General features: G+C 65.3%; 40 protein-coding genes and 1 pseudogene. 23 read left to right on the top strand and 18 right to left on the bottom strand.

Annotation, left to right across the window (positions count from 1 at the left end; all coding sequences use genetic code 11):
• The 6 genes from HNQ08_RS24975 to HNQ08_RS24950 form a co-directional block, all read right to left on the bottom strand.
• On the bottom strand, window positions 1-91 hold a 91-nt coding region (locus HNQ08_RS24975), incomplete at its 3' end, for a GTP-binding protein (RefSeq protein WP_221284252.1).
• 324 nt (window positions 92-415) lie between these two features.
• Window positions 416-790, bottom strand: coding sequence for a hypothetical protein (locus tag HNQ08_RS24970; RefSeq protein ID WP_342355720.1), 375 nt, complete (start codon window positions 788-790; stop codon window positions 416-418).
• A gap of 150 nt (window positions 791-940) precedes the next feature.
• Window positions 941-3,034 (bottom strand): elongation factor G, encoded by a 2,094-nt coding sequence (gene fusA, locus HNQ08_RS24965; protein ID WP_184137948.1) that lies wholly within the window; start codon window positions 3,032-3,034, stop codon window positions 941-943.
• A 156-nt stretch (window positions 3,035-3,190) separates the two neighbouring features.
• Complete coding sequence (rpsG, locus tag HNQ08_RS24960) at window positions 3,191-3,661, bottom strand: 30S ribosomal protein S7 (protein WP_039682839.1); 471 nt, start codon at window positions 3,659-3,661, stop codon at window positions 3,191-3,193.
• Window positions 3,662-3,819: 158 nt separating this feature from the next.
• Complete coding sequence (rpsL, locus tag HNQ08_RS24955; protein WP_151847142.1) at window positions 3,820-4,203, bottom strand: 30S ribosomal protein S12; 384 nt, start codon at window positions 4,201-4,203, stop codon at window positions 3,820-3,822.
• A 315-nt stretch (window positions 4,204-4,518) separates the two neighbouring features.
• Window positions 4,519-5,076, bottom strand: coding sequence for a flavin reductase family protein (locus HNQ08_RS24950; protein ID WP_184137947.1), 558 nt, complete (start codon window positions 5,074-5,076; stop codon window positions 4,519-4,521).
• 114 nt (window positions 5,077-5,190) lie between these two features.
• Here HNQ08_RS24950 and gltX point away from each other — a divergent pair, with 114 nt between their 5' ends.
• From gltX to HNQ08_RS24925, 5 genes are all read left to right on the top strand, one after another.
• Window positions 5,191-6,624 carry a glutamate--tRNA ligase gene (gltX, locus tag HNQ08_RS24945; RefSeq protein WP_184137946.1) on the top strand — a complete coding sequence of 478 codons (1,434 nt, stop codon included), beginning with the start codon at window positions 5,191-5,193 and terminating at the stop codon, window positions 6,622-6,624.
• Between the two features lie 293 nt (window positions 6,625-6,917).
• The gene (locus HNQ08_RS24940) at window positions 6,918-7,175 is read left to right on the top strand and encodes a helix-turn-helix domain-containing protein (RefSeq protein WP_184137945.1); all 258 of its coding nucleotides are present in this window, start codon (window positions 6,918-6,920) and stop codon (window positions 7,173-7,175) included.
• Window positions 7,175-7,438 (top strand): hypothetical protein, encoded by a 264-nt coding sequence (locus HNQ08_RS24935; RefSeq protein ID WP_184137944.1) that lies wholly within the window; start codon window positions 7,175-7,177, stop codon window positions 7,436-7,438. The genes HNQ08_RS24940 and HNQ08_RS24935 overlap by 1 nt, the downstream gene beginning before the upstream one ends.
• A 247-nt stretch (window positions 7,439-7,685) precedes the next feature.
• Window positions 7,686-8,024: an Asp23/Gls24 family envelope stress response protein gene (locus HNQ08_RS24930; protein WP_184137943.1), complete on the top strand. Its 339-nt coding sequence runs from the start codon at window positions 7,686-7,688 to the stop codon at window positions 8,022-8,024.
• Between the two features lie 37 nt (window positions 8,025-8,061).
• The gene (locus HNQ08_RS24925) at window positions 8,062-9,621 is read left to right on the top strand and encodes a DAK2 domain-containing protein (RefSeq protein ID WP_184137953.1); all 1,560 of its coding nucleotides are present in this window, start codon (window positions 8,062-8,064) and stop codon (window positions 9,619-9,621) included.
• Window positions 9,622-9,712: 91 nt separating this feature from the next.
• Here HNQ08_RS24925 and HNQ08_RS24920 read toward each other — a convergent pair whose 3' ends face one another.
• Window positions 9,713-10,693, bottom strand: coding sequence for an acetamidase/formamidase family protein (locus tag HNQ08_RS24920; protein ID WP_184137942.1), 981 nt, complete (start codon window positions 10,691-10,693; stop codon window positions 9,713-9,715).
• Window positions 10,694-10,737: 44 nt separating this feature from the next.
• On the opposite strand from HNQ08_RS24920, the gene murF reads away from it, so the two are divergent.
• Window positions 10,738-12,024, top strand: a complete 1,287-nt coding sequence (gene murF, locus HNQ08_RS24915) for a UDP-N-acetylmuramoyl-tripeptide--D-alanyl-D-alanine ligase (protein ID WP_184137941.1) — start codon at window positions 10,738-10,740, stop codon at window positions 12,022-12,024.
• Here the strand turns inward: murF and HNQ08_RS24910 are convergent.
• Entirely contained in the window at window positions 11,994-12,452 is a 459-nt protein-coding gene (locus HNQ08_RS24910) for a hypothetical protein (protein ID WP_184137940.1), read from the bottom strand. The two genes, murF and HNQ08_RS24910, sit on opposite strands and share 31 nt — an antisense overlap.
• A gap of 34 nt (window positions 12,453-12,486) precedes the next feature.
• On the opposite strand from HNQ08_RS24910, the gene HNQ08_RS24905 reads away from it, so the two are divergent.
• The 16 genes from HNQ08_RS24905 to treY all read left to right on the top strand — a co-directional run bounded on the left by HNQ08_RS24905 (window position 12,487) and on the right by treY (window position 33,655).
• The gene (locus HNQ08_RS24905) at window positions 12,487-13,242 is read left to right on the top strand and encodes a hypothetical protein (protein ID WP_184137939.1); all 756 of its coding nucleotides are present in this window, start codon (window positions 12,487-12,489) and stop codon (window positions 13,240-13,242) included.
• Window positions 13,243-13,663: 421 nt separating this feature from the next.
• Entirely contained in the window at window positions 13,664-14,842 is a 1,179-nt protein-coding gene (pilM, locus tag HNQ08_RS24900) for a type IV pilus assembly protein PilM (RefSeq protein ID WP_184137938.1), read from the top strand.
• Window positions 14,835-15,572 (top strand): fimbrial assembly protein, encoded by a 738-nt coding sequence (locus HNQ08_RS24895; protein ID WP_184137937.1) that lies wholly within the window; start codon window positions 14,835-14,837, stop codon window positions 15,570-15,572. The genes pilM and HNQ08_RS24895 overlap by 8 nt, the downstream gene beginning before the upstream one ends.
• A complete protein-coding gene (locus HNQ08_RS24890) occupies window positions 15,562-16,197 on the top strand; it encodes a type IV pilus inner membrane component PilO (protein WP_184137936.1) in 636 nt (211 codons plus the stop codon). Before HNQ08_RS24895 ends, HNQ08_RS24890 begins: the two co-directional genes overlap by 11 nt.
• Complete coding sequence (locus HNQ08_RS24885) at window positions 16,194-17,666, top strand: hypothetical protein (protein ID WP_184137935.1); 1,473 nt, start codon at window positions 16,194-16,196, stop codon at window positions 17,664-17,666. Before HNQ08_RS24890 ends, HNQ08_RS24885 begins: the two co-directional genes overlap by 4 nt.
• 8 nt (window positions 17,667-17,674) lie before the next feature.
• Window positions 17,675-19,930: a secretin N-terminal domain-containing protein gene (locus HNQ08_RS24880; RefSeq protein ID WP_229790269.1), complete on the top strand. Its 2,256-nt coding sequence runs from the start codon at window positions 17,675-17,677 to the stop codon at window positions 19,928-19,930.
• A gap of 127 nt (window positions 19,931-20,057) precedes the next feature.
• Entirely contained in the window at window positions 20,058-21,206 is a 1,149-nt protein-coding gene (gene aroC, locus HNQ08_RS24875) for a chorismate synthase (RefSeq protein WP_184137934.1), read from the top strand.
• A 167-nt stretch (window positions 21,207-21,373) separates the two neighbouring features.
• Entirely contained in the window at window positions 21,374-21,967 is a 594-nt protein-coding gene (locus tag HNQ08_RS24870; protein ID WP_184137933.1) for a shikimate kinase, read from the top strand.
• On the top strand, window positions 21,954-23,009 hold the full coding sequence (aroB, locus tag HNQ08_RS24865; protein ID WP_184137932.1) for a 3-dehydroquinate synthase: 1,056 nt from the start codon (window positions 21,954-21,956) through the stop codon (window positions 23,007-23,009). The genes HNQ08_RS24870 and aroB overlap by 14 nt, the downstream gene beginning before the upstream one ends.
• Window positions 23,010-23,320: 311 nt before the next feature.
• The gene (gene aroQ, locus HNQ08_RS24860; protein WP_184137931.1) at window positions 23,321-23,764 is read left to right on the top strand and encodes a type II 3-dehydroquinate dehydratase; all 444 of its coding nucleotides are present in this window, start codon (window positions 23,321-23,323) and stop codon (window positions 23,762-23,764) included.
• Window positions 23,761-24,582: an alpha/beta hydrolase gene (locus HNQ08_RS24855; RefSeq protein WP_184137930.1), complete on the top strand. Its 822-nt coding sequence runs from the start codon at window positions 23,761-23,763 to the stop codon at window positions 24,580-24,582. Before aroQ ends, HNQ08_RS24855 begins: the two co-directional genes overlap by 4 nt.
• A gap of 141 nt (window positions 24,583-24,723) precedes the next feature.
• Window positions 24,724-25,464: a ribonuclease HI gene (locus tag HNQ08_RS24850; RefSeq protein WP_184137929.1), complete on the top strand. Its 741-nt coding sequence runs from the start codon at window positions 24,724-24,726 to the stop codon at window positions 25,462-25,464.
• A 78-nt stretch (window positions 25,465-25,542) separates the two neighbouring features.
• Window positions 25,543-26,343 (top strand): hypothetical protein, encoded by an 801-nt coding sequence (locus tag HNQ08_RS24845; protein ID WP_184137928.1) that lies wholly within the window; start codon window positions 25,543-25,545, stop codon window positions 26,341-26,343.
• A 216-nt stretch (window positions 26,344-26,559) separates the two neighbouring features.
• The gene (gene glgX / locus HNQ08_RS24840) at window positions 26,560-28,707 is read left to right on the top strand and encodes a glycogen debranching protein GlgX (protein ID WP_184137927.1); all 2,148 of its coding nucleotides are present in this window, start codon (window positions 26,560-26,562) and stop codon (window positions 28,705-28,707) included.
• A 206-nt stretch (window positions 28,708-28,913) separates the two neighbouring features.
• Window positions 28,914-30,764 carry a malto-oligosyltrehalose trehalohydrolase gene (gene treZ / locus HNQ08_RS24835; RefSeq protein ID WP_425321376.1) on the top strand — a complete coding sequence of 617 codons (1,851 nt, stop codon included), beginning with the start codon at window positions 28,914-28,916 and terminating at the stop codon, window positions 30,762-30,764.
• A complete protein-coding gene (treY, locus tag HNQ08_RS24830) occupies window positions 30,761-33,655 on the top strand; it encodes a malto-oligosyltrehalose synthase (RefSeq protein ID WP_184137926.1) in 2,895 nt (964 codons plus the stop codon). Before treZ ends, treY begins: the two co-directional genes overlap by 4 nt.
• Window positions 33,656-33,716: 61 nt before the next feature.
• Here treY and HNQ08_RS24825 read toward each other — a convergent pair whose 3' ends face one another.
• The 10 genes from HNQ08_RS24825 to HNQ08_RS24780 all read right to left on the bottom strand — a co-directional run bounded on the left by HNQ08_RS24825 (window position 33,717) and on the right by HNQ08_RS24780 (window position 44,105).
• On the bottom strand, window positions 33,717-34,391 hold the full coding sequence (locus tag HNQ08_RS24825; protein ID WP_184137925.1) for a Nif3-like dinuclear metal center hexameric protein: 675 nt from the start codon (window positions 34,389-34,391) through the stop codon (window positions 33,717-33,719).
• Window positions 34,388-34,885, bottom strand: a complete 498-nt coding sequence (locus HNQ08_RS24820) for a P-loop nucleotide/nucleoside kinase family protein (protein WP_184137924.1) — start codon at window positions 34,883-34,885, stop codon at window positions 34,388-34,390. The genes HNQ08_RS24825 and HNQ08_RS24820 overlap by 4 nt, the downstream gene beginning before the upstream one ends.
• Window positions 34,886-34,946: 61 nt before the next feature.
• Entirely contained in the window at window positions 34,947-35,186 is a 240-nt protein-coding gene (locus tag HNQ08_RS24815; RefSeq protein ID WP_184137923.1) for a hypothetical protein, read from the bottom strand.
• An 80-nt stretch (window positions 35,187-35,266) separates the two neighbouring features.
• Complete coding sequence (locus HNQ08_RS24810; RefSeq protein ID WP_221284483.1) at window positions 35,267-36,748, bottom strand: flavin-containing monooxygenase; 1,482 nt, start codon at window positions 36,746-36,748, stop codon at window positions 35,267-35,269.
• On the bottom strand, window positions 36,745-37,611 hold the full coding sequence (locus HNQ08_RS24805; RefSeq protein WP_184137922.1) for an alpha/beta fold hydrolase: 867 nt from the start codon (window positions 37,609-37,611) through the stop codon (window positions 36,745-36,747). The genes HNQ08_RS24810 and HNQ08_RS24805 overlap by 4 nt, the downstream gene beginning before the upstream one ends.
• A gap of 102 nt (window positions 37,612-37,713) precedes the next feature.
• A complete protein-coding gene (locus HNQ08_RS24800) occupies window positions 37,714-38,526 on the bottom strand; it encodes an SDR family NAD(P)-dependent oxidoreductase (RefSeq protein ID WP_184137921.1) in 813 nt (270 codons plus the stop codon).
• On the bottom strand, window positions 38,526-39,461 hold the full coding sequence (locus tag HNQ08_RS24795; protein WP_184137920.1) for a haloalkane dehalogenase: 936 nt from the start codon (window positions 39,459-39,461) through the stop codon (window positions 38,526-38,528). The genes HNQ08_RS24800 and HNQ08_RS24795 overlap by 1 nt, the downstream gene beginning before the upstream one ends.
• Before the next feature lie 77 nt (window positions 39,462-39,538).
• Window positions 39,539-40,696, bottom strand: coding sequence for an aminotransferase class V-fold PLP-dependent enzyme (locus HNQ08_RS24790; RefSeq protein WP_184137919.1), 1,158 nt, complete (start codon window positions 40,694-40,696; stop codon window positions 39,539-39,541).
• Between the two features lie 143 nt (window positions 40,697-40,839).
• Window positions 40,840-43,635 (bottom strand): valine--tRNA ligase, encoded by a 2,796-nt coding sequence (locus HNQ08_RS24785; RefSeq protein ID WP_184137918.1) that lies wholly within the window; start codon window positions 43,633-43,635, stop codon window positions 40,840-40,842.
• Complete coding sequence (locus HNQ08_RS24780) at window positions 43,632-44,105, bottom strand: NUDIX hydrolase (RefSeq protein WP_184137917.1); 474 nt, start codon at window positions 44,103-44,105, stop codon at window positions 43,632-43,634. The genes HNQ08_RS24785 and HNQ08_RS24780 overlap by 4 nt, the downstream gene beginning before the upstream one ends.
• A gap of 537 nt (window positions 44,106-44,642) precedes the next feature.
• On the opposite strand from HNQ08_RS24780, the pseudogene HNQ08_RS24775 reads away from it, so the two are divergent.
• A pseudogene (locus HNQ08_RS24775) lies at window positions 44,643-44,844 on the top strand (alpha/beta fold hydrolase); the annotation flags it as partial.

Here is a 44,844-nt window from a genome sequence, read left to right as displayed (position 1 = left end):
CGGCGGTCAGGGTGGTCTTGCCGTGGTCCACGTGACCGATGGTCCCGATGTTCACGTGCGGCTTCGTGCGCTCAAACGTTCCTTTTGCCATGTTCTTTACTCCCTCCAAGTGGTGGATTCACACGCAAAAACGCCCCTTTGATCGGGTGTCCCCCGCGCATACCGCGAGGTTCTGATGGTGTGACCCACATTGGGTTGATTCTCGCCAGGGCAGTGTCCCGCCGTGCTGGCACGTTACGTTGGGAATTCCAACGCACCGAAGAAGAAGGATACAGGATCTGAATGATCAGGGCAAGTGCCAGAGCAAGCCGAAAGCCACGTGATCGATCAAAATTGAAGACGCCTGGATTCCGCCACACCGAACGCCTGTCGCCAGCCAGAGAACACACCTACTCTGCCGAACAGGCAGGACCGGTCAATGCCGGGTCCAAGCCACTACCTGTTTATCAAATGCGCCGATAAGCATGACGATGCCCAGCACAGTGCCGATGGGAAAAATCAACAGACTGAACACGCCGATGACGATGGCTGAGACGCGGCCCCAGCTACGTCCTTCTAACAGGGCGCGGCGCGTGAAATAGAGCCAGAGGATCAGAATGGCCGTGATGGCGAAAGACAGCCAGAGGACCCACTGCAGTTGATCGGGCGAGAGCTGGATGGGCGGCAGCCCTGAGGTGGCGGCCTGCTCGTCAATACGCGTCAGCACATCGGTCAGTGTCGGGCCGGAGAATGGCAACGTCAGCAGGGAAATGGCATTGTAAAAGACGCCGATCAGCAGAGGGAGGGTCAAGAACAGCAGGCGCGGGGGCCTGGGGCCAAGGTGTTTTTGCTGGGGAGAAGTAGGAGCAGTCATGACGCCCCACATTAACGTGCCTGGTTCTGAGAGACTGCAATTGAAAAAGCCCGCCTAACAAGGCGGGCCTTTCCACTCAGAGCTGATTTACTTCTTCATTAGCCCCTGGGCAATGCTGTTCGGCACCTGGGTGTAGTGGTCGAAGAACATGCTGTAGCTGGCGCGGCCCTGGGTCATCGAGCGCATGTCGGTGGCGTACCCAAACATCTCGCTCAGCGGCACGAAGGCCTTGACGATCTGGGCGTTGCCACGCGCTTCCATGCCCTGAATCTGGCCACGGCGGCTGTTCAGGTCGCCGATAATGTCGCCCATGTAGTCCTCAGGCACGGTCACCTCGACGCGCATGACTGGTTCGAGGATCGCAGGAGCACCCTTCTGGACGGCCTCCTTGAGGGCCATGGAGCCGGCAATCTTGAACGCCATTTCCGAGGAGTCCACTTCGTGGTAGGACCCGTCGTAGATGGTGACCTTCATATCCACCACTGGGAAGCCGAGCATGGGGCCGCTCTGCATGGCTTCCTCGATGCCCTTCTGCGCGGGGTTGATGTACTCGCGCGGCACCGTGCCGCCCACCACGGCGTTTTCGAACACGAAGCCGGAGCCGGGTTCCAGGGGCTCGGCCTTGATCTTCACGTGACCGAACTGTCCACGCCCGCCCGACTGACGGACGAATTTACCTTCCACGTCGGTGGCCCTGGTGATGGTCTCACGGTAAGCTACCTGCGGCGCGCCCACATTGGCTTCCACCTTGTACTCGCGCTTCAGGCGGTCAACGAGGATTTCCAGGTGCAACTCGCCCATGCCCGAGATGGTGGTCTGGCCGCTTTCCTGGTCAGACTCCACGCGGAAGGTGGGATCCTCTTCGGCCAGCTTCTGGAGGCCGATGCCCATCTTTTCCTGGTCAGCCTTCGTCTTGGGCTCGATGGCGAGCTTGATCACGGGCTCTGGAATATCGATGCTTTCCAGCAGCACGGCGTCGTCGCCGTCACCGATCAGGGTGTTGCCCGTTCCGGAGTCCTTGAGGCCGATGACGGCGCCCAGTTCGCCCGCACGCAACTCTGTCACTTCCTCGCGGCTGTTGGCGTGCATCTTCAGCAGACGGCCCACGCGCTCGCGCTTGTCCTTGGAAGCGTTCATCACGTAGCTACCGGACTGCATGGTGCCCGAGTAGATGCGGACGAAGGTCAGACGGCCCACGTAAGGGTCGGCCATGATCTTGAACGCCAGTGCGGCCAGCTTGCCGTCGGGGTCTGCAGGGAAAGCCACGGTGTCCTCGCTGTCTTCCACCTTGCCGCGGATCGCCGGCACTTCCAGCGGGCTGGGGAGGTAATCGATCACCGCGTCCAGCAGGAGCTGCACACCCTTGTTCTTCAGGGCGCTGCCGCACAGCACCGGGAAGATGCGCTTCTCGATGGTGCCCTTGCGGATGGCAGCCACCAGTTCTTCCTGGGTGGGCTCCTCGCCTTCCAGGAATTTCATCATCACATCTTCGTCCACTTCTGCAGCGGCCTCGATCAGCTGGGCGCGCATCTCGGCCACCTTGCCCGCGAACTGCTCGGGAATCTCGCCGATCTCGATCTCGGTGCCCAGATCATTGGTGAAGGTGTGGGCCTGCATCCGCACAATGTCGATGACGCCCTTGAAGTCGCTTTCCTCGCCCATCGGGTACTGCACGGGGGCGGGAATCGCGCCCAAGCGCTCACGGATATCGTTCAGCACCAGGTCAAAGCTGGCACCGGTCTTGTCCATCTTGTTGGAGAAAGCAATGCGCGGCACGCCGTAACGGTCGGCCTGACGCCACACAGTCTCGCTCTGCGGCTCGACGCCCTGGCTGGAGTCGAACACGGCCACCGCGCCGTCCAGCACGCGCATGGAGCGCTCGACTTCGATGGTGAAGTCCACGTGACCGGGGGTGTCGATGATGTTGACGGTGTATTCCTGATCGGTGCCCGAACGGGTCCACTTGGCCGTGGTGGCGGCGGCGGTGATGGTGATGCCGCGCTCGCGCTCCTGCTCCATCCAGTCCATCGTCGCCGCGCCGTCATGGACCTCGCCAATGTTGCGGTTGCGGCCCGTAAAGAACAGGATGCGCTCGGTGGTAGTGGTCTTGCCCGCGTCAATGTGGGCGGCAATCCCGATGTTGCGGAAATGGGTCAGGTAATTGCTGGCTTTGGTGGTCATTAGACTCCCTGATTCAGAGGGGAAGCGTGTCTCGCCCCCCAGGTCATTGATTGAGATGAGCAGAGAACATGCGCGCCCGGCTGGCTGCGCCCTTTACCTAAGACGGACGGCAGGAGAGCCCACCGTCCAGTCGTCAGTTCTGGGCGGAAAAACCGCTTACCAGCGGTAGTGCGCGTAAGCGCGGTTGGCCTCGGCCATGCGCTCGATATCGTCTTTCTTCTTGATCGAGCCGCCACGGCCCTGAGCGGCGTCCATAATCTCGCCGGCCAAACGCTCAATGGCGGTGCGCTCAGGACGGCTGTCGACAGCCGCCATCATCCAGCGCAGGGTCAGGCTCTGCTGACGGCGCACGCTGACCTCGACGGGCACCTGATACGTGCTGCCCCCGACGCGGCGGCTGCGAACTTCCACGCGCGGCTTGATGTTGTCGAAGGCCTGCTTGAAGATCTTCAGGGACTCCTGGCCGGTCCGCTCCTGCACGACTTTCATGGCTCCGTAGAAAATACGGCTGGCAAGGTTCTTCTTGCCGTCTTCCATGATGCGGTTGATGGTGGCGCTGACCAGTACGTCCTGATACACCAGATCGGGCTGGAGGGGACGCACTTCTGCTCTACGGCGACGTGCCATGTTGAACTCCTTGGATACTGTTTAGATGCGCTGTTGTCCGGCGCGTTCTGCTTGATTCATTGGCCTCACCTCTGGCGAACGCTTCTGGAAAACCATTGAGCGTCCCTACCGCAAGGGGGCGTGCCGACATTCCCGCGGCACAGGGGCCGCGGAGAAGCTTACTTCTTGGCCGCCTTGGGCTTCTTGGTGCCGTACTTGGACCGGCTCTTGTTGCGGTCCTTCACGCCCTGGGTGTCGAGGCTGCCGCGCACGATGTGGTAACGCACACCGGGCAAGTCCTTGACGCGTCCGCCGCGAATCAGAACGACGCTGTGTTCCTGCAGGTTGTGGCCCTCGCCAGGGATGTAGGCGGTGACTTCAAAGCCGCTGGACAGACGCACGCGCGCGATCTTCCGCAGCGCCGAGTTGGGCTTCTTGGGCGTGGTGGTCTTGACGACCGTGCAGACGCCGCGCCGGAAGGGGCTGCCCTTCAGGGCCGGAACCTTGCTCTTCTTCTGGAGCGTGGCACGCCCCTTACGGATCAATTGCTGGGTGGTAGGCAGGGTGAATCACTCCTCGTGTTCGGTGTTCCAAAGACATGCAGCTTTCTCGGAAGGTGGAGCCAGCCCACGCGTACGGGGCCGGGCGGCGGGTTGACAGATGAAGCCCTGAGGTGATCACGCACTCCTGACGGACCCTGGGGACTGTCAGCATCAGCCTGCAGGTCACTGGCCGGAGCGGCATGCCGAAAAACTCCTCGCGGTGCAACCCTGGACCGGGGCAGTTCTCAACCTTCGCATCATACGCCTGTCGGCCTCAAGGACGCAAGAGGAACGGCGGGATATGACAGAAATCCGCCTCCAGACCATTAAGGATGATCACTCGAAGCTTTCGGGAACATAACTCTCACGTTCCTGTGTGGTTTTCACATAGGAACTGCGCCCCAGGTAGACTGGGGCCTGGCCGGTGAACAGTCTCCGATCATCGTAGAGGGCAGGATCGTGACGAACTTCCAGCACCTCACCCACGAACAGATCATGGTCTCCTGTGGGGACGGTCTGAATGACCCGGCAGCGGTAGTACAGATAGGCGTCGGTCAGCGCCAGCGGCGCGTCTGGCAGAGTGGTCAGGCCCAGCCGGCTCAACTTGTCCGCCTCTGCCGGATTGAGATCGTGCAGGGACAGCACGCCCGTGCCCTGCACGGCCCTGGCATGGGTGGCGGGCAGAAAGTTAATTCCGAAAGTCCCGCTGCCCGCCACCAACGCGTGGGTGGCCCGCTCCCGGCCGATCAGCACGCCGTAGAGCGGGGGCTGGGCGCTCAGGGCGGTGTGCCAGCCAGCCGCCATGACATTGCGGACGCTGCCATGTTCCGCCGTGACCAGCGCCACCGTGCCGGGGTAATAGCCGAAAAACTGCGTGCCTGTCTCGCTGAGCATGGGGAGCAGGATAGCGGGCGGCCCTGGAAAAGCAGTGGGGCGGGCTCCTGCGCCGCTCATTACAGCCTCTGAACCAGCCCCACTGTAGATGCCCGGCCCCGTATCCTGTGGCCCATGTCGTCATCCCGCCCGACCGTGACCCGCATCGCCCCCAGCCCCACCGGAGACCCACATGTGGGCACCGCCTATATCGGCCTGTTCAACGCTGTTCTAGCGCGTCAGGGCGGCGGCAAGTTCATCCTGCGGATCGAGGACACCGATCGCAACCGTTACGTGCCCGACAGCGAGAAACGCATCTTTCAGATGATGCAGTGGCTGAATCTCACACCCGACGAATCGCCCCTGCAGGACGGCCCCAACGGCCCCTACCGCCAGTCCGAGCGCACCGAACTGTACGGCCAGCACGCGCGGCAACTTGTAGAGTCCGGCTACGCCTATTACGCCTTCGAAACGCCTGAGGAGCTGACAGCCCTACGGGAACAGGCGCAAGCCGGAGGCCATGTGATCGCCGTGCCCAGCCGTGACCTTGACCCTGGCGAGGCACAGCGGCGGGTGGAGGGGGGCGAGGCCGCCGTGATCCGCCTGAAGGTCCCGCGTGACGGCGAGACGGTGGTAAACGATCTGTTGCGCGAGCCGATTCATTTCCAGAACGCCGAGATCGACGACAAGGTGCTGCTCAAGGCCGACAGCTATCCCACCTACCATCTGGCAAACGTGGTGGACGATCACCTGATGGGCGTGACCGACGTGGTGCGCGCCGAGGAATGGATCACCAGCACCCCCATTCACGTTCTGCTGTACCGCGCCTTTGGCTGGGACGCCCCCAGATTCGCCCACATGCCGCTGCTCCGCAACGCCGACAAGTCGAAGATCAGCAAGCGCAAGAACCCCACCAGCGTCGAATGGTACATGGATCAGGGTTATCTGCCGGAAGCCATGCTGAATTTCCTGGCGACCATGGGCTGGACGCATCCGGACGGCACGGAAATCTTTGATCTGAACGAGTTCGAGCGTACCTTCCGACTGGAGGACATAACCCTGGGCGGCCCGGTGTTCGATCAGGACAAATTGCGCTGGTACAACGGCAAGTACTTGCGTGAAGTGCTAGACGAGGAGGAGGTGGCCCGGCGGCTGCACGCCTACCTGGCGGCCCACAAGTCCGACCTGCCACTGGATGACTACTTCCGGGCAGTGACCCGCCTGCTGATCCCACGGATTGAGGTCTTCAGTGATTTCCTGGAGAAGACGGGCTACTTCTGGTCCGAGGATTACCCGGTGAACGAGAAGGCACAAAAGGCCATTGACGGCGCGCGGGAGCAGCTCACGGAACTGGCGGGCCGCCTGAAGAACCTCCCCAGCTTCGATGCTGGGAGCCTGAGCGCCCTGTTCCACGCCTACGCCGAGGAGAAGGGGCTTAAGCTGGGCAAAGTGATGCCCCCGGTGCGCGCCGCCGTGGCCGGAACGCTGGAAAGCCCCGACCTACCGCAGATGCTCGAAGCCCTGGGCCGTGAGCGTGTGGTGGCGCGGGTGGAGCGGGCCGCACGCTGAACAGGCAGCACTGAGCGGGAACTCAAACGCAGGGGTGGGGGCAGGACTCCCACCCCCTTTGCATGGCATTTCAGACTGTATGGCGACACGAGGGCTATTTAGAGGCCAGCAAAAGCTGAGGCCACATGCCCGTCCGTTTCTCCATCGTCGCTGCTTCGACGACACACTCTTATAATCAATTTACTGGTTAGAATAGTTGACTAAAGAGAACTGTTCCCTTGGGGTACAGGGATGCCAACTTCCTCTGCTCCACCCCTGAGCGGCGAGTTGGTGGGCCGGTTCATGGGCACTATATGGCGATTTTCAGGCATGACTTCGCTCCCGTGCTGGCCTCGCATTTCGATCTGGACTCTCCGCGCTTCAACGTTTTGCAGAGCATCGGCAGTGGTTACAGCTACCCCGAAGCACTGGCCGTGCACCTGCATCTGCCGCCCACACTGCTCAGTCGCTATCTGGACCAGCTTCACAAACAGAATCTGATTGAGCGCCAGATCGACCCGATGGACTCCTGCCGCATCCGCCTAAGCCTGACCCCCAGGGTGAAGAGCTGATGTCAGAACAGACCCGCCAGAGCGTGCTGGCCGGAATCAAGACCACGCTGAACCAGCAGGCCAACGAGTTGGGCGAGAGGGTCGCGAGGGGGCTCAAGAACGGCTTCACCGCCAGCATGACGAGGATGTTCGGCACCAGCCTGTGGTTCATCGTAGTGGGCCTTCTCGTGGTGCCGTTCATTCCGGTGATTCCCATGCGCGGGGCCACCAACGTCACCAAGCGCGAGCAGCAGGCAGACGGCAAGCCCGCCGCCAGCGACTGATCCTTCTACCCATGCCAGAGACGGTCAGGCTCGAAAGGTCTGGCCGTCTTCTTTCTGTGGCACAAGGCAGCACGGAAGCCCTTTGCTCACCACATGGCCCACTCATCTCAAAAGGGGTGGGCTAAGCGAGGAACCGAGTTTTCAGAACAGCCAAAGTAAGGATCAAGCCGTCTCAGGCCGCAATCCACCTGCAGAACGCGCACCCCATCCTTTCGCAACGCTGTCGCCCCGTATACTGGCCGGTACTGTGACTGGCACCATACAAATTTCCGAGGCGGCGCTCGCCTCCTTAATCGGGCTGACCGCCCATGAGATCCCAGGCGTGGTGGGCATGGCCCCCGCCAACCTGAAGGAAGGCATTTCCCGCGTGCTGGGCCGCGCCAACGTCAGTGACGGCGTGGTGATCGGCAAGGAAAAGGACGGCGGCACCTACACCGCAGACCTGTACATCGTGGCGGCCTACGGCGTCAGCATTCCCACGGTGGCGCGCAATATCGTCGAGCGTGTGGAACACGTCGTCAAGAATTTGGCCGGGATCGAGTTGAGCGCCACCCGCGTGCATGCGGTGGGGGTTCAGCGTGTCTGACCACCAGGCCACCCTGAGTCCCGCTGATCTCGCCCGCATGCTGCGCTACGCCACCGACTGGCTGGGGGTGTTCCGCGAGGAAGTCAACGCCCTGAACGTCTATCCCGTCCCGGACGGTGACACCGGCACCAACATGCACCTGACCATGCAATCGGTGCGGCGCGAGCTGGACACCGCCGACGTGAGCAGCATGGCCGGTGTGGCCCGCGCGATCAGCTACGGCGCACTGCTGGGAGCACGCGGCAACAGCGGCGTGATCCTGTCGCAGCTGCTTAAGGGCTTTGCAGAAGTGATCAAGGACAGACAGGAGGTGGACGCCCCCACGCTGATCCGCGCGTTTGATGCCGCGCAGAAGAGCGGGTACGGCGCGGTGATGAAGCCCGTGGAGGGCACGATCCTCACCGTGGCGCATGGGATCGCCGAGGGTGCGCGCGGCGACACGGTGGACATGGTGCTGGAAAATGCGCTGTTCAAGGGCCAGGAGCTGCTGGACCAGACGCCCGAGATGCTCCCCGCCTTGAAGCAGGCTGGGGTGATCGACAGCGGCGGCCAGGGCTACCTGTATATCGTGCAGGGCATGCTGGCCGAGTTGCGTGGCGACGAATTGCCTGCAGCACCTGAGATCACCCACTACGCCCAGCAGGGGTTCGAGAACGAGGAATTCGGTTTCTGCACCGAGTTCCTGATGTCCGAGGCCACCAAGCCCATCGAAGAAATCCGCGAGCTGGTCAGCCCCTTCGGCGACAGCCTGCTGGTGGTGGGCGCGGAGGGCTACGTCAAGGGCCACATCCACACCAACGAGCCGGACGAACTGCTGGCGACGGTGGGCCGCTACGGCAGGATGCTCAAGACTAAAGTCGAGGACATGTCCGAGCAGCACACCGAAATTCTGGGCATGGCCGGGGCCACCGCCCGCGCCGAGGAGGAGCTGCCACTGTCGGGACTGGTGGCGGTGGCCAACGGCTACGGGCTGGTTAAGCTGTTCCGCAGCCTGGGGGCACGCATCGTCTCGGGTGGGCAGACCGCCAATCCCAGCGTGCAGGACATCGTAGACGCTGTCCGCAGCGTCAGTGCTGAGCGCGTGATCGTGCTGCCCAACAACAAGAACGTTCTGATGGCCGCCGAACGGGCGATGGAGCTGATGGAAGGCCGCGCCGTGGTGGTTCCCACACGCACGCTGGGCCAGGGCATGGGCGCGGCCCTGGCCTTCCAGCCCGACATCCCTGCAGACGAGCTGAAAGAAGCCATGACCGGGGCCTCGCAGGCCGTGACCACCTTCGAAGTGACGCGTGCCAGCCGCACCACCAACATCACCACTAAGAAGGGTGAGACGCTCGCCATCGCCGAGGGCGACGTCATCGGCTTGCAGGACGACGAGCTGGTGCAGGCTGGCGGCACCCCCGAGGACAGCGTGCTGAAAATGCTGACGGACGCTTACGACGGACAGGAGATCATCACGGTGTTCGGCGGCCCACAGAAGACGCAGGCCGATCTGGACGCGCTGGCCGGGCGCATCGGCGAGCAGTTCGACGGGGCGGAGGTGGAGGCGCACGCGGGCGGGCCGGATCTCTACGACTACCTCGTCACGTTGGAATAGACTCGGATTTACGCTGGGGCCGAGGCCAATCGCCTCGGCCCTTTCGCGTGGACCTTCTGCTGTGGGTGGAGGCCACCAGCTCCGTTGCCCGTCAGTCCACAAAGATATCCAGCGGCAGGAAGGCGCTGACGGTGTAGTTGGGTGCGTCCACCACCTGACTGATCTTCAAGTCGACGCAAGCGCTCGACAGCACATACGCCTGCTCCAGGCTCAGGCCGCGCGCCGTCAACCGCCGCAGCAGCGCACGCAAGGCGATGCGGGCAGCGGTCATCAGGTCCGGATCGTGGCCCGTGGTGGCGTGCCACCGCTGGCTGCTGCCGCCATGCGTGGGGGTGACGAACTCAGGCGTGGTCAGGCCAGCCGCTTTCTCCAGACCGACGCGCAGCGTGATCTGCCCGGCCATCTCGATGCCCGTACCGGACAGTTCTCCGTCCCCCTGAGCGGCATGCAGGTCTCCCACTGACAGGAGCGCACCGGGCACCTCTACCGGCAGATACAGCGTGCTGCCCACCACCAGTTGCCGGATATCCATATTCCCGCCCACCTGGCGGGGTGGCGCGGTGGGATGGGGACCGTTCGCAGCGGGCGCAACCCCAATCACACCGGGAAAGGAGGCCAGCGGCAGTCGAATCCCCGGCAAAAAATCCGTGTGACTGCCTGCCCGCAGATCCCAGAAATGCGTGTAAGGTTGCAGGCCCTCACCAGCCAGCACGGCGTCCAGCAGCCCGATTCCATCGGGGCGACAGGCCGTCCAGCCCCAGGCGGCGGGCCTGACCTCCAGCAGGTCAATACTCAGGGTGTCACCGGGTTGTGCGCCTTCCACGAAGATGGGGCCAGTTAACGGGTGGCCGCGCGGCGCATTCCGCGCAGGAAACGCATCGGCGTGGATCAGGGCCTCCAGATCAGCGGGGGCCGTCAGCTCCCCCGCCACCACCCGCCGCGCCACCCCACCGTCCGAGGCGTCCAGGGTGTCGAAGGTAACGCTGTCACCGGGCGACACCTTCAGTGCGGGCGGGAGCGTGCGGTCCCAGACGGTGTGGATGGATTCGGCACTCAGGTGATGGTCAGCCATGGGTTCCAGGCTACCGATAATCCGCCGCGTTAATCTGATGGACGATGCCCAATCCACACGCCCCCCTCCCCTTTTCTGCCACCGTCCACCCGGAAGCCCGCCCCGCTCAGCGGCTGACCTGGGATTCGCGCGAGGCTGGCCCCGAGGTGGCCTTCGTCGCTCTGCCCGGTGAGACGATGCACGGCAACCGCTTCGTGGAGGCGGCGCTAGAGGCGGGTGCGCCCTTCGTGCTGACCGATCTGGACGTGCCCCGCGCCGTGCGCGTGCCCGAGGCCTGGGCTGCCCTGCGGGCCTGGGCAAAGGCTGAGCGGGCGAAAAACGTGCGGGTGATCGGCATCACGGGCAGCGCGGGCAAGACCACGGCCAAAGCGTACGCGGCAGCGGCGCTGAACGCTCATTTCATGCCAGTGTTCAACACGCAGCCCGCCATCGCCTGCTTTCTGATCGAGTTCGGGGCTTCGGATCGCCCGCTGGTGGTGGAAATGGGCATTGACCGACCCGGCGAGATGGCTGAACTGGTAGAGCTCGTTCGCCCGGACGTGGGTGTGGTCACCGCGATTGGCCCGGCGCATCTGGAACAGCTGGGCAGCATCGAGAACATCGTGCGCGAGAAGGGCGTCATCCTGAACGGAGCACGTGGACTGGTGGGCGCACAGGCCGCGCCGTTCTACCCTGGGGCGGAGAGCTACGGCTTCGGGAATGTGACGCACGCAGGTCAGGGCCTGGAGATCACGCCGCAGGGAGCCACCTTCACCTTTGGTGGCGTCAACGTCCAGCTTCCCCTGGCCGCCCAGGTTCAGGCCGAGGCGGCCGTGCTGGCGCTGCTGCTGGCGCGGGAAGCGGGGGTGCCACTTACGGAAGCGGCCAGGGGACTCCTGGACGTCAGCGTGCCGGGGGGGCGCTACCGCGTCCACCAGGGCCGCTTCACGGTCATTGACGATGCCTACAACGCCTCGCCTGTGGCGGTGTCCGCTGCGCTGGGTGCCCTGCACGCTCTGCCGGGCCGACGTATCAGCGTGCTGGGGCGCATGCTGGAGCTGGGCGACACCGAACGCGCCCTGCACGCCCAGGTGGGCCAGGAAGCGCGGGCCAGAGCCGACCTGACCTACGGCGTCGGTGAGTTTGCCGCTGAGCTGGGTGAGCGGGTTTACGGAACCGTGCCGGAACTGATCGCCGCCCTGCTGGAAGAGGTCAAGGACGGTGATGTGGTGCTGGTCAAGGCCAGCCGGGGCATCTCGTGGACGGCGGAGCAACGGGCGCAGGCGGGGGTGGGACTCGATGTCGTGGTGGACGCCCTCCTTCAGTTTCGAGACAGCGCCAGCGCAGACTGAGGCGCCGGAAACTGACGCAGGTACGCCAGGGCCCGTTCCCAAGCCCCCGGTGGAAAGTAACAGGGCGCGGCGTGATCGTTGGCCGCGCAGAATTCGGCCATTGGCACAGTGATGTCCTCGACTCCCCCCTGCCAATACGGGGCGTAGGCGGCGTGGTGGCGGCGCAGCAGTCCTATCTCAGACACGTAGCCCTGGGCGTCAAAGGCGGTCTGGCCGTCGGTGACATACACGTGGCTGCCATCGAAACCAGGGGTGGGATAAATAAAACGGGGCCGGAAGCCTGCGTGCGGATACGTCTCAAGGAACGCGAAGGCCAGAATCTGGCACGCGCCTGCCGAGAAGAACGCGACGTCCGGACGCTGATAGCTCAGTCGTGCGCTGTCGAACTGTTCCCGGGTGCGGGCGAAGACGGTGATGGGCTGCCTCATGCAGCTGAGCCTAACGCCGGGAACAATGGGTTCCATGCGCCGCCTTCTCACCCTGTCTTGCGGACTGCTGCCGTTGATGGCCTGCGCCCCCGCCCCGGCACAGCCTCAACCCGCTGACCCAGTTGTGGTTGCCACACCCGCCGATCCCGCCTTCCGGGCCGCTTTTGCCCCCGAGGGCGCGGCGTGGGTATCGGGCGGAAGGGCCTGCGTGGCACGTGCGCCCTCCTACCGCGTCAGTTGCCCTGGCCTGCCCCTGGCGGTGGACGTGGGCTGGAACGGCGGGGACGCCTGGGCCGCCATCCCAAGTCTGGGGGCGGTCATCACGCTTGACCGCGCCGCGCAGACGGTGATGGTGGGACGGGTGGTGGCCCTGAGCAACACCCGCGCCTACCGCGAGGACGGCACCGCCGTGACCTACGCTGGAGCGCCGACGCGCGGCGTGATCGGCGCTCCCGCGGCGGCCATTACGGGTGGCAATGGCCAGGATTACGCGCTGCTAGGCGGCAAACTGGTCCGAGTGGGCGACGGCGTGGTGCTGGAAAGTGGGGCGGGCCCGTACCTGCGCCCCACTCCCAGCGGTGCCCGGTCGGCGGACGTGCCGGGCATCGTCAGCGCCTTTGGCAGTTATCGCCTGAGCAACGGTGAGCTGCAACGACTGGATGCGGCAGGCGGAGTCGTAGGCCGCGTCCAGCACGGGCCAGGGAGAATCGGACTGGTGGGCGGTGACGTGGTGACCGTCAGCCCGCAAGGCCAAGTTCGCGTTTTTGGTCCAGACCTGCGGGAAAGATAGGCCGTAGGCGGTCGGCCGTCAGCACCGACAAAATCCCAGTGCTGGCGGCCAGACCTTCTATTTCTCTTTACGACCCTCAGGGCATCGATTCGTATTAGGCAGAACACACCGGAGCCGGAAACATTTGAGGTCTCTCAAGCTTGCTTCATGCATTTCTTAAAGTAGAAGCGTTTCAGGAACGCCGTACGTCTTAGAACTGGGCGGCCTGAGAACCTGCCCCGAGGCGTCAGGCCACCGGGCCGCGCCAGCATGACTTTTGACCATGTCAGAGTTCGGTAAGCACCCGGATGATTGCATGGGGGAGCTTATGGCAGCCCCAGTTTCCCGCCCCGACGTCCGCCGTCCTTTCCTCTCTTTTCGCGTCTGGAACAGCTCCCGCCAGATGAGCACCTGATAAAAACCACCTTGATCTGGAGGGAGAATGTCTAGTTTCGTACAACGTCTGCTCAACCCGCGTCCCGCTGCGCTCGGGGTGGAAATCGGCACCAGCGCCATCAAGGTGGTGTCGCTGCGGGCCGGTTCGCCGCCCTCGTTGCTGCACGCCATCATGACGCCCACACCCATTGGCAGCATGCAGGACGGTCTGGTCGTTGAACCCCAGGCGGTCGCCACCGAACTGCGCAACCTGCTGGCCGAACACCGCATCACCACCCGTTACGCCGTGACCGCCGTGCCCAACCAGTCGGCGGTCACGCGCAACATCATGGTGCCCAAGATGGACCGCAAGGACCTTCAGGAAGCCATCAAGTGGGAGGCCGAGCGCTACATCCCGTATCCGATCAACGATGTCAGCCTGGATTTCGACATTCTCGATGATCCGGCCACCATTCCGGAGGACGGCCAGCTGGAAGTGGTAATCGCCGCCGCCCCCAGCGAAGCCGTGGCGCGGCAGATCGAAGTGCTGCGACTGGCGGGGCTGGAACCCACCGTGATCGACCTGAAGAGCTTCGCGACCCTGCGCGCCCTACGCGGGAACCTGCTGGGCGAACACCTGACCAAGAGCACCCTGACCGGCAGCAACTACACGGAATCCGGCGAGGTGGCCCTGGTGATGGAGATCGGCGCGAGCAGCTCGGTGATCAATCTGGTGCGTGGGGACCGGGTGCTGATGGCCCGCAACATCAATGTGGCCGCCGACGACTTCACCACGGCGCTGCAAAAGTCTTTTGATCTGGACTTCAGCGCCGCCGAGGACGTCAAGCTGGGCTACGCCACAGCGACCACCCCCACCGAGGACGAGGAAGACCTGCTGAACTTCGACATGGCCCGCGAACAGTACAGCCCGGCCCGCGTGTTCGAGGTGGTGCGTCCGGTGCTGGGCGACCTGATTACCGAGATCCGCCGCTCGCTGGAGTTCTACCGGGTCCAGAGCGGTGACGTGGTCATTGACCGGACCTTCCTGGCGGGGGGCGGCGCGAAACTACGCGGGCTGGCAGCAGCCATCAGTGACGCGCTGGGCTTCCGGGTGGAAATCGCCAGTCCCTGGCTGACCGTGCAGACCGATCAGGCGGGCGTGGATACCGGTTACCTCCAGACCAACGCGCCTGAGTTCACCGTGCCGCTGGGCCTGGCGCTCCGGGGGGTGGGCAGCCGTGGTTGAAATCAACCTGCTCCCCGCCCAGTACCGTAAGCAATCCGCACCCAGCGCGTGGCGTTACGCCACCTACGCCCTCGTCCCACTGACGGTGGCCGCCATCCTGATTCCTGAGGTCGTCACGGCCACCCGCGTCGGCGACCTGAACCGCGAACTTGATGCCCTCAACGGCGAGGTGGCCGCCCTGACCCCGGCCAAGCAGGAATTCGACACCCTGACGGCCGAGGCCCGGTCACTGGAGCAGGTCACGGCCATCGCCGAGCAGCTCAAGACCGGCAAGACGTACTGGACCAACGATCTGGCCACCTTCACCGAGCAGCTCCCCGGCGACAGCAGCGTGGCCGTCAATTCACTGAGTATTCGGGCAATGGACGCCAATAACCTCAGCAGCTTGCAGCAGGGCGGCATCTATACGGGCAAGGCCGTCACGCGTGAGATCGACGTGAGCGGCACGGCCAGCAGTCAGGAGGCCGTCGTGAACTTCCTGAAGCTCTACGAGAACAGTCCCAATTTTGGCGTCAACTTCAAGTCGTTGCAGAGCGCCGCTCAGGACAAGCTGGCCCAGGGCGGCAGCGTGGAAGCCAAACCGCAATACACCTTCACGGCCAGCATCGGAATCGTGGGCGCCCCACCTGCCGGCGAAGAAACCCCGGCTGCGGCCTTGCAGCCTGCTCCCGGAACGGCCTCTGCCGCGCCAGCAGCCTCGCCGGCACAAGGAGCGGGCAGTGTCAACTAAACTCTCTCCCCGAAATCTGTTTCTAATCGTACTGGCCGTCTGTATGCTGGTGCTCGCATTGTGGTTCGTCCTGCGCTTCCAGCCCCGGCAGCAGCAGATCACGGATCTGCAAGGCCAGCTTGAACCCCTCCAGACCCGCGTGACCCTCATGCGTTCGGCGTCCCAGGGGCTGCCCGCACTGCGTGAACGTGTCGCCGAATTGCGCACAGACCAGCAAGAATTCCTGACGGCTCTGCCCAGCGCCGCCAACTTCGGCGCGGTCCTCGATGAACTGCGCCGCACCACGGCGGCCACCGGGGCCACCCTCAACACCTTCTCGGTCCAGGGTGGCGGCGCGGCCACCGGACTGCCCGGCGGCGTGCGGCCCATCGGCCTGAACGTGGGCATGAGCGGTAAGTTCACCCAGATCTTCGAGACCCTGCGCGCCCTGGAAACCGCCGGCCGCTTCACCACCGTCAGCAACGTGGCACTGCAGCTGCCCAGTGCGACCAGCTTTGATCCTGAACTGGAAGGCACCCTGGGCCTGACCGTGTACACCTTTGACCCGGCCCAGGCCAGCGCGCAGGCCACGGACGATCCACAGGCGCCTGCCGCAGCGCCCAGTGACCCAGGAGGAACCCAGTGACCCGCGCGCCCATCAAACTCTCCCGCGAGATGAAACTGCTGCTGCTACTGCTGCTGATGGTGGCCCTGATCGGCGCGTGGTACGTCTGGACCAACAGCCGGGCGGCGAGCGCCCTGCCCGAACAGGGAAGTGCGCCGTCCAGCGCAGGCTCAGCAGAGACTGGCACCGACGCTATCGAGCCCGAGACCGGCAGCACAGCAGCTGAGACCACTACCTCAGGGGCCAACAACGGGACTGCAACTGCCGACCGTACTCCTGCGGCAGCTGCGGCCTTGCCTGGAACAGACACCGGTCTGCCCTCAGACCGCCCCGTCGCTTCAGGCAGCGGCGAGACTGATCCAGGCAGTGCAGGGACGCCCGGAACGCTGGCTGTGCAACCCAATCGGCCGGTGGAAATCGAGGTCATTCCCCCCTTCCCCACCCCCGAGGTCAGCGACGCAGTCAGCACGGACTCCACCACGCCGGGCGGGATCAACCCACAGGCCAGCATCGCTGCCATTCCTAGCAACAACCCCTTCCGGCCCCTCAAGCTGGACGAGAGCGCTCAGACCACGGCGAGCACGTCAGTCAGCGTCAGCACACCAATCACACCAGACCGCACGTCCATCCCCTCCTCCTCCGGGGACCAGAACAGCGATGTTCAGATCACCCCGATCACACCCAGCAGCGCCGGACCGCTGGCCATCACCCCGATCCCCGGCGCAGGCGGCAGCGTCAGGGCCTCATCCGGCAGCCTGAGCGGCCTGCCCGTCATCCCCGGTGGGGACGGCAGCACCGGTCTGGTCAGCCCCGCTATCCCTGACAGCACGGGCTCTGGAGCGACGGTCTCGGGCAGCACGCCGGACCGCACCATCGCCGGCACCAGCGGTGATTCTGGCGTGACCGTGATCGGCGGTAGCACCGTGGGAACAACGGGCTCAAGCGCGGCTGCCTCCAGAACCCCGAATGCTGCGGGCAGCCCGACCCGCACCACTCCGCAGGGCAATGTGGTCGTCACCGCCCCCAAACCGCCCAAACCCATCGCACCGCCCATTGCCGGGATGAACGTGCCCAGCGTGACCCGCGTCCCGACCGCGGTGTCCAGACCCGCCGCGTCGCCCTCTGCAAACCCGTCCGCTGCTGGTTCAGCCACGGCAAACAGCACGGCCACCAGCCGCCCGGTCCCCGGCATACCACAGGTCATCACCGCGCTCGGCCAGGACGCCGCTGCACAAGACCAGGACACGGCGGAACCCGCCCCTGCCGCAAGCCAGCTCGAGCAGTTCGTGCAGAAACGGCAGCTGGCCTTCAACGCCGCCGTGCTCGGCCCCATCAACACCGCCATCTTCCGGGGCCAGGACGGCTACGTGGTCGTTGCCGTGGGCCAGACACTGCCCGATTCTCAGGTCACCGTCAAGGAAGTCAGCGCCACCAGCGCTGTGCTGAGCCTGGGCAATGACCTCAAAACTCTCGAACTGGACCAAAGGTGAGCCAAGCCATGATGAACCGTTATGCCCTCCTGCTGACCGCCGCGCTCGGCATGGCCGCCGCGCAGACCGCCCCCGCCCAGACTGTTCCCGCCACGCCTAGTAACGCCACTCCCAAACCCGCCATCAGCGCCAGCCCCGCACAGACCATCGTCTCCGACCCTCAGCTTTCGGTCGCCAAGGTCACCTTCGAAGTCCGCCGTGCGGGCAGCGATCTAGCCTCCATGCTCGTCGCCCTGGCCATGAGCGCGGGGTACGAGATCATCATCGAACCCTCGGTGGACGGCGTGTTGCTGGCCAACAGTGTCGCGGCGCCCACCGGCGCTGCAGCGACGGGCATGGGCAACGTCGTGTCCTACTCGTTCAAAGACAAGCCCTTCAACGAGGTCTGGCCCCTGGTGCTGGACATCTACGGCCTGAGCTACGAGTCGCTGGGCATTGGCGGCAAGACTGTGCTGCGGGTGGGCATCAAGCCTATCCAGAAGATTGTCAAACTGCCCGCCAGCCTGAGCGCCGCCGACACCGAGCGCCAGCTCAAGCTGTCCTTCGGGAGCCTGCGCAAGATCACGAGCAGCCAGACCAATGCGGCTCCGGCGGGAGCCAACGTTGCCGGAGCGCAGGCCACCACCACTGAGGCCAGCCAGGAGGAAATCGTATTGGATTCGCCCACCATGCGGATCGTCGCCGAGCCGGCCTCGAACAGCGTGATCATCCGGGGCACCAACCAGGAAGTGGCCCAGGTCGAGCGACTGCTCTCGCAGATCATCGCCGCCCAGGCGTCGGCCCCCGCCGTGGTCAAGCCCACCCCGATTCCCAATGTCCAGCGGGTGTACAGCGTCAATGGCCGTCAGGAAGACGTGGTGGGCCTGCTGGGCGCGCAGTACCCTGGCCTCAAGGTGTCTGCAATGGGCACCACCGGACAGGTGGTCGTCAGCGGCCCTGAGGACCAGCTGGGGGAAGCCTTCAAGTTGCTGGCTCAGGTCGACCGCCCTGTCAGCGTCGCCCTGGACCCCAAGACGTCGGTCCAGGTCTACTCCGCCAAAGGAAAATCCGAAGACGTGACCAAGTTCCTGGCCGCGCAGTATCCGGGCCTCAAAGTCACGCCCATCGGCACCACCGAGAGGCTGGTGATTAGCGGGGCCCAGGATCAGCTCAGCGCCGCGCTGGCCCTGCTGGGTCAGGTGGATCAGCCCGCGCCGGTGGCTGCCAGCACCGTGCAGCGCGTCTTCACGCTGATCAATGCCAGCGCCGAGGAAGTGAAGGCCACTCTGGAAGGCACTCTGGCGCGGGACGTGACCCCGAACACCCTGACCCCCAACGCCACCTTGATTAACCCGATCACCGGGCAGCCCTACACCAGCGGTCCCGTCGCTAATGCTCCGCTGCAATCCCAGGCCGCGGGAACCGCTGGGACAGACAGCGCGGCCACCACCCAGGCCGCCACCATCATCGCCGACAAGCGCACCAACACCGTAATCGTGCGCGGCACAGTGGCCCAGGTCGAGCAGGTGGCCCAGCTGATTCCTCAGCTGGACCAGAAAGTGCCGCAGATCAACGTGCAGGTCCGCATTCAGGAAATCACCGAATCGGCAGGCCGTAGCCTGGGCATTGACTGGAAGGTAGGCTTTGGCGGCTTCACTGTCTCAGCGGGGGGCGGTGGCCTGGGCGCAGCCTTCAATCCCACCCAGAGCCTGATGGGCTTTAACCTGGGCGCGACCCTGAACACCCTGCAGAACCAGGGCCTGTCCAAGAGCGTTTACGACGGCGCGATCACCATGCAGAGCGGCCAGCGTTCGCTGGGCAGCGCGGGTCAGACCCAGAACGCCTCCGCTGACGCGGCAGCCACCATCAAGTCCGGCGGACGGCTGGAGATCAACATTCCCTCGGCGGCCGCCAACGTCCCTGGGATTCAGAAGCAGATCGACTACGGCGTGAACCTGGACTTCTACAACCCCCAGGTGGCACCAGACGGCTCGATCACCATGCGCGTACGCGGCCAGGTCAACGATCTGACTACCGCCATCACCGCCTCGACCGTGCCCAACCTGCTGCAGTTCACCAACAGCGAAGCGCAGACCACCCTGACCTTCAAGAGCGGTGAGACGCTGCTCCTAAGCGGCCTGCTCAAGACCAGAGAAACCCGCAACAACGACGGCGTGCCCTTCCTGTCGAGCATTCCCGTGATCGGCGGCCTGTTCGGCAAGGAAACCACCAAGAAAGAGCAGACCCAGCTGCTGGTGGTCATTACCGGAAACATCGTCAAGTAAAGTCGCGCCCGGCCTTCCCGCCTCCCTCCGTATACAGGAGGGGGGCTTTTTGCGGCCCCTGCCGCGTCCCGCCCTGTTTGGGCATGGCCCCTTGGCAGGCAGAGGGTGGGCGCTACAGTCGGCCCATATGAGGTATCTGACCGCTGGAGAATCGCACGGGCCGCAACTGACGGCCATCATCGAGGGGGTGCCGTCGGGACTGCCGCTGGGCAAGGGCGACATTGACCCGTGGCTGCGGCGGAGGCAGGGCGGCTACGGGCGTGGGCGGCGCATGGTGATCGAGACCGATGAGGCGGCAATCCTGAGTGGCGTGCGGGCAGGGCGCACCACTGGAGCGCCGATTGCGCTGGTGATCGAAAACAGGGACCATCGCAACTGGACCGAGATCATGTCGCCGGAACCGGGCGGGGAGCCGCGCAAGAAAGCCCTCACCGACGCCCGCCCCGGCCACGCGGACCTGACCGGCGGGATCAAGTACCGTCACAAGGACCTGCGCGACGTGCTGGAACGCGCCAGCGCCCGCGAAACAGCGGCCAGGGTGGCGGTGGGCAGCGTGGCCCTGAAGCTGCTGGAGGAGCTGGGCATCCAGGGCGCGAACTACGTGTCCAGTCTGGCCGGAATCGAGACGAAACAGGATTTCAGCTGGGACGCGCTGGACGCCATTGAGGACAGCGACCTGCGAACGCCCGACGCTGACGCCGCTGAGAGAATGCGCGAACGGATCGACGCGGCCAAGAAGGACGGCGACACGCTGGGCGGCATCCTGGAGGTGCGCTTCCGCGGGCTGCCAGTGGGCCTGGGCAGCTTTGTCCACTGGGACCGCAAGCTCGACGGACGCATCGCGCAGGCGTGTCTGAGCGTGCAGGCCATGAAAGGTGTGGAGATTGGGCGGGCCTTCGACAACGCCCTGAAGGCCGGCAGCGGCGTGCACGACGCCATCCATTATCGTGACGGCACCTACGCCCGCGACACCAATGGGGCGGGGGGCCTGGAGGCGGGCATGACCAACGGCGAGGAACTGGTCGTCCGCGTGGCGATGAAGCCGATTGCCACCCTGATGAAGCCGCTCCCTACCGTCAACGTCGTGTCGCATGAGGCGTCGGACGCGGCCCGTGAGCGCAGCGACACCACCGCCGTGCCTGCTGCCGGAGTCATCCTGCAATGCGTGATCGGCCTGGTCATCGCAGACGCTATTCAGGAGAAATTCGGCGGCGACACCCTGAGCGAGTTGCAGGAGCGGGTGGCGGCGGCGCGCGCCTACGCGCAGTCGTACTAGTGGCACTGGGAGAGGTCAGCACAGTGTCGCCCCGCTCTGAGGCAACCTTGGTGGGACTGACCGAATGCGTGGAGCACGAGCTTCAGGCGCTCCTGGCTGCCCCGTCCGAACCTCCAGACCGTGCCATTGTTACCCCGCACACGGAGGAGTCCTCTAGACTGTCACCCATGTGGAGTACGGGCCTGATCGAACGCCCAGTCGACTGGGTGGCGCTGGCTGGCTTCATGGGGACTGGAAAGAGCCGGGTGGGCTGGGAGCTGTCGCGCGCCCTGGCACTGCATTTCGTGGACACCGACAAGCTGATCACGCGGGTGGTGGGCAAGAGCATCCCCGAGGTGTTTGAACAGGAGGGCGAGGGCTACTTCCGCTCCTGCGAGGCCGAGGTGGTGCGCCGCGTCTCCCGGCTGGAACACGCCGTCATCAGCCTGGGCGGCGGCACGTTCATTCATGAGGCCAACCGCCGCACGCTGCTGGAACGTGGCCCGGTGGTGGTTCTGTGGGCCACGCCCGAAACCGTGTACCAGCGCACCAAGCACAGTGACCGCCCGCTGCTGCGCGCCGAGGACCCCCTGGGCCGCATCCGCAGCCTGATGGACGAGCGCGAGGGCGTGTATCGCCAGGGCACCATCCACGTTCACAGCGATGGCCGGCCCTCTGAGGAAATCGTGGAGGAGATCATCGAGCGCCTCTGGAACTGGTCCGACGCTGCCCACGCCTGGGCCGAGGCCCCCGAAGCGTTGGCGGACCGTGCGACGGATTGAGGTCGGCGGGCCGCAGGCGTATGGGGTGGAGATTGGCTCAGGCCTATTGTCTCGACTGCAGGTTCCGCAACGCCACATCGCGCTGATTCATCCGGCAGACCTTCCAGCACAGTTCGTGGAGGCGGTACGGGCCAGCCTCTCCCCCACTGTGACCATCGAGGTACCTGCGCGCGACGACTGCAAAACGCTTGAGGTGCTGGGCAGCGTGCTGTCCCGGCTGGCTGCCGCCAACATCCCCCGCGACGGGGCGGTCGTGGGTCTGGGCGGCGGCGCGGCCACCGATTTGGCGGGCTTCGCGGCGGCCAGCTATCTGCGCGGCGTGGCCTTCTACACGCTCCCCACGACGCTGCTGGGCATGGTCGACGCGGCAGTGGGGGGCAAAACCGGTGTCAACCTGCCCGAGGGCAAGAATCTGGTGGGCGCTTTTCATCCCCCAAGAGCGGTATGGTGTGACACCGACACACTCACAACGCTGCCCGACGCCGTATTCCGCGAGGGCGCTGCTGAGGCCTACAAGCATGGTCTGATTTCGGACCCCAGTTTGCTGGAGCGTGTTCTCTCGCCCCAGTTCAAACCCGGCGGCATGAATCTCGAAGACACCCTGGCCGATGCCATTGCCGTGAAAGCCGGCGTCGTGACCCGTGACCCCACTGAGCAGGGTGAGCGGGCGTATCTGAACTTCGGCCACACGCTGGCGCACGCGCTGGAGGCGGTGACCAATCACGCGGTCACGCACGGCGAGGCTGTGGGTTACGGGATGCATTACGCTGCGCTGCTGTCCCACGCAGTGGGCGGTGCGGACCTGACGCCGCACACGTTGGCTTTTCTGAACTGGCAGCGGCCTGCGCCCCTGTTCCGTCTCACCTTCGAGGACGTGATGCCATACATGGCCCGCGACAAGAAGGCCGACTCACAGGGCGTACGCTTCGTGCTGCTGCATGAACTGGCGCGTCCTTATCTGGCCCGCGTGCCGGAAGGGGTTCTGCGGGAGGTGTTCGGGGAGTGGCAGGCGCAGGTAGCCCTCCTCTCAGCCAGGGCGTAGACCTGTCACGCCGAACCCGTTAAGAGAAACGGCCCAATAGCGGATCCACAGCAGTGAGTTTAGGCGTCGATCCCGTCTGGAAATATCACCCCCCAACAACCTGCCGATCAAACTGGGACCGTCGCCTATCTCCTGCCTAACCCTGGCGGGCAATCCGGAAACCCGACCATGTGTGGAAGAGGCAGGCTTCGCCGTCCAGACATCCATGAACCGCAACTTCTCGCTGAATACCGAGGACGAACTCACTTCCACCTGCCTGATCAAGCCACTGCTGCGCCGCGCCCGACCTTCCACCCTGCTACCCTCCTCCCATGCTGCTGATCCTCAACGGCCCCAACCTCAACCGCCTGGGCCTGCGTGAACCGGGTGTGTACGGCTCGCAGACCATCGAGGATCTGGAGCGCCAGTGCGAGGCCTGGGGTGCGGAGCTGGGTAAGGCCGTCACCTGCCGCCAGAGCAATTACGAGGGCCAGCTCCTCGAATGGATTCAGGAGGCACAGGAACAGGGCTTTTCCGGCATCGTGATCAACCCTGGCGCGCTGACGCACTACAGCTACGCCCTGCGCGACGCCATCTCGGGCCAGCCGCTGCCCGTGGTAGAAGTGCATATCAGCAACGTGGACGCCCGCGAGGAATTCCGGCACAGATCCGTGACGGCGGCCGTCTGCCGGGGCAAGATCAGCGGTCTGGGTTTTCTGGGATACCGTCTTGGCATGGAGTACCTGATCGACAGGGAGAATGGGGTGGGCGCATGAGCTGGCAACCGTACGCCGCGCAGCCGGACAGCACCGTGACCGGAACGCTCCTCCAGTGGGAGGGGGTGGGTGACGCCAATCACGCCGCCCGCACCATGCTGGCCTGGCTGCCGCCCTCGTACGCATCGCAGCCGGAGAAGCGCTACCCGGTGGTCTATTTCCACGACGGTCAGAACGTGTTCGATGCGGCCACCAGCTACAACGTCAGCGAGTGGGGCGCCGATGAGACGCTGACGATGCTGGCCGCAGAGGGGCTGGAAGCCATTGCCATCGGCATTCCCAACGGGAATGAGCGGCGTTACCACGAGTACAGCCCGGTCCGCCATCCGGGCTTTCCGCCAGAGGTTCCCGGTGGGGGCGGAGGCGACGATTACCTCGCTTTCCTGATCGAGACCGTCAAGCCGCTGGTGGACACCCACCTGCGAACCCTGCCGGACGCCAAACACACCACCCTGATCGGCTCCAGCATGGGCGGCCTGATCAGCCTGCACGGCCTGCTGACGCGCCCGGACGTGTTTGGCGGTGCAGGCGTCATGAGTCCGGCGTTCTGGGCTTGCGCGGGCGAGGCGTTCGGGCGGGTGCGGAGCAGCCCGCCGATCAGGGGCAGGATGTGGCTGGACATCGGCGGCAGGGAAGGCAACGATCATCCGGAGCAGGAACAGGCGTACTGGAACGACGCCCATGCCATGCGCGATCTGCTGCTGGAAAAGGGCCTGGGCGAGCGTCTGCACTTTCAGGCGGACCCAGAAGGAATCCACCGCGAAACGGCGTGGAAGGTGCGGCTGCCAGGGGCGCTCCGGTTCCTTCTTCAAAACTAGATTTCTTGCCCACGCCCCTTGCCCTTCCTTTGTCTCTTTCCACATTCCACTGGGCTCTCCTCGGCGGGTTGCTAGACTCCTTCTCACGGTGAACAGGACAGGAGGACGGAGCGCCGCACAACGCCGGGGGGGAGGCAGGCAGTGAATCACGCCTACGTGGATGCCAGCTGGCACGAACTTCCGGATGGTTCCGGCGTGGGCGGCTGGGGGCTGGTGCTGCGGACGCCAGGGAGTCTGGCCCAACGTTTCCAGGGCCGCCTCGTCGCTCCCGACAACAACGCTGCAGAACTGCGTGCGGTGCTGGAGGCGGTGAGACTGGCCCCGGCGGGGGAACCGCTCAGCGTCTTCACCGACAATCAGGCGGTGATCGCCGCTGTCTCACGCGGGCGCGGGGGCCAGCATCTGGGCGATCTGGCGCGCGAGGTGATGGACGAGGCCGAGGGGCGTGGCGTGACGCTGCGGGTGGGATACACGCCGCGCACCCGGCGCCACATGCTCTCGGCCCACCATCTGGCGAACGACGCGCGGCGTGGCAATGGCACACCCAACCTGGACCTGACCCAGGCCGACGTTTTGATTGAGCAGCGCCCCGCCATGGCCGAGGCGCGCGTCAGCCTGCGCCGCAGCGGCGAGCGGGTTACGGCGCACGTCACCCTCGATCCCCTGTCGGATGTGCCGCCCAGCGCCCAGGCGTTGTTGGCGGCGGTGGAACTGGCCCAGCCCGGAGAATCGCTACTGGTTCGCCGCGCCAGCAAGGTGGCCCAGGCGTTGTGGCAGCGCCCCGAGCGCGCCCTGCGCCCGGATGCCCAAGCGCGGCTGCTCAGCGCCCGGCAATCGGCAGAGGACTCGGGCGTGCGGGTCGAGTTTCTGGGGGTGGGCTAGCAGGCGTATGGCGCACAGCCCGGGAGGGCAGGGCAGCGCTTTTCAGCAGCCATTCCTCCCAGCCGTTAGACTGACCGCATGACGGGGCCAAAGAAGGGATCACGGGGACGCGCCCCCAAGCGCAACACGGCGCAGGGACGCGGCGGCATCACGCGGGACACAGTGAAGCCCGCGCGGGAACGCACCACCTCGCGCGGTAGTGAGGTAGAGAGCGCAGGAAGCGGCAGGACGGGGGCCAGAACAGACACCGCAAAACCAGCCGGGAGCCGCACGACGCAGAGTGAGCGGCGGCCCGGCGGGGCAAAGTCGCCCACCAATCCGGCGCGGCGCGGACCAGGGGAACGCGCCGCGGGCGAGCGTGGTCCGGGGGCAAGGGGTTCGGATAGGAGCTCAGACGGCAGAGGCGAGCGCAAGGAAGGAGCAGCCGGACGGCCCTTCAAGCCCGCCCCAGGCCGCAAGCCACCGCCCAAGCTGGGCCGCAAGCCCATGCCCGAGCTCAAGCGTGTGCAACTAGACGCGCCCGCGCCCGATACGGTGTTCAGGGACCGTGACGGCGAGCGGCTCACCTTCCCGGACAGCAATCTCAAGCGGGTGGCCGCTGCCGTGCTGAGCGAGAAGAACAAGGCGTGGCGTTACCGCCCCTTCGCCTTCCCGCTGTTCAGCGACAGTGGCAACGAGACGGCCTTCCACTTCGATTTCTACGTCTACGATTACGAGGACAGCGTGATCAAGCTGATCATGGTGATTCCCTTCGAGTCGCGCGAGGTTTGGGACAAGGTCGGGCGCTTCAAGCGTCAGTACCCGATGTACAGCTATGAGCTGTGGACGCCCGAGAAACTGGCGAAGCTGAGCGGCCCGCGTGGACGGCTGGATTTCTAGTTCGCAGCGCTGACCGAAGCGGCCACGGACCGCTTTGCCAAGAATATTTAAGGAAGTGTGCAGCCCTCCCCCACAGATGCCGGGGGTCAGGTCTGGTAGCGTTTCCAGCATGGAGGAGTGCGCGGCGAAAACAACCCGCACTCTCCCCTATGCTGCTGATGCTGCTGGGTCTGGACGTATCACGCGCCAGCGCCCTTCCAAGGAGTTCCCCGCGAAATGCCAACCATAGTCAGAACCTCTGAAAATTCTCAACCCTCCACCCGACTGCGTCCCGGCAGCCCCTACCCACTGGGGTCCACCTGGGACGGTAAGGGCACCAATTTTGCGCTGTACAGCGAGAACGCCAGTGGCGTGGAACTTTGCCTGTTCGATGATGCCGGCGAAGAAACCCGCTATCCGCTCACCGAACAGACCGCGTTCGTCTGGCACGGTTATCTGCCGAATATCGCGCCGGGCCAGAAGTACGGCTACCGCGTTTACGGTGAGTACGCCCCCGAACGCGGCCTGCGCTTCAACCCCAATGTGGTCTTGCTCGATCCCTACGCCAAGGCGCTGAGCGGCACCGAGGAATTCAACGAGGGCGTGTTTGGCTACGTCCCTGGCGGAGAAGACACGGTCATGCAGACCGAGGATCAGCGCGGCGCGCCGCTGGGCGTGGTGATCGATCCGGTGTTCAACTGGGTGGGCGACCGCAAGCCCAGCATCCCCTTTCACCAGTCGGTGATCTACGAGGCCCACGTCAAGGGTCTGACCATGACCCACCCCGACATCCCCGAAGCCCTGCGCGGCACCTACGCCGGTGTGGCCACGGAGCCAATGCTGGAGTATCTCAAGGACCTGGGGATCACCGCCATCGAGTTCCTGCCGGTGCATCAGCATCTGGACGATCCGTTCCTGCTGGACAAGGGCCTGACCAATTACTGGGGGTACAGCACGCTGTCCTTTTTCGCGCCGGACGTGCGCTACTCCGCCGAGGCGAAGAAGGGCAACCCGGCCGGGGCCGTGGCCGAGTTCAAGAATATGGTGCGCGCCCTGCACGACGCCGGGATTGAGGTCATTCTGGACGTGGTGTACAACCATACCGCCGAGGGCAATCACATGGGGCCGACGCTGAGTTTCAAGGGCATCGACAACCCCACCTACTACCGCCTGGTGGCCGAGAACCCGCGCTTCTATTTCGACTACACCGGCACCGGCAACAGCCTGAACGTGCGCCACCCCCAGACGCTGCAGCTGATCATGGACTCGCTGCGCTACTGGGTCACGGAAATGCATGTGGACGGCTTCCGCTTCGATCTGGCCTCCACGCTGGCCCGCGGGCTGCACGAGGTGGACCAGCTTTCAGGGTTCTTCACCATCATCCATCAGGACCCGATCATCTCCCAGGTCAAGCTGATCGCCGAACCGTGGGACGTGGGCGAGGGCGGCTATCAGGTGGGCAACTTCCCAGTCAACTGGGCCGAGTGGAACGGCATTTACCGCGACGACATGCGCGCCTTCTGGAAGGGCGAGGGTGGGCTGGCCTCTGAGATCGGCTACCGCCTGACCGGCTCGTCTGACCTGTACCAGAACGACGGACGCGCCCCCTACGCCTCGATAAACTTCGTGACCGCGCACGACGGCTTTACCCTGCGCGACAGCGTGACCTACGAGCACAAGCACAACGACGCCAACGGCGAGGGCAACAACGACGGCCACAACCACAACATCAGCTGGAACTGCGGTGTGGAGGGCGAGACCGACGACGCGGCCATCAATGCGCTGCGGCAACAGCAGCAGCGCAACTTCCTGGCCACCCTGCTGTTGGGCCAGGGCACCCCGATGATCCTGGGCGGCGACGAGATCGGGCGTACCCAGGGTGGCAACAACAACGCGTACTGCCAGGACAACGAGATCAGCTGGTACGACTGGGCCAGCGTGGACGAGGACTTGCTGGCCTTTACCAGGAAGGTGATCGCACTTCGTAAGGCGCACCCTTCACTGCACCGCCGCAAGTTCTTCTCCGGGCGCACCATCCGGGGCGAGGACATCCGCGACATCATGTGGCTGCGCTACGACGGCCAGACCATGACCGACGCCGACTGGAGCAACGAACAGACCCAGAGTCTGGGCCTGTTTCTGGACGGCGATGGCCTAGACGATGTCGATGCCGAGGGCAACCCGGTGCATGACGACGACCTGCTGCTGCTGCTCAGCAGTTCCTACGTGGATCTGCCGTTCCGCCTGCCGGACCTGGACAGTTGCGACAACTGGGAACTGCTGCTGGATACCTCTGACGACCATGCCGAGGAGCGCATTAAGACCGGCGAGGAGACCACCCTCAAAGCCCGGAGCGTGAAACTCTACCGCTGCGTCCGCAATTAAACCCCCGCATCTGACACGGAGACCTGGCGCGAGGGCGCCGCGAAGGCTCCGTGTCTTAGATTCAAGTTTTCATCAGGCATCCAAAGGGACGCTTAACGCGGGACAGGCGTTGGCGTCCCTTTGCACTGTTCTTATGGTGAGAGCAAGGCCAGCCCTGAGCCCACCTGCCGATGGCCTGAACGCACGGAACCTTGAAAGGAGCGAGCATGACCCACCCCTCAGCAGAGCAAATGACCACAGATCAGACCACCCATGCCACTGCGCCCACCATCCCCCACCAGGACGCTCCTGAAACCCGACTGGGGGCGCACCTGCTGCCCGGAGGCCAGAGCACCCGCTTCCGGGTCTGGAGCACCACCGCCAGCGAGGTGCAGGTCAGGGTGGACGGCGCTCTCCACCCGATGACTGATCTTGGCGACGGCTTCTTCGAGGCGGTTCTGCCCGTCGGCGCAGGCGCACGCTACCTGTTCGTCCTGGACGGGCGTGAGCTGCCCGATCCCTACGCCCGCTTCCTGCCCGACGGCGTGCATGGCGAGGCCGAGGTCGATCATCCCGGCACCTACGTGTGGCAGAACACCGATTGGAAGGGCATCGCGCTGGACGAGTGCGTGTTCTACGAACTGCATGTCGGCACCTTCACTCCCGAGGGCACCTACCGCGCCGCGCAGGACAAATTGCCGTACCTGAAAGAACTAGGGATCACCGCCATCGAGCTGATGCCGCTGGCCGCCTACGACGGAGAGCGCGGCTGGGGCTACGACGGCGTGGCGCTGTACGCGCCGCACGCCCCGTACGGACGCCCCGAGGAGCTGATGGCCTTTATCGACGCCGCACACGGGCTTGGCCTGGGCGTCTTTCTGGACGTGGTGTACAACCACTTCGGCCCGGCGGGCAACTACCTGTCGGCCTACAGTCCTACCTACTTCACCGAGCGCTTTTCCAGCGCTTGGGGCATGGGCCTGGACTACGCCGAGGTTCACATGCGCCGCTACGTGACCGGCAACGCGCTGATGTGGCTTGACGAGTACAGGTTTGACGGCCTGCGCCTGGACGCCACTGCGGCCATGCAGGACGACAGCCCGGTGCATATCCTGAAAGAGCTCGCCGCGGAAGTTCACGAACTGGGCGGCACCCACCTGCTGCTCGCCGAAGATCACCGCAATCTGCCGGAACTGGTCACCGAGGACGGTCTGGACGGCATCTGGGTAGACGATTTCCATCACGAGGTGCGTGTGACCCTGACCGGCGAACAGGAGGGCTATTACGGCGGCTTCCAGGGCAGCGCCTCGGAACTGGCACAGGTGATCAACCGGGGCTGGAAGTACGAGGGGCAGTTCTGGTCCGTGACCGGAGAGGAGCACGCACGCGGCAAGCCCGCCGACGCGCTGGAAGCGCCCAGCTTCGTGTACTGCATCCAGAACCATGACCAGATTGGCAACCGGGCGTTGGGTGACCGGTTACAGCAGCACGAGAAGGTCAGCCTTCAACAGTTCCGCGGCGCGTCCACGCTGCTGCTGACGCTGCCGATGACCCCGCTGCTGTTCCAGGGTCAGGAATGGGCCTCCGAGACGCCCTTTCCCTTCTTTAGCGATCATGCCGGAGAACTAGGCCAGCTGGTCACCGAGGGGCGCAAGAAGGAATTCGCGTATTTCAGCGATTTCGCGCATCTGGAAGTGCCGGATCCGCAGGCGCGGGGCACTTTCGAGAGCGCCAAGTTGGACTGGTCCGAGAAAAACAGCGGCGAACATGCCAGGACGCTAGGGCTGTACAAGACCCTGCTGCACCTGCGCCGCGACGATCCTGCCCTGCAACCACGCTCCCGGCGATCGCTGAGCGCAGGCAACGAGGGCGAAGTGCTCTGGGTGCGCCAGAACAATGCGGCGGGCGAACGGCTACTGCTGTGGAACGTGGGCGAGGCAGCGGTCCAACTGGGCGGCCTGAAATTACCCCATCCGTTGCCCACCCGCGTTGTGGTCCACTCCGAGCAGACGGACGGCCCGCCGCGTGAGGTCACCACCCTCAATCCCGGCGAGGCCGTGCTGCTGGGGAACGCATGACCGCCACCGCGCCGCAGCCCAGCGCCCAGGAGCCGCAGGCCGCTCCCCACATTCCTTCGTCGACCTACCGGCTTCAGCTCAACCGGGACTTCGACTTCGCCGCCGCACGAAAGATCCTGCCGTACCTGGCGCGGCTGGGGGTCTCGGACGTGTACCTGTCTCCCATCTGGGCCAGCACGCCGGGCAGCCCGCACGGCTACGACGTGACCGATCATTCCGCAGTCAATCCCGAACTAGGGGGCATGGCGGGCCTGCGCAAGTTCTCCGCGCGGGCACGCGAGCTGGGCCTGAGCGTCGTGGTGGACTTCGTGCCCAACCACATGGGGATCCAAGGCGGCCACAACCCGTATTGGGAAGACGTGCTGATGCACGGGCAGGCCAGCCGCTACGCGCATTTCTTCGACATCTCGTGGCAACCCCTGAAACGAGCCCTGGAGGGCAAGGTGCTGCTGCCGGTGCTGGGCGAGCAGTACGGACGGGTGTTGGAAAACGGCGAACTGAAACTGGAACAATCGGAGGGCCGTTTCTTTCTGCGCTACTGGGAGCGCGCCCTGCCGCTGTCGCCGCGCAGCATCGCCCTGGTCTTGGAGGCGGCGCGCGAACATCTGCCTCGTGCCCGCGTCTCCCCTGTTCCCGACGCGGTCCCCCACCTTCAGTCGGACGCCGTGCGGGCCGAGTTGAGCAGCCTGGCCCGCAGTGTGGATAACCTGCCGCGCAGCACCTCAGACGCGCTGACCGACGAGGACCGGCTGGACCGCGCGCAGGAACTGGACGTCATGACCCGCCGCCTGCAAGCCCTGCTGAACACATCCGCCGAGGTGCGGGGAGCGCTGGAAGCGGCGCTGGCGGCCATCAACGCCGACACAACGCGGCTGGACGCCATCATCAGTGAACAGAATTACCGCCTGGCTTTCTGGAAGGTGGCCGCCGAGGAGATCAATTACCGCCGGTTCTTCGACATCAACGATCTGGCGGCGCTGCGGATGGAAGACCCGCGCGTGTTCTCCTGGGCGCACGCCACCCTGTTCGAGCTGGTGCGCGGGGGCGTCATTCAGGGCGTGAGGCTGGACCACACCGACGGCCTGTACGACCCCGCCGGGTACTTCCGGGCCTTGCAGGCCGGGGCCGCCGAGGCGCTGGGCGTGGACTGGAACCCGGAGGCGGGCGGACCGCTTCCGCTGTACGTGGTGGCCGAGAAGATCCTGGAGCCGGGCGAACATCTGCCGAACGCCTGGGCAGTGTACGGCACCACCGGTTACGACTTCCTGGCCGAACTGAACGGCGTATTCGTGGACGCCACGCACGAGGACGAGATCAGCGCGGTCTACCGCCGTTTCACCGGGGACCGCCTGAGTTACGGCGAGCACCTGTACCGGGGCAAGCAGCTGATCCAGCGCGTCAGCCTGCCCGGTGAAGTGAATGTGCTGACCGAATCGCTAGAGCGGCTGGGCGAGGCGGACCTGCGTTCGCGCGACTTCACCCTCTCGGCGCTGAGAAATGCCGTGCGCGAGGTCATCGCCACCTTCCCGGTTTACCGCACGTACCTGCGCGCCGACGGCTCGCGCGAACCTGGTGACAATGCCAAGATCGCCAAAGCCGTGCGCGACGCCAAGATTCAGAACCGGCGTGAGGGTGGGCCGCTCGATCCCAGCGTGTTCGACTACCTAGGCTCAGTGCTGACGATGGACGTGGCCGACGACAAGACGCGCGACGCCTACGCCAATTTCGCTCTCAGCTTCCAGCAGCTCACCGGCCCAGTGACGGCCAAGGGCGCGGAGGACACTGCTTTTTACCGCTACGCCCGCCTGCTGTCGCTGAATGAGGTGGGCGGCGATCCGGCGCATTTCGGCACGCGCCTCAAGGACTTTCACCGGGCCGCCCAGGAGCGTGCCCAGCGCTGGCCGCACGCGATGCTGTCGGGCAGCACCCACGACACCAAACGCGGTGAGGATACCCGCGCCCGCCTCAGCGTCCTGAGCGAGATCCCGCAGGTCTGGGGAGCGTTCGTGCGCCGCTGGGCCCCCGTGATCCTGGAACACAGCCAGGAGCAGGAGCTGGGCCTGGCCCCCAGTCCCCTGGACGCCTACACCTATCTTCAGACTGCACTGGGCGCGTACCCGCTGGACGGTCGCCCAGACGATCTGGCAGACCGGCTGAGCGCCTACATGCTCAAGGCCAGCCGCGAGGCCAAGTTGCGGACGAGCTGGGCCGCTCCCGACGAAGACTATGAGGCGGCGCTGGACAGCTTCGTGCGTGGCCTGCTGGCCGACCAGGGCTTCGCCGCTGCCCTGCGTGACCTGCACATCCTGATCAGCCCCTACGGCGCGCAGAACGGTCTGAGTGCCACGCTCGCCCGCCTGACCGCCCCCGGCGTCCCCGACACCTACCAGGGTTCGGAGGGTTGGAACCAGAGTCTGGTCGACCCCGACAATCGCCGTCCGGTGGATTACCCGGCGCTGCAACGCCGCCTGACCCGGCTGGAAAAGGGCGCGAGTCTGCCACTCGCCAGCAAATTGCTGGCAGATTACGAGGACGGCGGCATCAAGACGTTGGTGACTTGGGCCGCCCTGCAGACGCGCGACGCCCATCCGGAATTGTTCCAGGCGGGAAGTTACCGCCCGCTGGACGCCGGACGACACCTGCTGGCCTTCGCCCGCGAACATGGGGGCGAACTGGCGGTGACGGTTGCGCCGAGGCTCACGCTGACCCTGACCCGTCAGGTCGTTCCCTGGGCGCTGGGCGAGGTCTGGGGCACACGCCAGCTCACGCTGCCGGGTTCCGGAATGTTCGAGAACGTGCTGACCGGCGAACGCTTCCGGGTGCGCGGCGGCAGGATTCCGCTGGCAAAGGTGCTGGAGGAATTTCCGCTGGCGCTGCTGGTCAAGCGGTAAACCGGGAGTGACACCAGGAGTGGTGGCGCACTTTTCCGTGCGTCGCCCTCCTCTTTTTATGTCAGCTGCCGCCGCTGTACACCCTCAGCTGTAGATCCGGAAACGCCGCCCCCAATTCCTGGGCGAGGCGCCGTAAACCCCACTCCTCGGTGCGGCGGTGGCCCAGGGCGATCACCCCAAGCCCCAGGGCGTGAGCGGCTGCCGAGGCTGAGGGGCGCAGTTGCCCGGTCAGGTAGACCTGCACGCCCTGAGCAGCGACGTGTTCGATCAGGCCGGGATTCATGGCGTTCATCAGCGCCAGTTTCAAAGGCTGGGCGCTGGGAGCAGGTGGCCAGGAACTGTCCTCGCCACCCAGTTCGGCGTGAAGGGCAGCCTGTAAGTCGGCCCAGTTTCCCTGTGGAGGCGTGGCGATAAGGCCCCTGACTTCACTCTTCCAGACCACCTGCCGCACGTCGCGCCAGCCCAGGGTGTGGGCCAGTCTATAGTTAGGCCCGGTCGCCAGCGCCAGATCGAAGCCGTCGTGGACCCCCAGCACGCCCAGGCCGGGCCAGCTGTGTCCCACCCGCAGGGAGCGGTGCACGAACAGCGCGTCGGCGTCCACTTCGGGCGGCAGATCGGCGGGTTCGAGCGCCAGGGCCAGCCTGCGTACCGTGGGCGGCCCGTCGCGTTTGAGCGGCTGCTGCTCGCCGAATTCAGCGCGCAACCAGTCAGCCAGCTCCTGCAGTGTGGCCGTCACGCCTGCCACCGCCAGACTTTTGAGACGAAGGGTGGAGTCTCCGTCGCCGCCAGCTCCTGCGGCCCAGGCACCGCATACCAGCCTGCCCACTCCTCCAGTTCGGCCAGCGTGACTGGAAAGGTGTCGGGCGGCAGGTTAAGGTTCCGGGCCTCCAGGCGTCTCCACAATTCCGCCAGCGGCACATCCATCACATGCAGCTCGAACTGCACCGCCAGTTCAGCGGCGCGCACACGGAAGAAATCGCGCTCATCGCGCGCCCAGCAGCCGTAATCGAGAATCACGCTCATCCCCAGCGTTAGAGCACGCGCCGCCACGCCCCACAGCAACCGTGACTCCAGAACCCAGCGCCTATCGCCCGATTCTCCTGCGCCGAACAGTGGCGTCATCCACTCGTCGGGGGTCAGGCGCAGGGCCGAATGCTCTGCCTCCAGTTGCCGCGCCAGCGTGGTCTTGCCGGAGCCCGGCAGGCCGATCAGCAGAAAAAGTGTGGGCACGAGTCAACAGTGGTGGTGGCGGCCCCGACAGTGTTGCGGGGCCGCCTCACCGAACGGAAGCTTACCTGTCGTCGTCCTTCTTCTCTTCCTTGCCGTCGTAGTCGACACCCTTCCAGCCGCCGGGATCGACGAAGCCAGCCGAGGAATCACGCTCGACGTTCTTGTCGACGTATTCCTGAGAAGCGTGCGCACCCTGTTCCTCCTTTGCGCCCCGCGGGGTCTCGCCCTGGACGTCCGTGCGCTGCTGATCGGTCATCTCGGTGCTGAAGGTGGGATTTTCAGGCTTCTTGGAATCAGTCATGGCTCCAGCGTGCCCCAGACCGGGACGTGGGGCGTGAGAAAAAAGCCAAAAGGGACAGGGCAAATGGCCCCGGGCACCGCTCAGGCCAGCAGGGGCGGCAGCGGACGTGGGCTGAGGCGGGCGCGGTACAGCGCCGGATCAAAGCGCCCCAGCGTGCGCCGGAAGTTTGAAGCCCGCTCCGGCCACAGGGTGCTGTTCCGGCCGTTCGCGTCCAGATAGTAGCTGGTGCAGCCGCCCTGCACCCACACCGACTTGCGCAATTTGTCCTGCAGAGCGTCACTGTAGGCACGCTGCGCCTCGGGTGTCGGCTCCAGGCTCAGCAGGTGTGCAGCGTCCATATGCGCCAGGGCCCGCAAGATGTAGGCCACCTGCGCCTCAATGATGTACACGATGGAATTATGCCCCAGCGCGGTGTTCGGCCCCACCAGCAGAAAGAGGTTGGGAAAGCCGGTCACCGCCGTGCCGTGCAGGGCTTCCATGTACGTGTCCCAGGCTTCCGAGAGGCGCTGACCGCCCCGCCCGACGATCCGCCGGGCCATCGGCGGTTGCGTGGCATTGAAGCCGGTGCCGCCGATCAGCACGTCGAAAACGCGGTCCTGGCCGTCTGCCGTCCGGATTTCGTTGCCGTGAATCCCGGTGATGGCCTCCGTCACCAGTTCCACGTTGGGTTGCTGGATCGCCGGGTAGTAGTCGTCGCTGACCAGAATGCGCTTGCAACCCAGGCGGTAGTCCGGGGTCAGCTTGCTGCGCAGTTCCGGGTCAGCCACCTGTGCCTCTAGGTGCTGATGACCCACCCTTTCCATCAACGCGCCCACCTTCGGGTTGGAAAAGCCCAGATGGCGCGCCTCCGCCTTCACGAAGATCCACTGGCGCGAGAGACGCTGCAGCGCCGGGTAACGCCGGAACAGTTCGCGGCGGCGCGGTGAGGTTTCATCGTCCATGCGCGGCATGACCCACGGCGGGGTGCGCTGAAATACCGTGAGTCGCCCGACGAGCGGCTGAATCTCGGGAATGAACTGGATGGCCGAGGCCCCGGTGCCGATCACCGCCACCCGTTTCCCTCTAAGATCCACAGCGTGGTTCCAGCGTGCCGAGTGAAAGCGTTCACACTGGAAATCCTCCAGTCCCGGAATGTCGGGCCATTTCGGCTCAATCAGGGGGCCATGCCCGGAAATCAGGACGCGGGCCGTGAAATCGCCGCCGCTGGTGCGGATGCGCCACAGGCCCTCCTCCTCGTCCCAGCGGGCCTCCTCCATCTCGGTGTTGAAGCGGATATGGGGCCTCAGTCCCTGCTCGTCGGCGGTTGTTCTGAGGTATGCCAGGATCTCAGGCTGGCGGGCGTAGCGGTGGCTCCAGTCGGGATTGGGGACCCCCGAGAATGAATACAGGTCACTCTTCACGTCGCAGGCACAGCCGGGGTAGGTGTTGTCACGCCAGGTGCCACCCACCTCCGCACCACGCTCGAAGATCACAAAGTTGTGGACGCCGCGCCGCCTCAGTTCCAGCGCTGTACCCAGCCCCGCGAAGCCCGCACCCAGGATGGCGATCTGATGATGGGTCATAATCCATTCTGCTCCAGAAACTGGCGCAGCAAAGCAGTGAAGCTCGCCTCCCGCTCGATCTGTGGGACGTGGCCCGTCTGCTCAAAAAGGTGGACGCTGGCATGCGGGTGCGTGCGGCGGGCCGCTTCCAGGTGGCGGACGGGCAGGATCTCATCGCGGTCTCCCCAGACGATGAGGGTGGGCAGGTTCAGGGCCGGGAGTCGTCCGGCCAGTTCAGCCTGCCACTGCGCCCGCGCCCCGCGCACGTCACCAATCGAGCGCAGCACCGACAGGAAGGCCCGCGCCGCGCCGGGCTGCCGCGAGAGGTCCAGCGTGTGCGCGATGCGCTCCGGCGTGGCGAAATCAGGAGAGGCGAACAGGCTGCGGGTCACGCGCCGCGCGCCCCTCGGATTGGCGGCCAGCAGCCGCTCGCCCAGGCCTAGCACGGCGCACAGGCGCAGGGCCAGCGCCACGTCCCGCCCAAATCCTGCGGAATTGACCAGCACCAGCCCACGCGCCCGCCCCGGAGACATCACGGCGAACATCTGCGCCACCGCCCCGCCCAGCGAATTGCCGATCAGGGTCACGGGCCGCGTCTCAGCCACGGCGTCCAGGTAGTGCCGCACGAAACGTGCCAGCCCCGGCAGGCTGTAATTCACGTCCGGTTTGTCGGTGTAACCGAAGCCAATCATATCCGGGGCATAGACACGGTGGGTGCTGGAGAGGGCTCCGATCGTCGGCCCGAAATCCTCCAGACTGCGGCCAATGCCGTGCAACAGGAGGACGGGCGGGCCGTCGCCCCCGGTGACGTGGCGGGTGCGAACGCCGTCCACATCCAGGAAATGCGGGGGCAAAGAGTGCAGGACAGGGTCAGCAGCCGTCATGGATTCCTCCGAAGAAAGCATGGGTTGGGTGGAGGATGCCGCGTAGCGCCCCATTTCGCCGTGAGTGGGCAAGGATTCGGGCCACTGTGGACTCAGGCGGATTCAGATCAGCCGGTCCAGCGTCGCCATGTACCGTGCGGGAAACAGGCGTTGCAGCACATCGATCACCGTCGCGTCGGTGCCGATCAGGATGCGTCCCTCGTCCCCCTCGATGCCCTGCAGGATGCGGGCGGCGGCCCTGTGCGGCGAGGTGACCAGACGGCGCTCGAAATCGGCCTGTCCGCGCTCCAGCTCCGCACGGGGCCGGGTGGTCAGCGAACCGGGGCGGGCGCGGCGGGCGATGGCCGTGCGGATGCCGCCAGGATGCACCACGCTCAGGCCGACGCCGCTGCCCCTCAGCTCGTGGCGCAGCGACTCGGAAAAGCCGCGCACCGCGAACTTGCTGGCCGCATAGCCGGTCTGCTCGGGTGGTCCGATCAGCCCGAAGACGCTGGACACGTTGACGATCCGGGCGGGCGCGGCGACGCGCAGATGCGGCAGGAAGTGACGGCAGCCGTACACCCCACCCCAGAAGTTGATGCCCATGATCCATTCCAGGTCATCCTGGCTCAGCTCCTCGAAGGTGCCGCCCAGCGCCACGCCTGCGTTGTTGATCAGCAGATTCACGCGCCCGTGGGCGGCCACCGCCGCCGCCGCGTACTCGGCCACCTCGGCCTCGCGCGACACGTCCACCATGTGCAGGCTCACGCGCCCGCCAAAGGGCCGGGCCAGCAGGGCCGTCTCGTTCAGGGCGTCCTCATTCACGTCCGCCAAGGCCAGCGCAGCTCCCCGTGCGGCCAGATTCAGCGCCAGCGCCCGCCCGATGCCCGACCCAGCTCCGGTGACGGCGGCCACCGTCCTATCTGAAAGCTGCATCAACCCTCCGCAGGGGCAGCACTGTCGCCACGGGCAAAGGCGGCCAGCGCGGCCCGCGCCACCTGTTCGCCCGCGTCCTCCTGCACGAAGTGACCCACCTCCTCCAGTTCCAGCGGAGGGGGGCAGCCGGGAAGCTGTGAACGCAGCAGGCGCATGGCAGGTGGCCCCAGCACCGGGTCGGCCTGACCTACCGCCATGAAGCTCTGCCCCTGCCACTGGGTCTGGAACCATTCGCGCGCCTGCCTCGACAGCTCGGCTCCCGGGGCATCCGGGCGATCCGGCACCAGCCGGGGAAAGGCACGCACGCCGCCCTTGAAGCTGGCATCAGGAAACGGCGCGGCGTAGGCGGCGGCCTCGGCGTCGCTCAGGCCTGGCGAGGAGCGCCTCAGCAGGGCGGCCACGTCCAGATCAGGGCGAGCCTCGGCGTAAGCCCGCCACGCCAGGAAACCACGGCCCAGCGGCACGTCGCCCGTCCCCAGCGCCGTATTCATGACTAGCAGGCGCGCGAAGCGTCCAGGCAGGGCCATCGGCAGGGTCAGGCCCAGCAGCCCACCCCAGTCCTGACAGACCAGCGTGATGTTCCTCAGGTCCAGCCGCTCGATGAAGCGCAGCAGCGTGTCCCGGTGAAACTCGAAGCTATAGATCTCGTCGTCGCTGGGCTTGTCCGATTTACCAAAACCGTACAGGTCTGGGGCCACGGCGCGGTGTCCGACCCCAGTGAACACTGGAATCATCTTGCGGTACAGATAGCTCCAGGTGGGCTGGCCGTGCAGGCACAGGAAGGTCTGCGCAGCGTCGCGCGGCCCCTCGTCTAGGTAATGCAGGCGCAACCCCTCGAAACCGGCCAGATCATCCAGATACTGTGGGGCGAAGGGGTAGCCAGGAAGATTGGCGAAGGCGGCGTCAGGGGTTCGCAGGGCGGGGATGGGAATCATGGCGTCCTTTTGAATTGAGGTCAGAGGAATGAGGTCCCCAGTATCTCAAAATCGGACGCCGCCCGGAAAGACTGATCCTAGCGCCCCGCCGTCTCCAGTTCCAGCCCGGCCAGCACGTCGCTCAACCCCGTCTCGAAGCGCTGCACCGCAGCGTCCACGTCCGCCAGCTTGTCCAGCCCAAACAGGCCGACCCGGAAGGTTTTGAAATCCGGTCCCTCGCCCACCTGAAGCGGAACGCCCGCCGCGATCTGCAACCCCACCTCCCGGAACGCCTTGCCATTCTGGAGGGTGTCCACGCTGGTGTAGCTGACCACCACGCCGGGAGCTCCGTAGCCCTCGGCAGCCACACTGGCAAAACCCGCTGCCTTCAGGGTCTCACGGACCCGCCTGCCCAGGTTCCACTGGGCGTCCTGCGCCCGCCCGAAACCGAAAGCCTTCATCTCCAGCACCGTGTCACGGAACTGACGCAGGCCGTCGGTGGGCAGGGTGGCGTGATACGCGAAGCCGCCGCCCTCGTAGGCGCGCATAATCCCCAACCACTTCTTCAGATCAAGCGTGAAGCTGACCGAATCGGTGGCCTCCACCCGCACCACAGCGGCCGCACTGAGGAGCGCGACTCCGGCGCAGGGCGTGCTGCTCCAACCCTTCTGCGGGGCGGTAATCAGCACATCGATGCCCAAGTCCACCATGTCCAGCCACACGCTGCCGGAGGCAATACAGTCGATGACCAGCAGGCCACCAACCCCATGTGTCGCCTGCGCCAGCTGACGCAGGTAATCCTCCGGCAGAATGATGCCCGACGAGGTTTCCACGTGCGGCGCGAACACCAGCGCCGGTTTCTCGCGGCGGATGGTCTCCACCACGTCCTCGATGGGTGGGGGCGCGAACGGTTCCTGGGGTCCTGACCCCTGCGGCTGCGCGCTGAGCACCGTCACGGCCTGGGGCACGCGGCTCATCTCGAAAATCTGGGACCAGCGGTAGCTGAACCAGCCATTGCGGACCACCAGACAGCGCTGGCCCGGCGCGAGCTGATCCACCACCGCTTCCATCGCGGACGTGCCCGAACCCGGAATGATCGCCAAAGCGTCGGCGTGGTAGACCGCCTTCAGCTCACGGGACAGGTCATGCATGACCTCCTGAAAGGCAGCGGACATGTGATTGAGGGAACGGTCCGTGTAGACCACCGAATATTCCAGCAGGCCGTCGGGATCGATATCTGGGCGCAGAGGGGGCATGGAGACTCCTTAATGAATGGGCATGGGGAAAGGCCAGCAAAAAAAACGTGCTTCCATTCCAGAGTATGACCCAGGAGTGGAAGCGTGCGTTCCCTGTCAGCCCCTAATGGCACAGGGCTTGCATGTTCAGGCGGGACGCAGCTTCAGAACTGCGCCAGCACGCCTTCCAGGCGCTCCTTCTGTGCGCTGAAGTCCTGCACGCGCCGCCTCTCCTCCTCGATGACCTCGGCAGGAGCGCGGGCCACAAACCCCTCATTGCTCAGTTTGCCCTGCGCCTGCCTGATCTGCTTGTCCAGCTCCACCAGGCGCTTTTTCTGCTTGCCCAGCCACTCGGCGATGTCCACGGTCCCTTCCAGCGGGGCACGGACGGTTACGCCGCCCTCCACGGCGGACAGGGTGCGGCCCTCCAGTTCGGACACCAGATTCACGCGGGCGATACTCTCCACCACCCTTGCATTCTCGGCCACGGCACCTGCCTGCTCGCCCTCCACCACCACGCCCAGACGGTCCTGGGGCGACAGGCCCAGCTCGTTCTTGAGGCTGCGGGCCGCAGCCACCGCGTCGCGCAGACCGTTGAAGGTGCGGGTGGCGCCGGCGTCATGCAGCGCGTCCACCGACTGTGGCCAGGCATGCAGCGCCAGTTGACGGCGGTGACCCAGCGCGGCGTAGACCTCGGAGGTGATGAACGGCATGAAGGGGTGCAGCAGCTTGAGAATATGTTCCAGCACGGCCTTAAGCGTTGCCATACTGCCCAGCCGTCCCTCGGCCAGGGCAGGCTTGGCGGCCTCGATGTACCAGTCGCAGAACTCGTCCCAGGTAAACGCGTACAGCGTGCGGATCGCCGCGCCCAGATCGAAGGCGTCCAGTTGCCCGCTGGCCTCGGCGGTCACGGCGTTCAGGCGCGAGATGATCCAGCGGTCTGCCGGGGTCAGATCGTCGCGGGCCACCAGCGCGGTCAGGACGTCCCGGCTCCTCATGGCCGCGCTGGCCGCGCCGGGTTGCAGGCTGCGGACATAGCTGGTCAGGTCGTCGTCGCCCTCCAGGCCTGGAATCGCCTCGCCCAGCCGCATCAGGGCAAAGCGGGCCGCGTTCCACAGCTTGTTGGCAAAGTTGCGCCCCTGCTCGAAGCGCCGCGCATCGTGGCGGATATCCTGCCCGCCCGTGGAAAGGAAAGCGAAGGCGAAGCGACAGGCATCCACCCCGTACTGCTCAAACAGTTCGAGGGGATCAATGCCGTTGCCCTTGCTCTTGGACATCTTCTGGCCCTTGGCGTCCAGATACAGGCCGTGCAACATCACCGTGCTAAACGGTGCCTGTCCGGTCAGCCCGTACCCGGCCATCTGCATCCTGGCCACCCAGAAAAACAGGATGTCGTAGCCGGTAACCAGCACCTGCGTCGGGTAGAACTTGCGGAAGTCCTCGGCGTCGGTGTCGGGCCAGCCCAGGGTGGAAAAGGGCCACAGATTGGAAGAAAACCAGGTGTCGAACACGTCCGGGTCACGGCGCAGTGCCAGGTGCGCGTAGCGTGGGTCCTGATCGCAGTCCAGGTCAGGATTCTCGGGATCGGGAACATAGATGTTCCCCTCGGCGTCGTACCACGCGGGAATCTGGTGGCCCCACCACAATTGCCGGGAGATGTTCCAGTCCCGGATGTTCTCCAGCCAGTCGCGGTTGACCTTGCCGTAGCGCTCCGGCACCAGCCGGATCTCCCCGGCGTCCAGACCAGCCAGCACCTGATCCGCGAACGGTTTCATGTGCACGAACCACTGCGTGGAGATGATCGGCTCGACGGGCACTTTCGTCCGCTCGGACAGGCCGATGGCGGTGTCGTGGTCCTTTTCTTCCAGCAAGTCGCCGGATTCGGTCAGCGCTTTGACCACCGCCTTGCGCGCTGCGAAGCGCTCCAGGCCCCGAAACGCCTCCGGCACAAGAGCGGAGGTCAGGTTGCCTTCCAGATCGATCACGCTGGGGCGCGCCAGCCCGTGACGCTCACCGATCTCGAAGTCGGTGGGGTCATGGGCCGGGGTGATCTTGAGCGCGCCCACGCCAAAATCCATCTCCACAGCAGCGTCGGCGATGATCGGGATCAAGCGGTCGGTGAGGGGAATGCGCGCCCGCTGCCCCACCAGATGCGTGAAGCGTCCGTCGTCGGGATGAACCGCAATCGCCTGATCGGCGAAGATCGTCTCGGGGCGGACGGTGGCGATCAGGATCTCACCGGCCTCGCCATTGCTGGGGGCTGCTGCCGGGTTTTCCAACTTGTAGGACAGCGTGGTCATCTTGCCCTTGCGGACCTCGCGGTCGATTTCCAGTTCTGAGAGGGTGGTCTGCGCGGCCACATCCCAGTTGACGATGCGCTCGCCCCGGTACGCGGCGCCGTCGTGGTACAGCCGCACGAACTGGGCGCGCACGGCGCGGCTCAGGCCCTCGTCCATCGTGAAGCGCTCGCGCGTCCAGTCGGCACTGACCCCCAGCCGGGTGAGCTGGTTCAGGATGATGCCGCCGGACTCACCCTTCCACTCCCAGACGTTGTCCAGAAACCGCTCGCGGCCCAGATCGTGACGGGAGACGCCCTGCTCACGCAGTTGCTTTTCCACCACCACCTGCGTGCTGATCCCGGCGTGGTCCATGCCCGGCAGGTACAGCGCCTCGAAGCCCGCCATGCGCTTGTAGCGGATCAGCGTGTCGATCAGCGTATTGTCCAGCGCGTGGCCCAGGTGCAGGTTGCCCGTCACATTGGGCGGCGGAATCACGATGGTAAAGGGTTCTCTGCCACTGGTGGCGTCGGCGCGGAACGGTTCGTTGCGCCACCTCGCCGCCCAGCCCGGCTCGACGGCCCGCGGATCAAACTGCTTGGCCAGAATGGAATCGTTCTCGGGAGCCAGCTGCTCAGGAGAGGGGGTTTCGGGTGCGGAAGTGATGTCTGGCAGGTCAGTCATGGGCAGGTCTCCTGAAAGGGGGCGGCATTCAGATACGGCAGCGCGGCGTCCATGTCCCAGTCCAGACCGGGCGTGTCCAGCGCGGCCCAGCGAAAGGCGAACAGATAGCCGCCGGCGGGATGGATCCAATTTGGGGGAAGATCGGGCGGCGCGGCGAAAGCATAGGCGTGGCAGACCTGCCGGATAAAGCGCTCCGGAAGCTGCGCCTCCCAGCGGTAGGACCGCAGGTGACGCGGCGCACTGAGCTGTAGACCGGATTCCTCAAACAGCTCGCGCACAGCGGTCTGTGCTGGGGTTTCGCCGTCCTCCACGCCACCGGCGGGCAGCTGAACGCCCGCCTCCGGCACATCCACATGCTCAAAGACGAGCAGGGAGGAGGCCCGCACCACGAAGCACAGCACCCTCTCGCGCAAACCAGAGGCCATGGCGTCCGCCCGCGCCTGCGCCTGATTGTCGTAAAACGTGATCATTGCCTTTGCCTCCGCCGACGGAAGAGACGAAAAAACGCCTCGTCCGCCGGATTGCTCCGTGCGCGGACGAGACGCCTGAAAAAGGACAGATCCCGTGGTACCACCGCCATTCCCGTCTGCATGACGGGCGCTCTCCTTGCGCTATGCCGGGCGCACCCGGACGGCTCTACTCCCCAGGGCTGGGTTTCTTCCGTCTCGCTCGCGGGCGACTTTCTCCGTCTGCGGTCCCGTCCAGATTCTCAGTCACGCTCTGGACTTCCTGTGGGTGCATGGGCGGATACTCCTCCCGGTCACTGCCCGGTCAGTATACGCGGCGGCGCAAGGCGATTGCATCTGCCCTCTGGCGGGGTGGGTGCCGCGCAGCAAATCCTGTGCAATGGGTTGAGGTCAGGGGCAAGCCCCAATCCGGGCGACCGCAAAGATGCCATAAAGGCCCTCTTTCCCGAGCCTCCCGGCGGATCCTTAGCCTGGGCAAGCAGTCAAGATGACACAGTTCGCCTGACCCCAGGCACGCGATCTCTGGTCATGGAGGTTTGGATGAACCGAGCACTTAAACAATCAGGCAGCGCACTCACGCTGGCCCTGCTTTCCGGCGCGGCGCTGGCGGGCGGTTCGGAGGGTGGGCGGCAGGAAGGCCTGCTGTCGGTCAACGGCGCGCAGATTCACTACGTCTCGCAGGGCAGCGGCACCCCCATGCTGCTGCTGCACGGCTATCCGCTCAGCGGCGAACTGTTCGCCC

Origin of the sequence: Deinococcus humi (assembly GCF_014201875.1) — a bacterium.
Lineage (GTDB): Bacteria > Deinococcota > Deinococci > Deinococcales > Deinococcaceae > Deinococcus > Deinococcus humi.
The sequence above is the reverse complement of the archived record's forward strand: the minus strand, read 5'-3'. Positions and strand labels throughout refer to the sequence as shown.

Coding starts and splice junctions, on each gene's coding strand:
- HNQ08_RS24920 (WP_184137942.1), bottom strand. CDS start 10,693: ATGGCTGACCATCACCTGAGTGCCGAATCCATCCACACCGTCTGGGAC.
- aroQ (WP_184137931.1), top strand. CDS start 23,321: ATGCTGCTGATCCTCAACGGCCCCAACCTCAACCGCCTGGGCCTGCGT.
- HNQ08_RS24785 (WP_184137918.1), bottom strand. CDS start 43,635: ATGACTGACCTGCCAGACATCACTTCCGCACCCGAAACCCCCTCTCCT.
- rpsG (WP_039682839.1), bottom strand. CDS start 3,661: ATGGCACGTCGCCGTAGAGCAGAAGTGCGTCCCCTCCAGCCCGATCTG.
- treY (WP_184137926.1), top strand. CDS start 30,761: ATGACCGCCACCGCGCCGCAGCCCAGCGCCCAGGAGCCGCAGGCCGCT.
- fusA (WP_184137948.1), bottom strand. CDS start 3,034: ATGACCACCAAAGCCAGCAATTACCTGACCCATTTCCGCAACATCGGG.
- HNQ08_RS24880 (WP_229790269.1), top strand. CDS start 17,675: ATGATGAACCGTTATGCCCTCCTGCTGACCGCCGCGCTCGGCATGGCC.
- treZ (WP_425321376.1), top strand. CDS start 28,914: ATGACCCACCCCTCAGCAGAGCAAATGACCACAGATCAGACCACCCAT.
- HNQ08_RS24950 (WP_184137947.1), bottom strand. CDS start 5,076: ATGCTCAGCGAGACAGGCACGCAGTTTTTCGGCTATTACCCCGGCACG.
- HNQ08_RS24935 (WP_184137944.1), top strand. CDS start 7,175: ATGTCAGAACAGACCCGCCAGAGCGTGCTGGCCGGAATCAAGACCACG.
- HNQ08_RS24905 (WP_184137939.1), top strand. CDS start 12,487: ATGCGCCGCCTTCTCACCCTGTCTTGCGGACTGCTGCCGTTGATGGCC.
- aroC (WP_184137934.1), top strand. CDS start 20,058: ATGAGGTATCTGACCGCTGGAGAATCGCACGGGCCGCAACTGACGGCC.
- HNQ08_RS24925 (WP_184137953.1), top strand. CDS start 8,062: ATGCTGCGCTACGCCACCGACTGGCTGGGGGTGTTCCGCGAGGAAGTC.
- HNQ08_RS24870 (WP_184137933.1), top strand. CDS start 21,374: ATGTGGAGTACGGGCCTGATCGAACGCCCAGTCGACTGGGTGGCGCTG.
- HNQ08_RS24845 (WP_184137928.1), top strand. CDS start 25,543: ATGACGGGGCCAAAGAAGGGATCACGGGGACGCGCCCCCAAGCGCAAC.
- gltX (WP_184137946.1), top strand. CDS start 5,191: ATGTCGTCATCCCGCCCGACCGTGACCCGCATCGCCCCCAGCCCCACC.
- HNQ08_RS24815 (WP_184137923.1), bottom strand. CDS start 35,186: ATGACTGATTCCAAGAAGCCTGAAAATCCCACCTTCAGCACCGAGATG.
- HNQ08_RS24790 (WP_184137919.1), bottom strand. CDS start 40,696: ATGCCCCCTCTGCGCCCAGATATCGATCCCGACGGCCTGCTGGAATAT.
- pilM (WP_184137938.1), top strand. CDS start 13,664: ATGTCTAGTTTCGTACAACGTCTGCTCAACCCGCGTCCCGCTGCGCTC.
- murF (WP_184137941.1), top strand. CDS start 10,738: ATGCCCAATCCACACGCCCCCCTCCCCTTTTCTGCCACCGTCCACCCG.
- HNQ08_RS24855 (WP_184137930.1), top strand. CDS start 23,761: ATGAGCTGGCAACCGTACGCCGCGCAGCCGGACAGCACCGTGACCGGA.
- HNQ08_RS24810 (WP_221284483.1), bottom strand. CDS start 36,748: ATGACCCATCATCAGATCGCCATCCTGGGTGCGGGCTTCGCGGGGCTG.
- HNQ08_RS24780 (WP_184137917.1), bottom strand. CDS start 44,105: ATGATCACGTTTTACGACAATCAGGCGCAGGCGCGGGCGGACGCCATG.
- HNQ08_RS24805 (WP_184137922.1), bottom strand. CDS start 37,611: ATGACGGCTGCTGACCCTGTCCTGCACTCTTTGCCCCCGCATTTCCTG.
- HNQ08_RS24940 (WP_184137945.1), top strand. CDS start 6,918: ATGGCGATTTTCAGGCATGACTTCGCTCCCGTGCTGGCCTCGCATTTC.
- glgX (WP_184137927.1), top strand. CDS start 26,560: ATGCCAACCATAGTCAGAACCTCTGAAAATTCTCAACCCTCCACCCGA.
- HNQ08_RS24800 (WP_184137921.1), bottom strand. CDS start 38,526: ATGCAGCTTTCAGATAGGACGGTGGCCGCCGTCACCGGAGCTGGGTCG.
- HNQ08_RS24910 (WP_184137940.1), bottom strand. CDS start 12,452: ATGAGGCAGCCCATCACCGTCTTCGCCCGCACCCGGGAACAGTTCGAC.
- HNQ08_RS24795 (WP_184137920.1), bottom strand. CDS start 39,461: ATGATTCCCATCCCCGCCCTGCGAACCCCTGACGCCGCCTTCGCCAAT.